Annotated in this window: 42 protein-coding genes and 1 pseudogene; 23 read left to right on the top strand and 20 right to left on the bottom strand. The window is 65.9% G+C overall.

All coding sequences use genetic code 11. The features are described 5' to 3' along the window. The first annotated feature begins 517 nt into the window (after window positions 1–517). The 3 genes from AC1D2L_RS24445 (at window position 518) to AC1D2L_RS24435 (ending at window position 2,287) form a co-directional block, all read left to right on the top strand. A complete protein-coding gene (locus tag AC1D2L_RS24445) occupies window positions 518–697 on the top strand; it encodes a hypothetical protein (protein WP_476848506.1) in 180 nt (59 codons plus the stop codon). Window positions 698–914: 217 nt separating this feature from the next. Beyond that, window positions 915–1,901 carry a sensor histidine kinase gene (locus AC1D2L_RS24440; RefSeq protein ID WP_476848505.1) on the top strand — a complete coding sequence of 329 codons (987 nt, stop codon included), beginning with the start codon at window positions 915–917 and terminating at the stop codon, window positions 1,899–1,901. A gap of 2 nt (window positions 1,902–1,903) precedes the next feature. Continuing rightward, entirely contained in the window at window positions 1,904–2,287 is a 384-nt protein-coding gene (locus AC1D2L_RS24435; protein ID WP_476848504.1) for a response regulator, read from the top strand. Between the two features lie 58 nt (window positions 2,288–2,345). Here the strand turns inward: AC1D2L_RS24435 and AC1D2L_RS24430 are convergent, their stop codons facing one another. Next, complete coding sequence (locus tag AC1D2L_RS24430) at window positions 2,346–2,777, bottom strand: low affinity iron permease family protein (RefSeq protein WP_476848503.1); 432 nt, start codon at window positions 2,775–2,777, stop codon at window positions 2,346–2,348. Window positions 2,778–3,315: 538 nt separating this feature from the next. On the opposite strand from AC1D2L_RS24430, the gene AC1D2L_RS24425 reads away from it, so the two are divergent. Continuing rightward, entirely contained in the window at window positions 3,316–3,582 is a 267-nt protein-coding gene (locus AC1D2L_RS24425) for a hypothetical protein (protein ID WP_476848502.1), read from the top strand. A gap of 725 nt (window positions 3,583–4,307) precedes the next feature. Here AC1D2L_RS24425 and AC1D2L_RS24420 read toward each other — a convergent pair. Next, a complete protein-coding gene (locus AC1D2L_RS24420) occupies window positions 4,308–4,595 on the bottom strand; it encodes a hypothetical protein (RefSeq protein ID WP_476848501.1) in 288 nt (95 codons plus the stop codon). Window positions 4,596–5,173: 578 nt separating this feature from the next. Between AC1D2L_RS24420 and AC1D2L_RS24415 the strand changes: the two genes are divergently transcribed. Further along, window positions 5,174–5,332 (top strand): hypothetical protein, encoded by a 159-nt coding sequence (locus tag AC1D2L_RS24415; RefSeq protein WP_476848500.1) that lies wholly within the window; start codon window positions 5,174–5,176, stop codon window positions 5,330–5,332. A 437-nt stretch (window positions 5,333–5,769) separates the two neighbouring features. Here AC1D2L_RS24415 and AC1D2L_RS24410 read toward each other — a convergent pair whose 3' ends face one another. Both AC1D2L_RS24410 and AC1D2L_RS24405 read right to left on the bottom strand, forming a co-directional pair. After that, the gene (locus tag AC1D2L_RS24410) at window positions 5,770–5,982 is read right to left on the bottom strand and encodes a hypothetical protein (RefSeq protein ID WP_476848499.1); all 213 of its coding nucleotides are present in this window, start codon (window positions 5,980–5,982) and stop codon (window positions 5,770–5,772) included. Window positions 5,983–6,102: 120 nt separating this feature from the next. Further along, complete coding sequence (locus AC1D2L_RS24405) at window positions 6,103–7,077, bottom strand: calcium-binding protein (protein ID WP_476848498.1); 975 nt, start codon at window positions 7,075–7,077, stop codon at window positions 6,103–6,105. Window positions 7,078–7,413: 336 nt separating this feature from the next. Here AC1D2L_RS24405 and AC1D2L_RS24400 point away from each other — a divergent pair, with 336 nt between their 5' ends. Together AC1D2L_RS24400 and AC1D2L_RS24395 are read left to right on the top strand one after the other, a co-directional pair. Continuing rightward, complete coding sequence (locus AC1D2L_RS24400) at window positions 7,414–7,716, top strand: DUF2934 domain-containing protein (RefSeq protein ID WP_476848497.1); 303 nt, start codon at window positions 7,414–7,416, stop codon at window positions 7,714–7,716. A 227-nt stretch (window positions 7,717–7,943) separates the two neighbouring features. Beyond that, entirely contained in the window at window positions 7,944–9,821 is a 1,878-nt protein-coding gene (locus tag AC1D2L_RS24395; protein ID WP_476848496.1) for a glycosyltransferase family 2 protein, read from the top strand. Here the strand turns inward: AC1D2L_RS24395 and AC1D2L_RS24390 are convergent. The 10 genes from AC1D2L_RS24390 to AC1D2L_RS24345 form a co-directional block, all read right to left on the bottom strand. Next, complete coding sequence (locus tag AC1D2L_RS24390) at window positions 9,766–10,353, bottom strand: SCO family protein (protein ID WP_476848495.1); 588 nt, start codon at window positions 10,351–10,353, stop codon at window positions 9,766–9,768. The genes AC1D2L_RS24395 and AC1D2L_RS24390 overlap by 56 nt on opposite strands. A 48-nt stretch (window positions 10,354–10,401) precedes the next feature. Further along, entirely contained in the window at window positions 10,402–10,593 is a 192-nt protein-coding gene (locus AC1D2L_RS24385; protein ID WP_476848494.1) for a hypothetical protein, read from the bottom strand. 106 nt (window positions 10,594–10,699) lie between these two features. Further along, a complete protein-coding gene (locus AC1D2L_RS24380; protein WP_476848493.1) occupies window positions 10,700–12,094 on the bottom strand; it encodes an HlyD family type I secretion periplasmic adaptor subunit in 1,395 nt (464 codons plus the stop codon). Next, on the bottom strand, window positions 12,091–13,836 hold the full coding sequence (locus tag AC1D2L_RS24375) for a type I secretion system permease/ATPase (protein ID WP_476848492.1): 1,746 nt from the start codon (window positions 13,834–13,836) through the stop codon (window positions 12,091–12,093). Before AC1D2L_RS24375 ends, AC1D2L_RS24380 begins: the two co-directional genes overlap by 4 nt. A gap of 175 nt (window positions 13,837–14,011) precedes the next feature. Continuing rightward, window positions 14,012–16,339 carry a right-handed parallel beta-helix repeat-containing protein gene (locus tag AC1D2L_RS24370; RefSeq protein WP_476848491.1) on the bottom strand — a complete coding sequence of 776 codons (2,328 nt, stop codon included), beginning with the start codon at window positions 16,337–16,339 and terminating at the stop codon, window positions 14,012–14,014. 473 nt (window positions 16,340–16,812) lie between these two features. Further along, the gene (locus AC1D2L_RS24365) at window positions 16,813–18,996 is read right to left on the bottom strand and encodes a GumC family protein (RefSeq protein WP_476848490.1); all 2,184 of its coding nucleotides are present in this window, start codon (window positions 18,994–18,996) and stop codon (window positions 16,813–16,815) included. 86 nt (window positions 18,997–19,082) lie between these two features. Further along, entirely contained in the window at window positions 19,083–20,561 is a 1,479-nt protein-coding gene (locus AC1D2L_RS24360) for an exopolysaccharide biosynthesis polyprenyl glycosylphosphotransferase (RefSeq protein ID WP_476848489.1), read from the bottom strand. 46 nt (window positions 20,562–20,607) lie between these two features. Further along, window positions 20,608–21,615, bottom strand: a complete 1,008-nt coding sequence (locus AC1D2L_RS24355) for an NAD-dependent epimerase/dehydratase family protein (protein WP_476848488.1) — start codon at window positions 21,613–21,615, stop codon at window positions 20,608–20,610. A gap of 72 nt (window positions 21,616–21,687) precedes the next feature. Next, on the bottom strand, window positions 21,688–22,503 hold the full coding sequence (locus AC1D2L_RS24350; protein ID WP_476848487.1) for a WecB/TagA/CpsF family glycosyltransferase: 816 nt from the start codon (window positions 22,501–22,503) through the stop codon (window positions 21,688–21,690). Beyond that, window positions 22,500–23,483, bottom strand: a complete 984-nt coding sequence (locus AC1D2L_RS24345) for a UDP-glucuronic acid decarboxylase family protein (protein WP_476848486.1) — start codon at window positions 23,481–23,483, stop codon at window positions 22,500–22,502. The genes AC1D2L_RS24350 and AC1D2L_RS24345 overlap by 4 nt, the downstream gene beginning before the upstream one ends. Before the next feature lie 305 nt (window positions 23,484–23,788). Here AC1D2L_RS24345 and AC1D2L_RS24340 point away from each other — a divergent pair, with 305 nt between their 5' ends. The 8 genes from AC1D2L_RS24340 to AC1D2L_RS24305 all read left to right on the top strand — a co-directional run bounded on the left by AC1D2L_RS24340 (window position 23,789) and on the right by AC1D2L_RS24305 (window position 41,938). After that, complete coding sequence (locus tag AC1D2L_RS24340; RefSeq protein WP_476848485.1) at window positions 23,789–25,135, top strand: polysaccharide biosynthesis/export family protein; 1,347 nt, start codon at window positions 23,789–23,791, stop codon at window positions 25,133–25,135. A 35-nt stretch (window positions 25,136–25,170) separates the two neighbouring features. Then, window positions 25,171–26,580 (top strand): mannose-1-phosphate guanylyltransferase/mannose-6-phosphate isomerase, encoded by a 1,410-nt coding sequence (locus AC1D2L_RS24335; RefSeq protein WP_476848484.1) that lies wholly within the window; start codon window positions 25,171–25,173, stop codon window positions 26,578–26,580. 138 nt (window positions 26,581–26,718) lie between these two features. Beyond that, on the top strand, window positions 26,719–27,060 hold the full coding sequence (locus tag AC1D2L_RS24330; protein ID WP_476848483.1) for a hypothetical protein: 342 nt from the start codon (window positions 26,719–26,721) through the stop codon (window positions 27,058–27,060). A 45-nt stretch (window positions 27,061–27,105) separates the two neighbouring features. Beyond that, window positions 27,106–28,554, top strand: coding sequence for a UDP-glucose dehydrogenase family protein (locus AC1D2L_RS24325; protein WP_476848482.1), 1,449 nt, complete (start codon window positions 27,106–27,108; stop codon window positions 28,552–28,554). A 5-nt stretch (window positions 28,555–28,559) separates the two neighbouring features. Then, window positions 28,560–29,474, top strand: a complete 915-nt coding sequence (locus AC1D2L_RS24320) for a methyltransferase, TIGR04325 family (RefSeq protein WP_476848481.1) — start codon at window positions 28,560–28,562, stop codon at window positions 29,472–29,474. Window positions 29,475–29,678: 204 nt separating this feature from the next. Further along, window positions 29,679–31,724 (top strand): amino acid adenylation domain-containing protein, encoded by a 2,046-nt coding sequence (locus tag AC1D2L_RS24315; protein ID WP_476848480.1) that lies wholly within the window; start codon window positions 29,679–29,681, stop codon window positions 31,722–31,724. Beyond that, entirely contained in the window at window positions 31,717–39,669 is a 7,953-nt protein-coding gene (locus AC1D2L_RS24310; protein WP_476848479.1) for a hybrid non-ribosomal peptide synthetase/type I polyketide synthase, read from the top strand. The genes AC1D2L_RS24315 and AC1D2L_RS24310 overlap by 8 nt, the downstream gene beginning before the upstream one ends. A gap of 49 nt (window positions 39,670–39,718) precedes the next feature. Further along, complete coding sequence (locus tag AC1D2L_RS24305) at window positions 39,719–41,938, top strand: condensation domain-containing protein (protein WP_476848478.1); 2,220 nt, start codon at window positions 39,719–39,721, stop codon at window positions 41,936–41,938. Here AC1D2L_RS24305 and AC1D2L_RS24300 read toward each other — a convergent pair. Then, window positions 41,907–42,665 (bottom strand): 4'-phosphopantetheinyl transferase family protein, encoded by a 759-nt coding sequence (locus AC1D2L_RS24300; RefSeq protein ID WP_476848477.1) that lies wholly within the window; start codon window positions 42,663–42,665, stop codon window positions 41,907–41,909. The two genes, AC1D2L_RS24305 and AC1D2L_RS24300, sit on opposite strands and share 32 nt — an antisense overlap. Further along, window positions 42,662–43,954, bottom strand: coding sequence for a lipopolysaccharide biosynthesis protein (locus tag AC1D2L_RS24295; RefSeq protein ID WP_476848476.1), 1,293 nt, complete (start codon window positions 43,952–43,954; stop codon window positions 42,662–42,664). The genes AC1D2L_RS24300 and AC1D2L_RS24295 overlap by 4 nt, the downstream gene beginning before the upstream one ends. A 366-nt stretch (window positions 43,955–44,320) precedes the next feature. Between AC1D2L_RS24295 and AC1D2L_RS24290 the strand changes: the two genes are divergently transcribed. From AC1D2L_RS24290 to AC1D2L_RS24270, 5 genes are all read left to right on the top strand, one after another. Beyond that, window positions 44,321–47,197, top strand: a complete 2,877-nt coding sequence (locus tag AC1D2L_RS24290; RefSeq protein ID WP_476848475.1) for a right-handed parallel beta-helix repeat-containing protein — start codon at window positions 44,321–44,323, stop codon at window positions 47,195–47,197. Between the two features lie 702 nt (window positions 47,198–47,899). Beyond that, the gene (locus AC1D2L_RS24285) at window positions 47,900–48,406 is read left to right on the top strand and encodes a methanogen output domain 1-containing protein (protein ID WP_476848474.1); all 507 of its coding nucleotides are present in this window, start codon (window positions 47,900–47,902) and stop codon (window positions 48,404–48,406) included. Then, window positions 48,390–49,571 (top strand): sensor histidine kinase, encoded by a 1,182-nt coding sequence (locus AC1D2L_RS24280; protein WP_476848509.1) that lies wholly within the window; start codon window positions 48,390–48,392, stop codon window positions 49,569–49,571. The genes AC1D2L_RS24285 and AC1D2L_RS24280 overlap by 17 nt, the downstream gene beginning before the upstream one ends. After that, window positions 49,568–50,227 (top strand): response regulator, encoded by a 660-nt coding sequence (locus AC1D2L_RS24275; protein ID WP_476848473.1) that lies wholly within the window; start codon window positions 49,568–49,570, stop codon window positions 50,225–50,227. The genes AC1D2L_RS24280 and AC1D2L_RS24275 overlap by 4 nt, the downstream gene beginning before the upstream one ends. A 279-nt stretch (window positions 50,228–50,506) precedes the next feature. Continuing rightward, window positions 50,507–51,217 (top strand): LuxR C-terminal-related transcriptional regulator, encoded by a 711-nt coding sequence (locus AC1D2L_RS24270; RefSeq protein WP_476848472.1) that lies wholly within the window; start codon window positions 50,507–50,509, stop codon window positions 51,215–51,217. Between the two features lie 460 nt (window positions 51,218–51,677). On the opposite strand, the gene AC1D2L_RS24265 is transcribed toward AC1D2L_RS24270, so the two are convergent. Beyond that, window positions 51,678–51,866, bottom strand: coding sequence for a hypothetical protein (locus AC1D2L_RS24265; RefSeq protein WP_476848471.1), 189 nt, complete (start codon window positions 51,864–51,866; stop codon window positions 51,678–51,680). Window positions 51,867–51,881: 15 nt separating this feature from the next. Here AC1D2L_RS24265 and AC1D2L_RS24260 point away from each other — a divergent pair, with 15 nt between their 5' ends. Both AC1D2L_RS24260 and AC1D2L_RS24255 read left to right on the top strand, forming a co-directional pair. Next, window positions 51,882–52,373, top strand: coding sequence for a LuxR C-terminal-related transcriptional regulator (locus AC1D2L_RS24260; protein WP_476848470.1), 492 nt, complete (start codon window positions 51,882–51,884; stop codon window positions 52,371–52,373). A gap of 42 nt (window positions 52,374–52,415) precedes the next feature. Next, window positions 52,416–53,228: a glycosyltransferase family 2 protein gene (locus AC1D2L_RS24255; protein WP_476848469.1), complete on the top strand. Its 813-nt coding sequence runs from the start codon at window positions 52,416–52,418 to the stop codon at window positions 53,226–53,228. Window positions 53,229–53,446: 218 nt separating this feature from the next. On the opposite strand, the gene AC1D2L_RS24250 is transcribed toward AC1D2L_RS24255, so the two are convergent. Next, entirely contained in the window at window positions 53,447–54,745 is a 1,299-nt protein-coding gene (locus AC1D2L_RS24250; protein ID WP_476848468.1) for a glycosyltransferase family 4 protein, read from the bottom strand. Next, on the bottom strand, window positions 54,742–55,707 hold the full coding sequence (locus AC1D2L_RS24245) for an NAD-dependent epimerase/dehydratase family protein (protein ID WP_476848467.1): 966 nt from the start codon (window positions 55,705–55,707) through the stop codon (window positions 54,742–54,744). The genes AC1D2L_RS24250 and AC1D2L_RS24245 overlap by 4 nt, the downstream gene beginning before the upstream one ends. Before the next feature lie 419 nt (window positions 55,708–56,126). Between AC1D2L_RS24245 and AC1D2L_RS24240 the strand changes: the two genes are divergently transcribed. Beyond that, window positions 56,127–57,332, top strand: a complete 1,206-nt coding sequence (locus tag AC1D2L_RS24240) for a BaiN/RdsA family NAD(P)/FAD-dependent oxidoreductase (protein ID WP_476848466.1) — start codon at window positions 56,127–56,129, stop codon at window positions 57,330–57,332. 84 nt (window positions 57,333–57,416) lie between these two features. Here the strand turns inward: AC1D2L_RS24240 and AC1D2L_RS24235 are convergent. Beyond that, window positions 57,417–57,671: pseudogene (locus tag AC1D2L_RS24235) on the bottom strand (ferredoxin--NADP reductase); the annotation flags it as partial.

The raw sequence follows: 57,671 nt of genomic DNA, 5'->3' as shown, positions 1-57,671 counted from the left end.
GACGGTGGTCGACGGGCCCACCAGTCGCCCTCTGCCGCATCTTCAAAGCTTGGTCACGCTCTGCCCCTCGGCAACCCTAACCGCGGGGGCCATGTTTGCTTTCCACCCATCCCGGACATTGGCGATGGTCAGTCTTTGCCGACCTGACGCCGACGCTTATTTGGCGCAGGCTCGGCTGGCAGCATGTCGTCCTTACCACACTCGATCAAGGTCAACCCCGCCATGCTCGGCGGCAGGTCGGGCGGCCGGGTCGTGTAGAGATCGGGCAGGTAGGCACCGCAGCGTTGGCCGTATTTCTGCGGCTTCCGCAGCTCGGTGAACGGGGTTAAGGGCATGGCCCCATGAAGGCGCGCAGCACCACCTGAACCGCCAGACGGGGGGCCCTAGCGCGCACGACCGAAGGCGTGGTCGTTATTCATGTGCTTACGGACGACGAAACTGACGAGCTGAGCGCCCTCAACCTTCTCGCGCGCCATGCCGTCATCCCCGAGCAGTTCGAGGAAGAGATCCGGGCCCTTTGAGCTACACGACGACAATGACGAAGCAGCACAACCCTATCGAATATGCTGGCGCCGAAATCGCAGTTACTTTGCGCCAGACCATCAAGCGCGGAGGTGTGATGGCGGTCTACCGGATGGACTACCCGTTCCTCCACGCCGCTCTCAAATCGGCGATGACCTCCTGGCGTGTCGCGTAGTAGGTCTGCGCGGACGGTCGCGGCCTCACCGTTCGCCGCCCGTTCCTCAGCAGCCGCGGCGTGCTATAATTCAGATCAGGGACGGGAGCGGATGTCATTCCACCGCGCCGATCGCGGCAGGATTCTTCAGGAGCGGACACACTCAAGATCACGGCGCTGCTAAGCTCGGTGAACCCGGAGCAGGGTTCGGCGTTTTACTTCGATTGAGGGGGACAGCATGACGCTGGATGAACTTTACCGCGTGCTTCGCAGCAATCACGTGCAAGCTCAGGGCATCGTCGATACGCTACAGGAGCCACTTGTTGTGCTGGACAAGGACCTCCTTGTCGTCAACGCGAACCCGGCCTTTCTCAGACTGTTCCGGGTCGCGCGCGAAGATACCTTCGGCAGAAGCCTGTTCGACCTGGGGGACGGCCAGTGGGACATCCCCAATTTGCGCGCGCTCCTTGCCGAAGTCGTGCCGAAGGCCGCCGCCGTGGTCGGCTTCGAAGTGAAGCATGCGTTCCCGACGATTGGCACCCGCACCATGCTCGTGAGCGCTCGCCAACTCGCTCATCCCGACCACAACAGCACGCAGATGCTGGTCGTGTTTGAAGATGTCACCGAACGTCAGAAGCAAGATAACGCCAAGGACATTCTGGTTGCGGAAACGCGCCACCGGATGAAAAACCTGCTCGCGATGATCCGGGCCGTCGCCACTCAGACGAAGACGACGAACCGGACGGCTGAAGAATACCGGGACGCCTTTATGGGGCGTTTCGAAGCCGTCATTGGGGCTCAAGAGTTGATCAATACCAACGGCTCTGTGGCCGATCTTGCAGCGCTGCTCGACACGACACTGCGGCCGATTGCCGGGCAGCGTGCGGTCTTGGCTCCGAGCCCACCTGTCAGCCTTTCGCAACATCAGATTGTGCCGGTCTCCATGATCGTCCACGAACTGGCGACCAACGCCCTGAAATATGGCGCTCTGTCGAGCGCGAATGGCAGTGTTCGCGTCTACTGGAAGACGGAACAACGTGAGGCCCAAACCTATTTGCTCTTGCAATGGCGCGAAGAGGGAGGCCCGCCCGTGACCCCACCAGATCGAACCGGCTTCGGAACGAAGCTGATCAACTATAATTGCAGGGCCGAGGGTGGTGATGCCGTGTTCGACTATACGCCGACCGGTCTCCAGGCGCAGATCATGCTGGCGATTGCGCAGTAGCGGTGGGTCACGATCCAGCCCTCGTTCAATCTTCCGTACTTGTCGTCGAAGACGAATTTCTGATTGCTATGGAACTCTGCGAGCTTCTGGAGGACGCTGGGTACCGCGTAATCGGGCCTGTCGCGACCGTAGCGGAGGCCCTGAAAATGTTGGGCAAGGGTTGGCCTCATGTGTGCTTGCTGGACGTAAATCTGAGAGGGGAGATCAGCGCTCCGGTGGCTCATGCCTTGCGGGAACATAAAGTCCCGTTCTTACTGTCGAGCGCCTACGAACAGGAAACGCTGGATCGACATCCCGCATTCGTCGGGGCGGTCAACATCGGCAAGCCGGCCCCGCCCGCGACGCTATTGTCGATGTTGCAGGGGCTCTTGAAGCCGGCGCGCTAACTTTAGGCCCACAGTGTTCTGTGTGGATCTCCAGCCGAGCGCGGGGCACGAAGAGCTCTCAGCTAGCGGCTGGAGGAGGACCCGGATCTCGGCCCTTCCGAGCAATGGCTGCTCGCTCCTCGAATTGTTTACGGATCTTTTCAATTTGCTCCTCGTCCAGTTGCTCCAGATCCATTAGTTCTTCACGCGCGCCCTCAAGCCGAACAATGAGCTCGTCGAGCTTGATCTGCATTGCGGCGGTGTCCCGATTTTGGCTGTTCTGGATGATGAACACCATCAGGAAGGTGACGATGGTGGTCGAGGTGTTGATCACCAGCTGCCACGTATCGTTATATCCAAAGAATGGCCCTGATATGCCCCAGGCAACTATGACGCCGACAGCCACGAAGAAGCTTGCCGGTTTACCGGTCCAACGAGCCGTCGACTGGGCTAAACGAGTAAACAATGAGGGTGGGTTGCTGAGTTCGCTCAACCCGTCATTAATCGACATCTCATTCCTCGCTGGTAACCTGATGGGAATAGGCGGCGATGAGCGTCACAGGCCGTTTCAATAGCCTACTAGTTTGAAGCGGACGGAGGACCGATTGGCGCGTTTATGCCGATACTGAGAGTGATGACTGTCTCAGACTCATTGCGCCTGGAAGTGCCGACTTGCTCTTTCGAGCCCCATGCGCACCAACTCGTCCACCGATCCCGAAAGCGCGTCCCTCGGCGCTCCCCGTTGAGCGATAGCTTCCCCCGGTCCTTCCGCAGACGCAATGTGGATCATTGAAGCAACGTCGATATGGAAATTCCGACTCATCGGCTCAACACATGGTATGCGGCGAGGCGCCGGTTCACCTGGCGCGTCGAGCTCAGGCATTGTTGTCGAGGATCCGCGCGCGATGCCTTCTCACTCCGGATAGCTTCGCTCCAAGGCCCAGGTCGCAGCATTCTTTTGGCGCACATAATTCAACTCCGAACTCAACTGGAGTGGCGAACGGGCGGCGGGGGGACTGGTTCCGCCGTGCTACTCTTGGATAAAATTGTTGGAGGAATTTGCCATGGAGCACCGGTATAAGGTCGGAGACGAAGTTCATCTCAATTTTAAATTTTTGGATCTGTCCGGATCGGGGCGATATCAGGTGATCCGGCTTATCCCGGCTGGAATCGATGGCGAGCCGCAATATCGCGTTAAAGGCGAAGACGGTGTGGAGCGTGCGATTGGGGAACGCCAGATGGCCGCCGCCTCGAAGGACGAAGAGGCCTCAAGGTCGGAATACCGAGGCACGGCTGGGAAGGCCGACCATCCTTAAGCGAACAGTGCGAGGCAAGGGCGCTCGCTCTGCGAACATTCGCGAAGGAAATCGCGCGCTTGCATTCCCACCTTGGCGGGGATCAGATCAAGCCGCCTGCAGCAAACCGTACCCCCCAGGTCGGCCTGCGGGTCGGCCGCCAGCACAAGGGGCCGGAGCCCTTGCTGGCGGCTAGCCTATCAGGGTTAAGGGGAATCCGCTGCCTAAGGCCGGTGGAATCCACGATATAGCGGACTGGAGGGGATCGACGTTGCCATTGGTCTCGATCACAAACACAAAAGAGTTTGAAGCCGCAGTCAACGCCATCATGACACTCGCGAAGACCAAGCGGGACGAGGGGCAAAAGGCGCAATACGCATCATTGGTCACAGCTGCCGATTTATGGATATGTCAAGGGCAACTAAGTCCCACAGGCTCATCTCGTGAACGTTTCACGAGCAGCAAGGCTATTAGGTAGCGGCGTAAGGAGCCTGGAGGCAGTAAGGCCTACGTGGCATACGCTGCGTCCGCACAGTTGCGGATCGAAGGGAGAGGCCGTCGATGCGCTCACTGGCGTAACCGCTCAGCCGTTAGCAATGTCCGCCCACGACCTCATCCGAGATAGCGGCCGAGCTTCCAGCCTATCCAGACGGCAATGAGCATTCCCACCGTGACGCCGAGCGCTACCAGCATCGGCTTTGCTCCGTTGGCCCCGCGTGTGAACGTCGGACACAGTACGTCGTTCCTTAAACTCTGGTGTCCACTCGAAGCCCCGAGACTGGGCCGGGATAATGGAGTAAGCCGCGCCGGCCCATGCTGAGGAAGCCATGGTCCTCAAGCCACGAGCGCACGATGTCCTGTCCGACCGGCCCAAGACCGCTAACAGTGGTGAGCCGCACACGGGCAACGTCGCTGGGTCGCGGATGCCAGTCCTTCGGGCGGGGCTCGTGGTCGAGGCTGATGACGTCCCAAAGGGCGTTGAGGACCCTGCTCGCCTGGTGCTGATTGCCGCAAAAGGAATAGAGATGGTTCATGACCGCCTCCTTTTCCCTAGGCTAGCGCGTGGCTTCCAGCCAAAAAATCCTCCTAACAAGGTAGAAGCATGACCCAAACGAAGTGGTAGCTCATTTTTCTCGCCTCAAGTTTTTGCAATCGCTGGCGCGGCGTCGAAGACAGGCTCCTAGAAAAAAACTTGCCCGCAAGGCGCGTAGCGCGGACATGACCCTACTGGCGGCGAGTAGGTGGATCAGGCGTCCTTGACGGCGGGCGGGGAGGAGGAGCCTCCGGAGCGTTGTCCTTTTTACCCGCGACGCCGGGATTTGCCTTCTCTGGCGGCGCCGTTGTGCTCGGGCTGGGGGAACTGCGATCGGATGAGCCCGGGGAAGGAGATAACTGCGGCTTCGGCGAGATGGTCTGCGCCTGCGCTGAAGCTACCAAACCTGCCGCCATTGCCAATATCAAAGCGTTTCTCATTCTATCCTCCTTGCTTCTGTGCGTGCAACAGCAACACACCGGGGAGGTTCCGCTCGCTTGCCGAGACACGGCGGACATTTGCGTCCCTATCCGGAGCCACTGTGTGGGCTGCGGATTCCTCGCCCAGGAGGACCGGGTCATGCAGATCACGACCGATGATGATTATGACGCCGCGCTCGATAGGGCTCAGGAGCTCATGGGCTGCACCGAGGGCAGCGAGGAAGACGAGGAGCTGGAGCAGATTGCCAACGCCATCGACGAATGGGCGCATAAGGCGAAGGTCCGGTGGGCTCACTGACCAAGACCTTTTCGCTGATAGACTCGCGTGGAGCCGTCTCGCTTGCCCGGTTTGTAACATTGTTACGCTGCGCGACGGGAAGCGCCGCTGCTATGGGGAAAAGGGCGGCTGCGACAATCTGCCACCGAAGTGCGCGGATGAGCGCCGGATTACGCCAGCCAGCGGCGGAAATTGTTGGCCCTTTTGTTGGCCCTTATGTCGATGTTATCCGTCAAATCACAATAATTACAGATAGATAAAGCGTCCACGCGATTCCGCCTGGCTCCACCAAATCTCCTCCAGCTGGATAGCTGGCCTTTCTGAAAATCCGAGAAGCACTGCAATGGATCGTCTGCCGCAGCCGGCGACGAGCCGCATTGTGGCTTGCCGTAGCGCATGAAAAAGCCCGCAGGGCGAACCATGCGGGCTTCGACTGATTCGGTCGTGCTGCCGGTCGCTTATTGCAGCGGCGGCTCTTCCAGACCGAAATCGGCGACGACGACATAGCCCGAGGCTGCGTCCGTCTCCTTGCCGCCGATCGTGACGCGGCGGCTTGGCTGCCAGACGATGCTGACGACGACGCCGCTGTCGTCCGAGATCTTGTCGAGGGCCGCCTGGAGCAGCGCGACGTCATCGTCGACCGCGATGACCTTGTATCCGTCTTCGTTCATGGGAGTGCTCCGATTCTGAGCGCCGACCATAGGCCGTGCACCGAGGTGAAGATAGGCGCAGCGCCATGACCACCCCGGCAAAGAGGCCGCTCCCCGCAGGTTCTCGGTCTTTCGACAGTGTCAGCTGCCGAAGACCGCGCCATAGGCGGAGTTATCGCCCAGGGCGAGCCCCACCAGGATGCTTGCGGCCGCGGCGCCATAGCCCAGCTCGGGCTCCTGCGCCGCGTGGCCGACCATCTGTCCGTAGACCGCGCCCCGCGCCTCGAGTTCTGCCTGGCTCTCCGACAGCCCCGCCGAGCGGTAGAGTGATTCGAAATAGCTGACCTGCGCCAGCAACGCGTCCTGCTGCGCGGCGGTGGCCGAGCGGTTGAACAGGGGCGCGTAGGCGATCTCGACGAAATCCGGATCGGTGCCTCCGGAAAAGGCCGCCTGGAACTCGGCGGTGGCAGCGAAGCCGCGACCCAGTGCCTCATAGGGGCCGAGCTCGGCGAAAGCGCTCTGCAGCGTGTTCTTGTAGTAGTCGAATTGCGTGCGGGCGAAGAGCGCCAGCGGATCCAGTTTCTCGGAAGTCGGGACCGTGCCGAAGATCGCCGCCTGCATCAGCAGCGCTGGAACGGTCGATGTGCCCGCGCTGGCGACCAGCGCCTCGACATAGCCCGCAAAGGTCAGTTCGCCCGCGCGGATCGAGAGCGCGGTCCTCTCGGCCAGGAGGTCCGGCGCCTTGACGCGCAGGACGGCCCTCAGCGCGTCGTTGATCGGGGCAATCTCGGTGAAGGGCAGCGCGACCGCACCCTCCAGCCCGTGCTGGGGATCGACCAGCACCACCGTGTCCCGGAAGATGATGCGCTCGACGCCGACCGAGCGGTCGCCTTCTGCGCCACCGATCAGGTACTGCGAATTGACGAAATCGAGATTGGCGCCCCCGCCATAGCCGATGTCGACGACGAAGGTGTCGAAGCCGCTGCCGCCATCGACATAGCTGCGCCCAGGACCGTTGAAGATGATGTCGTCGCCGGCTCCGGCAAAGATCACGTTGTAGGGATCTGTGCCGGCGTAGAGTGCCTCCGAGGCGCCCGTGCCGTGGATGGTCGCCATGTCGTGTCCCCAAACTCTCCGCGCCCGCGATAGATCTTGCCGGCGATAGACCTTGCTCGCGATAGACCTTGCCCGCGACGAGCGCCCACCGCTTTTTATCTGCGGGGCGCGGCTCCAGCAACAGGCGGTGCCGTTGCGGCATGATGGCAGAGAGCGGTGTGGGCACAAAAAAGATGCAGTCGCGCGGCCGAACCTCGGCTGGGCCGCCGCGTTGGTCCGGCACGGCGCAGAGCGCCTTGATGGCGGCGGGCGCGCGTCCCGCCGCGTGGCTCGTGTAGAGCCGATGTCGCCCGATGTGCCGTTCCAGCATGAACCCGAGGCGAGAGGACCGTACCGATGGCATTATCTGACAAGGCTGAACGCGAGATCCGCAAGATCGCCTATTCACTCTGGGTTCGGGATGGCCAGCCCGACGGGCGCGATCGCGAGCATTGGGAAGCGGCGAAAGAACTCTGGGCCTACCAGTCCGCCCGCCACGAGGAGATCTCTGTTGGGCCTGAGCAGGCGCAACCGGGACACCAGGCCGGGAACGAGTCCGGCGCAGCGGCACTCGACGATCGGGCCGAGCGCGGCCCCGCTCCGCGACGCGGCCGGAGCGCGCGCACCCCCGCGTCGGAGCAGCCCCGCCAGCGTCACTGACTCCCGCGCAAACCCCACGCCGAGGGGCGTACAGCGAACTCCCCTTACGTCGAGAGTCGTATCGACTCGCGCGACGAGATGGCGAAGCATGCCTCGTCGCTGGCGCCCTGCCGTAGGGCCCGCCGGCCGGCCAGACATGTGCGAGGCCGGCGATGCGGGTCAGCGGGCGGGAGGCGGACTCAGCGGCCCCGGCCGACGCGGACGCGCGCGAATTCGCGGCGGGAAGCGTGGCCGGAAGTCTGCCCGTCGACATCGCGTTCCTGACGAATATCGGCATCGCGCCCTCGGTCCTGGCCGCTGTCGCGTCGCGGGCAGCGCGGCTGGGCGTCGCGCCGTCGCGCGAAATCATCGCCTCGGGGGTCGTCGGCGCCGAGGCGTTCTATCGTGCCCTGGCCCGCGAACTCGGCTGCGCCTTTCAGGCCGGACGCCTGCCCTTTCGCCCGGGAGGCGGTTATGGCGCGATCCTGCGCGAAGGCATGGCCGTCGTCGCGTCGTCGTCGGGAACCCGATTCCGCTTTGCCCTGGCGCCGGAAGGACCGGCCCTGCGACGCCTGCTGGAATTCGGCCCGCGCCATCGCGATGACGTCGTGATCATGGTGCCTGCCGACTTCGCGGCGAGCCTGCGGCTGTCGAACGGGATCGCGCTCGCCCGCCATATAGCAGGGCTCGACCGTGCCGGGCTCGCCCGCGACAGCGCCCGGACGGGGTCGAGCCGCGGCCAGCAGCTTGCGGCGGCCATAGGGGTCGCATCGGCAGCCGTTGCGGGGACGTTGGCGCCGTTCGAAACCTTCTTCACCGTTGCGCTGCTGCTCTGCCCGGTGTTTCTGGGGCTGATCTATCTCCGGCTTGCCGCCGTGGTCGAGCCGCTCGCTGGTGATCTCTGGCGCAGCCATCGCTGGCGCGTCGATGACGCCCGCCTGCCGGTCTACACCGTGGCCGTCCCGATCTACCGGGAGGAGGCCGTGCTGCCGCAATTGATCGCGGCCCTGACGGCGCTCGACTATCCCGCCGCCAAGCTCGAGATCCTGCTCCTGACCGAGGCCAATGACGCCGGCGTCGCGGCGGCGCTGTCACAGCTAGAGCTGCCACCCTGCTTCACCGTGCTGGTCGTGCCGCCTGGCCAGCCCCAGACCAAGCCGCGCGCGCTGAACCTCGCCCTGCTGGAGGCGCGCGGCGAGTACTTCACGATCTTCGATGCCGAGGATATCCCGGAACCCCAGCAATTGCGGCTCGCCGCTGCGCGCTTCCTGCGGGCGCCGCCGGAGCTCGCCTGCCTGCAGGCCCGCCTGGTGATCAACTATGCGGGCGAGGGCCTGCTGCCGGCGCTGTTCGCGCTCGAATATGCCGGGCTGTTCGAGGTCCTCAATCCCGGCCTGCTGCGCTATCGCCTGCCGATCATGCTGGGTGGCACCTCGAACCATTTCCGTACCGATGCGCTGCGCGCGGTCGGCGGCTGGGACGCGTGGAACGTCACCGAGGATGCAGATCTCGGCCTGAGGCTGGTGAGGGCCGGCTGCTGGATCGGGGACCTGCCATCGCGCACGTTCGAGGAGGCGCCGCTGACGGTCCGCGCCTGGCTCAAGCAGCGCGCCCGCTGGATCAAGGGCTACATGCAGACGCTGATCACGCACCTGCACAGCCCGCGCCTGCTGCTGCGCGAGGCTGGCCTGGGCGCCGGCGCGAGCTTTGTGGCGCTGGGGCTGGGGACCGTGGCGACGGCGCTGGGCTACCCCGTCTTCACGCTGGCGGTGGCCTACGCATATGGCGGCGGAGCGTTCTGGCTGCCCGATGGCCATTTAGGCAGCCTGGCGATGACGCTTGCTCTGGTCGTCTGGATCTTCGGGACGCTCGCCATCTTCATCCCGCCCGCGCTCGGTGCGGTGCGGCGCAAGGCCCCGGAACTGCTCTGCCTGCTGCCGCTGCTGCCGCTCTATTACGCGCTGGTCTCGGTGGCGGCCTGGCTCGCGGTCTACGAATACCTGATGAAGCGCTTCACCTGGAACAAGACGATGCATGGCACGGCGCGGCTTTCGCCACCGCGCCCGGGAATCACAGATGCTTCAGCCATTCCGCCGCCGCCTGAGCCGGAGGCTGCTCGATATTGAAGGCGCCGACGAACTCGCCGCGCTTGTCCATCAGATACACCAGCGCCGTGTGGTCCATGGTGTAGTCGCCTTCCTTGAGCGGCACCTTCTTGGCATAGGCGCGATAGGCCTTCACCGTGGCGTCGATCGCGGCGCGGTCGCCGGTCAGGCCGACGATGCGCGGATCGAAGGAACCGAGATAGCTCTTCATCACCGCGGCGGTGTCGCGCTCGGGGTCGACGCTGATGAAGATGGCACGCAGCTTGTCGCCCTTGGGGCCGGCGGCCCGCAAGGTCTCCGAGATCTCGAAAAGCTTCGTCGGGCAGACATCGGGGCAATGGGTGAAGCCGAAGAAGATCAGGAACGGCGCGCCGCGCAGATCCTTGTCGGTCATCGTCTTGCCGTCCTGCGTCGTCAGCGAGAACGGCCCGCCCACGCTGCTTGTGGCGGTCTGCCCCGGCCGCGACGGAGAGAAGGTGACGAAGGCCGCAGCCGCGAGCGCGAGCGCGCCAAGCAGGAAGACGACCAGCGGCAGAACGAGGCGGCGATTCACGGGCGGGGATCCAGTCTGGCTTCGGGCGTCATGCGGGCCGCGGCCCGCTTAGAAACAGGCGACGATGGCGGCGATGAGGCCGTCGGTGAACAGACGATCGCCCTCGCGCCACCACAACAGCAGCCCGGTCAGCAGCAGCGCGAACGCCCCACCGGCCAGCAGGGCGATGCCGGCGCGCGAAGGCGGGGTGTCGTCGGAATCGCCGGTCTCGACCTTGGCGCCGTCTTGGGCTTGCGTCATCGGGCGATCATAGACCCCGCGCGCGGGCTCCGGAAGCGGCCTCCCTGACGCAGGGCGGCGCGCGGCCGGAGCCCGGCGTCACAAGCGCGTGTGCCGGCAGTCCGCCTTACTCTTCGCGGAAGCCGGACCGGACGGAGTCCATCAGCGGCTGGGTCAGGTAGGCCATCACCGTGCGCTCGCCGGTCGCCACGAGCACTTCGGCAGGCATGCCGGGCTTGAGCCGGGCGCGGATCTTCTCGGGGAAGCCCGAGGATCGCACGCTGACCCGCAGTGCGTAGAACAACTGCTGCGAGATGTCGTCGCGCAGGGCGTCGGCAGCTATCGACTTGACCTCGCCGATCGTCACCGGAGTCTTGCGTCCCTTGAACGAGGGCAGCCTGACTTCGGCGCTCATGCCCGGGCGCAGGCTGTTGACGTCCATCGGCGAGACCTTGGCGGTGACGACGAGATCGTCATCCTCCGGCACGATCTCCATCATCGTCTCGCCCGGCTTGACCACGGCGCCGACCGTGTGGACCTTGGAGCCGACGACGCGGCCGGCACGCGGAGCACGGACCTCGGTGCGGGCCAGCACGTCATCGGCCATGCGGAGCTTCTCGCGGGCTTCGGCGAGCCTGACCCGCGCCTCCGTGAGCTTGTTGGACGAATCCTCAGCCGCGCGACGCATGATCTGGTCGGTCTGGAGCCGGATTTCCTCGTTGCCCACGGTCAGTCGCGCCAGGTCGGCATCGAGCGAGCCGACGCGTCCCTGAAGCTCGGAAAGCGTGCGCTGCAGCGGGTTGATGCGCGTCGCCGCGACATAGCCCTGGTCGGCCAGCGGGCGCAGTTTGGCGAGTTCGTCATTGATGCTGGTGACCTGCGAGACCGCCGCGTTGCGCTGCGATTCCGTGGAGTCGTACTGCCTCCGGGCCTGCGTCAGGCGCTCGCCGAGGATCGAGACCTCGAGCCGCAGGCCGGAGTCGCGATCGCGGAACTGGCGTTCCTGGTCGGCGATGATGCGGCGCGCCTCCTTGAGCTCGACGACCTCGGTCAGCTCGGCGGGAAAGGAGATCTTCTCCCGGCGCTCGGCCTCGGCCGTGAAGCGGGCCTCCTCGCCGAGTGCCTGAAGCACGCCGAGCTGGGCAACGCCGCGCTGCGCCATGGCGTGGGTCGCGTCGAGCTGCAGCAGCACGTCACCTTCCTGGACCTCCTTGCCGTCCCTGACGGCGATGGCCTTGATCAGCCCGCCTTCGAGATGCTGGACCGACTTGCGGTCGCTTTCGACGACGATGCTGCCATGGGCGACCACGGCGCTGTCGAGCCGCGCCGTGCCGGCCCAGACCCCGCCCACGCCGAGGGTGAGCGCGATGACGAGATAGCCCTTCCGGATCGGGGCACGCCAGTCGCTGCTGTCGGAGGCCGGCGTACGGGCGAGGACGAGCTGCCGCTGCGCGAAGCTGCGCACCTGGCCCGCACGGTGAACCAACTGCGTCGGGAGTTGCGAAAGGTTCATCGGTTTCATGGCCTCGCCATCCGGACGACAGGAAGGGCTTCGCCCGGCTTCCATTGAGCGGGCGGCCGCTGCTGCGGGCTCGCTCCGGTGCGCGCCTGTAGCAGCAGCGGAAGGATCTCGTCGCGATGGCCGGCCCGCACGGCCTGGCCGTTCTGCATCAGGACGATCTTGTCGACCTGGGACAGGAGCTGCGGACGATGGGTGATCACCACCACGATCGCACCGGCCTCGCGCAGGCGCGTCAGGGCCCGCGCCAGAGCGGCGTCGCCGTCGCCGTCGAGATTGGCATTGGGCTCGTCGAGCACGACGAGTGCCGGTTCGCCGTACATGGCGCGGGCAAGGCCGATGCGCTGGCGCTGGCCGCCGGACAGGGACGCTCCGTCATCGCCGATCTGGGTCGCGTAGCCATCGGGCAGGGCCTGGATCAGCGCGTGGGCGGACGCTGCGGTCGCAGCCGCGATCACCGCCTCGTCGGTCGCCTCGGGGTCGAAGCGGGCGATGTTGTCGCGGACCGAGCCGGAGAACAGCGAGACGTCCTGCGGGAGGTAGCCGAGGATGCCCGAGCGCTGCTCGTCGGAGAAGTGGCGGATGTCGTTGCCGTCGAGGCGCACCAGGCCGGCGGCCGGAGGCCAGACGCCGACCAGCGCGCGCGCCAGCGACGACTTGCCGGAGCCCGTCGAACCGACGATGGCACCGATCTCGCCGGGCTGGAGCTCGAACGAGACGTTCCGCACGAGCAGCGCCTCGCTGCGCGGCGCATTCACCGACAGCCCCTCGATGCGCAGCGAGCCGGTGGGACGGGGCAGGGTCGTGATCTTGGAGATCGGGTCGCGCGTCAGTGTCTTGTCGAGGCGCTGGAAGGCGGATCGGGCCGCGACAAAGCCCTTCCACTGGCTGACCGCGCCTTCGATGGGCGCCAGCGCCCGGCCCATGATCAGGGAGGCCGCGAAGATCACACCCATTGCGATCTGCTGGTTGATCGCCAGATAGGCGCCGACGCCCAGCACGGCGCATTGCAGCGCGAGCCGCAGGAATTTCGTGGCGGCCAGGAGCGAGCCGCCCCAGTCGGCGGCGCGGGTGTGATAGCCGAGCGCGAGCGCGTGGCGCTCATGCCACTGGCCCTTGATCGCCTCGCCCATGCCCAGGGCCCGGATCAGCTCGGCGTTGCGCAGGGAGGAGGACAGGCTGTCGCTCGCGCCCATGCCGATCTCGGAGGCGCGGATCAGGGCGTGCCGGGTCAGGCGCTCGTTCAGATAGGCGATGGCGAGGATTAGCACGGCACCCGCCGTTGCGACAAATCCCAGCGCCGGGTGCAGGAAGAAGCACAGGCCGAGATACACCGGGATCCAGGGCGCATCCATCAGCGAGGGCAGGAGCCCGCTCGCCAGCGTGCCGCGCAGCGTCTCGACATCGCGCAGCGGCTGCACATGCTGGGAGCCCTTGACCTGGGCCGCGGCGAGGAAGGCGGCCTCGAAAGCGGGCTGCGACAGTTCCGCGTCGAGCTGGAGGCCAAGCTGGACCAGGGCGCGGCTGCGGAAATGCTCGAGCGCCGCATAGGCCAGGAACATAACCAGCACGATCAGCGAGAGCATCACCAGCGTCGTCGCATTGCGGCTGGAGAGCACGCGATCATAGATCTGCATCGTGTAGAGCGGCGAGACGAAGACGAAGAGATTCAGGACGAAGGAGAGCCCGAACAGCGAAGCAAAGGCGGGCGATAGCTTGCGGACAGTCTGCGAGAGCAATGTCATAGATCTTCCCTCAAGCGCTCACACGGCATCGAAGCGCTTCGATGCCGTGTGAGCGTGGGTTGCTTCGCGCCGCCGGAGGTGACGCGTGCTTTATCGATACGGGACCAGGGCAGAACCCTGCGGGTGCGGCCGGCTCAGCAGAAGCTGAGCCGGCTCGCTTTTTTTAGGACCGGGCTTACCAGTGCCAGGACGAGTGATGGTCGTTGAAGTGGGCCTTGAACGCGTTCTGGAACTGGTGATAGCCGCCATGGCCGTGGCCGTGGCCGCCATGGTTGCCCCAGCCGCCATGGCCACCCCAGCCACCGCCATCGGTGGGCGCCTCGACGACCGGTATCTCCGGCTGCGCAGGCACTTCAGGTGTCACAGGCGTGGTCGGCTCGACCGGCGTCGCCGGCTCTGCGATGACCGGAGGCGTCACGGGCTCCGTGGGAACCGCCGGCACTTCGGGCTCGACCGGTGTCGCGGGCTCGGCGACGATCGGAGGCGTCACAGGCTCGCTGGGAGCCGCCGGCTCTTCCGGCTGGGCCGGTGTCGACGGCTCGGCGACCACCGGAGGCGTGGTGGGCTCGGCCGGGATCGCAGGCTCGGTCGGGATCGGAGCGGTTCCGAGATCGCTGTCCTGATCGGGCGTCGGCAAGGTCGGCCGCGGCGGCAGGGCCGGCTCGGCTCCTGCTCCACTGGCGCCGATCGACGCGAACGGAACGGACTCGATCCCCTTCGTACCGGCGATCGAGCCGGCGGCGAAGCTGTAGTCCCCGCCGCCGGAATCGACGAAGCCGGCATTCGAGGTCGAGACGCTGCCGGCGTCGCCACCGCGCGCCTGGTAGCTCGCCAGCGACACGTCGGCGATCGTCAGCCCGTCACCACCCGACATGTAGTAGACGTTGTCGTGGATCATCTTGACGTCGGTCTGATCGGTATCGATCGTGTTGCTGCCGTCGGCGGAAACCTGGATGAAGTTCTTGTAGACCTCGTTTCCGCCCAGTGCGTAGCCTTCGACCTCGACAGTCGAGACGCCATACTTGCCGTTATCCAGCAGCGTGTTGTTGTAGATGTCGTTGTTCGACCCGCCATGGATGTAGATGCCGGCGAAGCTGGTGCCCTGGACGAAGTTCCCGTAGATCTGCGCATTGCTGGCGAGATTGTCGAGATAGATGCCTGAGGACCACAGTTCCGGCGCGAAGCCGCCGTCCTGGGTGTTCAGACCGCCGGCATCGACGACCTTGTTGTAGCGGATCGTGTCGCCGGCTGCGCCGGGATCGGACTGCGAGAACAGGTAGATCGCGCCGACATCGGGGGTCTGCTGGCCGGAATTCGTGACCTCGTTGTACTCGATCGTGTTACCGCCGGAGGCGATGCTCGGATCGTAGTTGTTCTCCGAGATGCCGAACCGCGGGACATTGCTGATCGTGTTGTGGTCGATCACGTTGTTGGCGGACTCGTTCATGTCGATCGAGCCGAACTGAACGAAGACCTCGTTCGAGCGGTCGATGACGTTGTTCGAGATCTTGTTGCCGCTGGTCTCGGCCGTCAGGGCGACAGCGCTCGACCAGATGTGGTTGAACGTGTTGTCGGCGATGACGTTGCCGCTGCTCTGGTCATGCAACGCCACACCCGAGCCGACATTGACGAAATGGTTCCCGCTCACCGTGAGGCCGACGGCGTCATGGGCCTCGATGGCTGCAGTTTCGTTGTCGCCGTTGCTTGCCGCTGTGTTGGTCAGCGTCAGGCCGCTGATCGTGACGTCATGCGCGCCATCGAGGACGAAGAGGCTCTGGTCGGCCGAAGCAACCGCTCCGGTGCCGGTGAAGCCCTCGGGCGCCCGGTAGGAGATCGTCTGCGTCTGTGCGTTAAACGACCATTCGCCTACGCCGTCAGGCGTAGCCTCTGAGACGTAGTACCGGCTGGCGGCGCCGAGGTCGTAGTTCGCCTCGCTCGTGAAATGCATCACGTTGCCGTCGACCGAGCCGATCGTCAGGCGATCGGTGGCGTAGCCGTTCTCGGCGAACACCGTCACCTGCTGCCCGACCTGCGGCGCATGGCCGGCCGGAAAGTCGGCGGGATTGAAGGTCAGCGTCGAGGTGGCGTCGCCCTTGGCGTTCTGGCCCCAGAGCCAGCCACCGCGGATCGGGTCGGAGGGGTCGACGTCGGGGAAGCGGCTCTGGGTCTGCTGGACGCCGTCGACCGTGAGCTGCTGGACGAGCTTGGCATCGACATGAGCGGTCCAGATGCCGTTGCTGCCCTGGGTCCATTGGGAGACGGCGGTGCCGCCGCTGATGATCGGCGTCTCACCGGAGACTGCCACGAAGGATGAGCCGGAATCGGCGGAGGTGAGTGTGAGGGGGGTGTTCAGAACATAGGTCCCGCCGGCGATGAAAGTCGTGTCCGCGGATGAGCTCTGGCGCATTGCCTCCTGAGCCCGGGACAGCGTCGCAAAGGCCGTCGAGGAATCGAGGCCAGAGAGACTGTCGTCCCCTGTCGAGGATACGTAAAAGGTGGCCATTAAAGGGGTCTCCTAAGTAAATGGAATCGACTTGGAATCGATTCCCACTCTGGATAACCCTAAATCATCAGTCGATTATACCCCGAAAGGGGTAATGTCGAAATATAGAACTAGTGCGATCGTATTACCGATCTCGATTTCTGTATTGTTTGCAGCGGATTGATGACTGCTTCGCGGGCGTCCCGAATTGTGGACGATTACCCGCTATCGGACGAGCTGTAGGTCAGCTGCCTGCTCGCAGCGTTGCGTGCCGGCTAGCAGGCGGCCTACAGATTCGCGAAATTCGGCCAGCGTGGCCAGGGGTCGTCGGCACCCGTCGCAGAGAACCAGCGCCTGTCCGTCCAGATCATGCGGGAGCAGAATCGACGGCGAACCGCAGCTCTCGCAGCTGAAGCCGGCTCCCGTCAATGGGGGATGTGACGCCGATCCCATGTGATGGCTCGCAATCGCGTCGTCGCCCAGGCCGCGGCCACTCATGCCGAGACCTGATAGAAGGATTTGTAGTCCCGGTAGACCTGTCCACGATCGGATGCGTTGTAGCGGGCCTGCTCCTCGAGATCGACGCCGTTGAGCACGACGCCGCTGACATCGAGCCCCAGCCGGGTCAGGTGATCCAGCGTCGTCGAGACCGTCGACTTCAGCGTATCGTTCCATTTCACGACGTGCAGCACGGTGTCGGCATGCTCGCGCAGCAGCGCGCTGTCGGCCGAAAGCAGCACCGGCGCGACCTCGAACAGGATGACGTCGTAGCGGGAGCGGGCCTCGCGCAGGATCGCCTCGAAAGCCGGGTTCGAGTAGACGTTCTGCCCGTCGCGCAGGCCCGAGGCCCGCCTGACCCTGGCGACACGGGTCGCGCAGGGGTCGGCCAGGTTGCCGAGCTGCGACAGGCACTGGTCGAGCAGTGCCTCATGCGGGAAATGCTCGCCGAGCAGCAGGCGACGGGGCGAGCCGTCGATCACCAGCACGCGCTGGCCCATCATCGAGAGCACCCGGGCCATGGCCGAGGCCACGAAGGACTTGCCCTCGCCAGGCGCCGAGGAGGTTATGAGCACGACCTTGGGCGGATTGGTCGGCGGGAACAGCTCCGCGACGGTCGAGCGCACGGCCTCGGCGAAGACGACGCTTTCGAGCCGGTTGGGATAGCGCTCCAGGTTCGGCAGCAGGCCGAGGCAGGTCGTCCGCGTCTCGCTGGCGAACTCGTCCTCGCTGCGGAAGCCGCGATCGCGCTTCTCCAGGAGATAGGCCAGCGAGGCGCCCGCGGTCAGGCCGCCGGCGGCGGCGAGGCCCAGGATCATCAGGGGCTTAGCCGAGGCCGGCAGCGTCGGGACTTCGGCAGGCGCGACGATATGGGCCATCACGGGCTTCAGCTCGCTTGCGGCGCCGGCCTGCTGGTAGGCGTCGGAAAAGCCCTTCAGCCGGTCGCGGGCGCCGGTTGCCTCGGCCTGGAGGGATTTGAGCTGTCCCTCGAGACCCTTGGCCTCGATCGATTTCTGCTGGAGTGCCGCGACGCGCGCCGTCAGCGTCTTCTCGGCGGCAAGCGCGGCCTGCAGGTCCGTTTCCATGTTGCTGACGGCCTGGCCGAGTTGCTTCTTCAGCCGGTCCTGCACTGCGGTGAGCGTCAGGCGCAGCCGCGCGACCGTCGGATGGCGCTCGCCAGCGACGCTGATGACCTCCTCGAGCGCCCGGCGGGCCTTGCTTTCCTCATCCAGCAGCAGTTGCACGACGGGAGATCCGCCGAGATCGGTCGCTTGCGGCACATTGCCGGCGGCAAGCGATTCCTGGGCGCGGCGCAGCTTGGTCTCTTCGGCCAGACGTGCGGCGGAGGCGACGTTCAGTTGCGAGAGCATGTCGCGCAGCAACTGCTGCTGCATGTCCGTACCGTCCTGGCCGATCTCAACATAGCCGGTGCGGATCCGGAAATCGTCGATCGCCTTTTCGATCCGGCCGAGCTCGGCGCGGGCTTCCTGGGCCTGTTGGCCATACCACTGGCTCGAGCGCTGCGAGGCGGCGGTGTTGGCCTCGAGCTTGCGCCGCATGTACTGGGTGCCGAAGGCGTTCACCATGGTGGCGGCGCGGTCGGGGTCCGTGTCGCGATAGGTCAGCGAGATCAGATAGGCCTTGGCGTCGTTGCTCACCGTCAGGGAGCCGATCAGCCTCTGCGCGATCAGGTCCCGGCGCGCGGGCGGGTTCGCCGCGCGCTCGATGCCGAAGATGTCGCGTATCGAGTCGCGCACGGTCTGCGGAAACAGCGCCTGTGCCGCCCGCGACATGAGATCCGACGAGAAGGAGGCTGGTTTCTCGGCGACCTTGTCGAGCCCCAGCGCCGTCACGACGGCGCGCGCGGTCGACAGCGACCGGATGATCCGCGCCTCGCTTTCGATCAGCGACGACGGGTCGAGGTTGACGCTGCCGGCCGACTTGCCGGTGCCAGTGGCATCGTCGCGCGCGAAGTCGAACTGCAGCACCAGGTCGGCCGCATATCGGTTGGGCAAGATCGCCAGGACCAGCGCCGCGATCAGGGCGAAGCCGGCCGCGACCGAGACGATCAGTGCACGGCGCCGCCAGAACATGGCGAGGACATTGAAGGTGATCGCATCATACTGGCTCGACAAGGTGGTCGCAGGACGGTGGTCGCGAGTCTCGCTGAAGAAATCCATGGTGGCGTATCCCATCTGGTCCGTCCGACTGACGTCTGGTCGCTATCGGGTCTGCGTGGCGTGTCGTGCGGGGCGCGCCTGTCCTGTCATCGCGCACCGCGGGCTGTGACCACGACGAGGACGGTCTGGAGAAGCACGTAGAGATCGAGCCAGAACGACCAGTTGTGGATGTAGAAGCTGTCCTGCCGCTTCTGGACCGCCAGATCGCCGTCGCTCCGGTCGGTCACCTGCCACAGGCCCGTGAGACCCGGCGGGACGCTGGTTCGCAGCGCCTGGAACGCCGCATCGAAGCATTCAGCGTGATAGGCGGGGAAGGGGCGCGGGCCGACAAGGCTCATCTCGCCGCGCAGCACGTTCCAGAGCTGCGGCAGTTCGTCGAGGCTCGAGCGGCGGATGAGCTGGCCGATCACGGGCAGGATGCGCGGATCATTGGCGAGCTTGAAGAAGCGTTCCCATTCGCGCCGCGCCGCGGGGTCGGCGGCGAGATGGGCGTTGAGCCTCGCCTCGGCGTCGACATGCATGCTGCGCAGCTTGTAGACCTTGAAGATGCGCCCGTTCCGGCCGATGCGCGGCTGGGCGTAGAACGCAGGCCCGCGCGCCGTCACCTTCACGGCGACAGCCAGCAGCGCGATCAGCGGCAAGGCCAGCAGCGCCAGGGGAATAGCGACCGCGAGGTCGATGATGCGCTTGATGCGCAGGTTGTGGCGCATGTGGATCGCGCTGCGCAGCTCCAGCCCGAGCAGTCCGCCGATCGGGCGGGTGCGCAGATGCAGCGTCTGGAGCAAGGATGTGTCGTGAACCACGAAGATCTGGCGCAGCGGCAGATGCGCCAGCCAGGCGGCCTTCTCGGGCCGCGGATCGTTGGAGGTGCACAGCACCACCTCGATCAGATGCGCGACGCTGTCGGCCTGGTCCGGCGTGATCACCGGCAGGCCGACGAGATGGCTTATATCCGCCGGCGATCTGTCCTTGGGGTCGATCAGGATGGCGATCGGTCTCAGGCCGAGCTGTGGCTGCAACGCCAGGCTGCGCGCGAGGTCCGCGCAGGCGGACATCGGGCCGCACAGCACCGTGGGCGCGGTCCACAACGCGTGGCGCAGCAGCCAGCCACGGACCAGCGCCTCAATGTAGTAGCCGAGCGGGATTGCCAGTCCGGCCCCGAGGATGATCCCGATGGCACCGAAGCGGGAGATCAGCAGGCCGCTATGCACCAGCGCCATCATCAGGGCGGCGGTCGCGGCAACGGCGAGGCAGCGCCGCCTCAGGCGATCGACCGGCTCGGCATGCTCCGAGCCGTAGAGGCCAAACCCGATCTGGGCTGCGGCCAGGACCAGCGCCCAGGCGATCCAGAATCCGAAGGGGCTGGCTTCCGCCACCCCCTCGGCCTCGGGCAAGGCGAGGTGCAGTATCGCGACGATGATGGTGACCGCCGCGAGATCGCCTCCCGCCAGGGCAGAGGCGACGAGCCGGCGCCGCATCGAGGGGGCTACGCCGAACCCGACCCGGTCCTCCGGCCGGGCCACAGTGAGCGCCGTGGAGACGATGCTCGTGCCGACGTCCTGCATGGAAGACCTCCCTCGCGCCCTGATCGACCGACGACTGCTGCTAGCGCTATTGCGCCGCGACCATGGTCTCGGGCGCCGGGGCAGGCTGGGCCGCAGCCTTCCTGATCTCGCCCTCGATCCAGTGGTAGGTCGGCACCAGCCCCTGACGCAGATGCATCGGCGGCTCCCAGCCCAGGACCTTGCGCAGGCGGGTGTTGTCGCTGTTGCGGCCGCGCACGCCTTGCGGGCGATTGGTGTTGAAGCGCTTGACGATCGACTTTCCGGCGATCTCGGCGACGATGTCGACGAGCTCGCTGACAGTGACGAGTTCGTCTGTGCCGAGGTTCAGCGGGCCTGAGTAATCCGCCTGCATGATGCGGTAGATGCCCTCGACGCAATCGTCGACATACATGAATGAGCGCGTCTGCTGGCCGTCGCCCCAGACCTCGATCGTATCGCCGGACTGTGCGGAAGCGACCTTGCGGCAGATCGCGGCGGGAGCCTTCTCCTTGCCGCCATCATAGGTGCCGAGCGGCCCGTAGACATTGTGGAAACGCACCGACCGGGTCGGGAAGCCGTAGTCCTCGGTGAAATACTGGCACAGCTTCTCGGTATAGAGCTTCTCGAGGCCGTAGCCGGCCTCGGGATCGGCCGGGAAGGCGTCTTCTTCCTTCAGCGGAACGACGGAGGGCACGTCCTGGAGGTGCTGCGGGTAGACGCAAGCCGAGKACGAGAACAGGAAGCGGCCGACCTTGGCGTCATGCGCCGCCTTCAGCATCTGCGCCGAGATCATGGTGTTGTTGTAGGTGATCGAGGCATGCGCGCCGGAGATGTAGCCGATGCCGCCCATGTCGGCGGCGAGGTTGTAGACATGGTCCATGCCGTTGACGGCTTCGCGACAATTCTCGATTTCACGAAGGTCGAGGACCCGGAATTCGTGGGCATTGCTGGCGCCGTAGTCGGGCGATTTGATATCGACGCCGCGGACGTGATAGCCGAGATCTCTAAGGTAATTTACGAGATGAAAACCAATAAATCCACCGGCGCCTGTGACAAGTACGGATTCTTTAGCCATTTTATCACCTCAATGCGATTGGAGTGTACAGGGAAAGCGAGTTCTTGCGTGCGTTACAGTTGTCAAAGCGTATTATAATACTCTTGGGACATCCTGGTTCTTGGGAGTAGCGGCGGGCGCGGCGAGATGCCTGGCCAGTTGCAGCGAGGCCCCGACGATGAAGCGCGGCACGATTTGGCCATAGCGGCGCCAGAGCCGCCTCGGCTCCGAAAGCAGCCTGAAGAACCATTCAAGTCCGTTGCGCTGCATCCAAGGCGGCGCCTGTCGCTTCGTGCCGGCCAGGAAATCGAAGGCCGCGCCGACGCCGATCATCACCGGGGCCTCGATGCGACCGAGATGCCCGTCCATCCAGTATTCCTGCTTGGGCGTGCTGAGGCCGACCCAGACGATGTCGGGCTTGGCCGCGTTGATCATCGCGACCATCGCCGCGTCATCGGCTGCGCTGACGGGCTTGAACGGCGGCGAGAACGTGCCCGCCACCTCGAGCCCGGGGAAACGCTGGACCAGACGCTCGCGCAACTGGTCCGCCAGGCCGGGCGCGCCGCCGAAATAGAACTGCCGATAGCCCTTCCGGGCCGACAGCTCCGTGAGCTTCAGCATGAGATCTGGCCCGTAGACGCGCTCCGTGTGGCGGTAGCCGAGCTTGCGGGCCATCCAGACGAGCGGCATGCCGTCCGGCGTCACCAGCCCGGCATGATCGTGGATCGCCAGGAGTTTCGGGTCGGACTGGCTCTCGATGACACCGTGCACGCCGGTGATGCAGACGAAATTGCGGGCCTTGCGTCCAATCCAGTCCTCAACCGTGGCCAGCGCCTGGCTCATCGTGATGGCGCTGACGTTGACGCCCATGATGCGGACGCGCGGCGGTAGATCCTGTGCGGTCATCATCCGGCCCTCGCGCTCTCGAGATGCCGCACGGGGTTGGGCTCCTGCGAGAGCAGATCCTCGAAATAGGCGATGGTGCGCTGCAGCCCCTCTTCGAGTTCGACCTTCGGGCTCCAGTGCAGGAGTGCGCGCGCCTTGGTGATGTCGGGGCAGCGCTGGCGCGGGTCGTCCTGCGGAAGCGGCCGGTAGACGATGCTCGACCGCGAGCCGGTGATGGCGATGATCATGTTGGCGATATCGGCCACGGTGACCTCGACGGGGTTGCCGAGATTGACTGCGCCATCGAGCGCGGTGCCGATGTTCATCAGCCGCATCAGGCCCTCGACGAGATCGTCGACGAAGCAGAACGCCCGCGTCTGCCGGCCGTCGCCATAGAGCGTGATGGGCTCGTTGCGCAGCGCCTGGACGATGAAGTTCGAGACGACGCGGCCGTCCTCGAGGTTCATGCGCGGGCCGTAGGTATTGAAGATCCGGGCGATCCGGATCGGCACGTCATGGCGCCGGTTGTAGTCGTAGAACAGCGTCTCGGCGCACCGCTTGCCCTCGTCGTAGCAGGCCCGGGGGCCGCTGATGCTGACCAACCCGCGGTAGTTCTCGACCTGGGGATGGACGTCGGGATCGCCGTAGATCTCGCTTGTCGAGGCCTGCAGGATCGGGATGCCGAGCCGCTTGGCCAGGCCCAGCATGTTGATCGCGCCCAGCACGCTCGTCTTGGTGGTCTGGACGGGGTCGCGCTGGTAGTGAACTGGCGAGGCCGGGCAGGCGAGGTTGTAGATCTCGTCGACTTCGACATAGAGCGGGAACGTGATGTCGTGCCGCAATGCTTCGAAATTCGGCTTGCCAAGAAGAGAGACAAGATTTTCACGACGGCCGGTATAGTAATTGTCGAGTGACAGTACGTGGTGGCCTTCTGCCACGAGGCGCTCGCAGAGATGGCAGCCCAGGAAGCCGGCGCCGCCCGTCACGAGAATACGTTTCTGCATGGTTGCGCTCCGGTCAGTCGCTGTCGTGAACCCGCAAACAGGTTCGCTGCCCGGCGCGCATTCTCAAAGTGCGCTTCGGGAGGCCCGCCCCGTCGGGCCCGGCCATGAAGGGTTACTTCGGCGGCGGAGCGGCGCGACGCTTCGCATGGGCGCGCCCGGGCCCGCGAACATTGGAGTTAATCCGGCAGCGACCCGCGCTGGCCTGAATGGCGACGCGGAATCCCGGCGCAACCCTGACATCCTGACCAGGCCCATCCTCCAATCCCGTGGCCGGTCTGGGCAGGCTGATCGGAGCTGCCTTGCATATGACGATTGATCATGCGGGACTTCTCGGACGTCCCATGCCGGCCGGGGCCGCAATCTGGGCTCGGCCGCTCCGCCATGTCCGCTGCTGGCTTCTGCTGGCCGCCTGTCTCCTGGTGCTGTCGGGGCAGGGCGCCTTCGCCGCCGGTCCCGCCGAACCGCGGGAGGGCGAGGAGACGCTGTCGGTTGGCGACAAGGTCACAGTCTCGGTTTTCGGCCAGACCGATCTCTCCGGGGATTTCGTGCTCGACGGCACCGGTTCCGTGCAGATGCCCCTGATCGGCCGCGTCCGGATCGCCGGCATGACGCCGCAGGAAGCCGAGGCCCGCATTCGCGAGGGGCTGACGGACGGATATCTGCGCGAGGCCGTCGTCAGCCTCAGGATCGCCGAGCTCAAGCCCGTCTACATCATGGGCGAGGTCCGCTCGCCCGGCAGCTATCCCTTCCGCCACGGGCTCAGCGTGCTCGGCGCGGTCGCGCTCGCGGGCGGCTATCGCGTCGGCGACCAGTCACTTTCGATCCTGAAGTCCGAGTTCCTGCTCGCCGAGGAGCGCCTGCGCTCGCTCGAGACCTCGCTCCAGATGCTCACGGCCAGGCGGGTCCGGCTGGAGGCCGAGCGCGACGCGCTGAAGCAGTTTCCCCAGGACGTGCTCGACCGCACGCCCGGCGCCGCCCAGCTGATGACGGGCGAGAAGGAAATCTTCGAATTCCAGCGCCGCGCCCGCGACGGAGAGCGCGACCTGCTCAGCCAGCAGGTGGCCCGCCTCGAATCAGAGAAGACCGCTCTGACGGAGCAGGGTCGTCTGGCCGACCAGCAGGTCGAACTGACACGCGAGCAGAGTAGCGAATACGGCAAGCTCGCCGCCACCGGGCACGGCCTGCGCACCGTCCAGGTCGAGCGCGAGCGCGAATATGCCCGCACGCGCAGCGACGCAGCCAGGATCAGGGCCGATATCGCCAAGAACCAGACGGCACTGGGCGAACTGACGCTGCGGCTCAAGGAGGCTGACACGGCCTTCACGCGCCGGGTCGTGATCGAGCTGCAGGAGACGCGCCAGAAGCTCGTCGAGACCGAGCGCAGCATCCCGGTCGCGCGCGAGATCTATGAGAGCCGCCGGCGCGGACTGGTCGCGAGCGAAGGCTCCGGCGGCGCGACGGACTGGGACATTCGCATCCTGCGTCAATCCGGCTTGCAGCCCGCAACGATCGCGGCCGGCTTCGAAACCACGCTGCGGCCCGGAGACATCGTCCAGATCACGCCCAAGCAGGCGGCTCCGGCGAGCGGTGTGCCGCTCGGCTCGGCGCGGACGAGCCTCGAAGCCCTCGCGACCGTCCCGCCCCAGCGCTGAGCACTTGCCCATCACCCCGCCGAGAGGACCTCATCATGTCAGCGAAGATCCGGCCGATCATCATGTGCGGCGGTGCGGGAACCAGGTTATGGCCGGCGTCGCGAAACTCGCTGCCCAAGCAGTTCGCCATGCTGCTCGGCGAGAGGTCGACCTTCCAGGACACCGTCCTGCGGCTGCAGGACAAGCTGTTCGCGCGCCCGATCATCCTGACCAATCGCGACCACCGCGTGCTGGCCGAAAAGCAGCTCGCCGAGATCGGCGTCAGCGCCGATATCGTGCTCGAGCCGGAACGCCGCGATTCGGGCCCCGCCATTCTTGCCGGCTGCATGGTCGCGGGGCGTGACGGGACCGACATGCCGGTCCTGGTCGTGGCGTCGGATCACGTCGTGGAGGATCCCGAGGCGTTTCGGCGCTGTGTCGCCAGCGGGCTCTCGGCGGCGCGGGCCGGCCGGCTCGTGACCTTCGGCATCACGCCGCGCCATGCCTGCACCGAATATGGCTGGATCGCGCCGGGCCAGGCGCTCGAGGGCGGCACCAGAAGCGTCGAGCGCTTCGCCGAAAAGCCCGACGGGCACCGCGCGGCCGAGTACCTGCTCAATGGCTGGCTATGGAATTCCGGCAACTTCCTGTTCAAGCCCAAGACCCTGATCGAGGAGTACAGGCTGTTCGAGCCCGGCTCTGTCGAGGCCGTCGAGGCCGCCGTCGCGCTCGGGCATGTCGAGAACGGCGCCTTCGCGCTGTCGCTTGCCGAATTCTCTCAGTCCGGCAAGCGCTCGATCGACTTCGCCGTCATGGAACGCACCGACCGGGCCGCGGTCGTCACCACCTCGTGCGGCTGGTCGGATGTCGGGACCTGGGACGCGCTCTGGGCGCTGAGCGCGCATGATGGCAGCGGCAATGCTCGCCGCGGCGACGTCGAGCTTTTCGACGCCCATAACTGCTTCGTCTCGACCGATGGCCCGATGACCTCCGTGCTAGGGGTCGAGGACCTGATCGTGATCGCCAGTCGCGACGCCGTCCTGGTAGCCGATCGCAGCCGGTCCGCCGAGGTCAAGCAGGTCGTCGAGCTGCTCCGCAGCAAGGGGCGCAGCCAGGCGGAATCGCACTCGAACGTGCATCGTCCCTGGGGCTCCTACCAGGTCGTCGATGCCGGCGACGGTTTTCAGGTGAAGCGGATCGTGGTTGCCCCGCAGGGTCGCCTGTCGTTGCAGAAGCACCGCTTCCGCTCGGAGCACTGGGTCGTGGTCCGCGGCGTCGCGACCGTCACCGTCGACGATTCCGTGGGTTTCTTCGGCAAGAACGAGCACATCTTCATCCCTCTGGGAGCCGTCCATCGGCTCGAGAACGGCGGATCGGAGCCGGTGGAGCTCATCGAGGTCCAGAATGGCGCCTATCTCGGCGAGGACGACATCATCCGCCTCGAAGACATCTACAACCGGGTCTGAGCGGCGATGCATCCGCTCGGTGCAGGAGATCTTCAGGCCAACCGGGTCGAGCCCGGCGGGGCAAACCTGACGCGATCCTGGTTACCGCAGCCTGGAAGCGAAACGGGGGCCAACTGGATCAACCAAGCGGAGGAACCCTTGCCGAGCTCGGACAAGCATTTCCAGGACGATAGGGCCTTGCCACCCGGGCCGACGGTCTTGCCGACGGTCTGGCACCCCAACCTGGAAAAGCACTGGCATGCGGTCGACGACGGGGGCGCGGAGCTGATGCGCGCGGCCTTCGGTGCGCCGGCCCGGCCAGCGCCTCTTCGCATCGCGCCACCGCCCAGCATGGCCGGAGAGCCCCCTCCGGAATTGCAGCAGCCGGCACCGAAGGCGATCAACCAGGATCCGCAGCTGCGTTTCCGGGCCAGCATGATGCTGACCATGATCGCCTTCGTCGTGCTGATCGCGGCAGCCTTCACCCCTTCGCTTCGCTGAGCCGATGGCCGCAGCGGATAATCCCCTTGCAGAAAGAGCATCGCCATGAGGATTGCGGTTATCGGCTCCGGCTATGTCGGCCTGACATCGGGTGTCTGTTTTGCGGATTTCGGCCATCACGTCTGCTGCGTCGACACCGATGGCGAGAAGATCGAGCGCCTCAAGCAGGGTGTCGTCCCGATTTTCGAGCCCGGGCTGACGGCGCTGCTGGTCGCCAACCAGAAGGCCGGCCGGCTGAGCTTCTCGACCGGCGTCGACAAGGCGGTGGCCGAGGCCGAGATCGTCCTGATCGCGGTCGGAACGCCGTCACGACTGGGTGACGGACATGCCGACCTGTCCTTCCTTCATGCCGCAGCGCGCGCGGTCGGGCAGGCGATGACGGGCTTCACCGTCGTGGTGATCAAGTCGACCGTGCCTGTCGGCACTGGTGACGAGGTCGAGCGCATCCTGCGGATCGAGGCGCCGGACGGGGATTTCACCGTCGTCTCCAATCCCGAATTCCTGCGCGAGGGCGCCGCCATCGGCGACTTCAAGAAGCCCGATCGCATCATCGTCGGCGCTGAGGACGAGCGCGCCCGGCGCGCCATGGCCGAGCTCTATCGGCCGCTGTTCCTGAACCAGGCCCCGCTGTTCATGACCTCGCGGCGCAGCGCCGAGCTGACGAAATACGCCGCCAACGCCTTTCTGGCCACCAAGATCAGCTTCATCAACGAGATGGCGGACCTCTGCGAGAAGGTGGGCGCCAATGTCCAGGACGTTGCGCGCGGCATCGGGCTCGACAACCGCATCGGTCCGAAATTCCTGCATGCCGGCCCCGGATATGGCGGCTCATGCTTCCCCAAGGACACCCTCGCCTTGATCAGGACGGCGCAGGATCACGGTTCGCCTATGCGGATCGTCGAGACGGTGGCCGCCGTGAACGAACAGCGCAAGCGCGGCATGGCCCGAAAGGTCATCCGCGCCTGCGATGGCAGCGTGCGCGACAAGGTCATCGCCGTGCTTGGGCTGACCTTCAAGCCGAATACCGACGACATGCGCGATGCACCCTCGATTGCGATCGTGACCGCGCTCCAGGATGGCGGCGCCATCATCCGGGCCTACGATCCCCAGGGAATGAATGCATCCCGCCGGGTGATCGAGGGGATTACCTACACCGAGTCGGCCTATGACTGCGCCACCGGCGCCGATGCTCTGGTCATCGTGACCGAATGGGACGCCTTCCGCGCACTCGACCATTATCGGATCCAGGCGCTGATGCGGGCGCCGACCATGATCGATCTTCGCAACGTCTACCGGCCCGACGACATGCGCGCGAAAGGCTACCGCTATGTTGGGGTCGGCGAGGGCCGGCCGTCATGGAAACCCGAGCTTGCCAGCGACCGTCCGGCCGCCGCGGTCGGCGCCCGCGCCGGCAATGGGCTCGACCGCACGCGCCTGGCGACGAAACCCCAGGCCCAGCCGGTCGCCGCGGGCATCAAGGCAGCAGGAGGGTGATTGCCATGGTCAGGAAGCTTCGCGCCGCGCTGAAGGCGATCGATCTGGGAAAGAAGACAATCATCGGCTCCGAGCAGGGGATGCGGGTGGCCGGACGGCGGATCGCCGCGGTTGCCGCAGAGTTGCCGGGCATCCGGCAGGCGCGGCAATGGCGCTATCAGTCGCGCTTTCACGCCGGTTGCTATCACTGCGGCTATAGCGGGGTCTACGACACGCTCGAGGCCGCCGCGCACGCGCTTCCGAGCGGCCTCGCCGGGTTCGACCATCCCGAAATGGCCGATATCGACCACTATACGACGACCGAGGGCGGCTTCGAGCCGATGCCCGCGACCGAGTATCCCGTGCTGTTCTGGCTGGACCGCGCGCTGCGCGAGGGCGCGCGCTCGTTGCTGGATATCGGGGGCTATGTCGGCCACGTCTTCCATCAATACGATGACTATCTCGACTTTCCCGACGATTTCCGCTGGACGGTCTTCGATCTCCCGCAGATCACCGAGGCGGGGCGAAGCCTGACTGCGCATGACGGCCCCCCGCGCCTGCGCTTCACGAATGTGATCGACCCCAATGAAGAGGTCGACGTCATGTTCGCCGCCGGCTCGCTGCAGCTGCTCGGCGATACCTATCTGCACGACTGTCTCAAGGCGCGGTCCAGGCTGCCGCGTCACCTGATCGTGCAGCGCACGCCGCTTCATGAAAAACGCGCCTTCGCGACAATCCAGTCGGTCATCACGCGCGGCCGGGTCGTCGCGTTCTGTCCCTATATGGTCGCTCATCGCCGCAGCTTCATCACCGGGCTGACCGGTCTGGGGTATCGACTGGTCGATTCCTGGGAGAAGGAGCGCAGCCTCGACGTGCCCTTCCATCCGGAATGCCATGTCGAGACCTATTCGGGCCTGTATTTCCGACTCGGCGAGGGCTGACCAGGCCGCCGAATGGGCCTCGCCGACCCCCCAGCCCTGCATCTGGCCGGGGGGCGGGGAAAGCCGCGCCGGCCGCAGCCGCCAGTGCAGTCGCCAGGCGCGCCACCGCTCCGTTCGGTCAGCAGCGCGCACGAGCCCGGGAAGATGGCGTTACCCCCTCTGCTACTATTTTGTCTGCGCGCGTCCGCGCTTAGCCTCATCTCCATGAACAAGATCTGCGATGATAATCTCCAAGGTCTTCCTCTAGGTGAGGGCAGCAGTTCTCGCCTCGGTGATGCGGATATAGTCGAACCCGACAGTTCTTCGGTTTCAGCCGCGACCCTGGCGATCCCGGCGTCTCCGGAGCCGCTACGCTCAGGCCGTTTCGATCCCCAGGTCGCCACTCTGGCGACTCTGTTTGCCATCCAGGTCGCGGCGCGTCCCGATGCGGTCGCGCTGTCCTGCGGCACATCCCGCCTGACCTATGCCGAGCTCGATGCGCGTGCCGAACGGCTGGCCGACCGGCTGGTGGCCTGCGATGTCGGGCCCGGATCGATCGTGGGGCTGTGCCTGCTGCGCTCCATCGATCTGGTCGTCGCCCTGCTGGCCGTGCTCAAGAGCGGGGCCGCCTATCTCCCGCTCGATCCCGCCTATCCCGCCGAGAGGCTGGCCTACATGGTCGAGGACGCCGATGCCGCGCTCGTCATCGCGGCGCCTGAAAGCGTCGACTGGCTCGGCCCGGACCGGCGCCGTCTCGATCCCTCGCTTGATCAAGCGACCGCTGGCGAGCCGACAGCCCCGTCACGGCGCGCCGCTCTCCCGGGCGACCTCGCCTACATCATCTACACCTCGGGCTCGACGGGCAGGCCCAAGGGCGTCGCCATCGAGCATGCGGCGGTGGTGCGCCTGTTCGGCGCGACGCAGGCCTGGTTCACTTTCCAGCCGAGCGATGTCTGGAGCCTGTTCCATTCGGTCTCATTCGACTTCTCGGTCTGGGAGATCTGGGGCGCGCTGCTCTATGGCGGCCGCCTGGTGATCGTGACGGAGAGCGCGACGCGGGACCCCGGCGCCTTCCTGCGCCTGCTGGCCGAGGAGAAGGTCACGGTCCTCAACCAGACGCCGTCGGCCTTCGCCGCGCTCGACCGCGCCGATGGCGACCGCGCCGGCCGCGACCCTCTCGCGCTGAGGCTCGTGATCTTCGGGGGCGAGGCCCTCGACCCGCGCCGGCTGACGGGATGGTACCGGCGCCGTGGCGAGCAGGCTCTGCTCGTGAATATGTACGGGATCACCGAGACCACGGTGCATGTCAGCTACCGCCCGCTCTCGCCGGCCGACACCAGCCTGGCGGGCAGCCCGATCGGCTGCGCGATCCCCGACCTCGAAATCCGCCTGCTCGACGGCGAGACCATGCAGCCGGTCGCGCCCGGCGATGTCGGCGAGATCTTCGTCGGCGGCGCCGGCCTCGCCCGGGGCTATCTCAACCGGCCCGACCTGACGCAGGCCCGCTTCGTGCCCGATCCCCTGAACAGCGGGGCGCGGCTCTATCGCTCGGGCGACCTCGCGCGCCAGACGGCGCCAGGCGCATATGAGCATCTCGGGCGCGCCGACCAGCAGATCAAGATCCGAGGCTTCCGGGTCGAACTCGCCGAGATCGAGGCCGCCCTGCTCTCGCATGCGGGCCTCCGGGAGGCCGCAGTCCTCCTGCGCGCTGATCCTGCCGGGCATGATCGCCTGGTGGGCTATGTCGTCTGCGATCCCGCCGAGCCTCCGGGCCAGGCTGATCTGAAGGCTCACCTAGCCCGCAGCCTGCCAGATCACATGGTCCCGGCCGCCTTCGTGTATCTCGCCAGCCTGCCCTTGACGGTCAACGGCAAGCTGGACCGCGCGGCGCTGCCTCTGCCCGGCCGCGCCCGTCCCGAAAGCGTTGCGGTCTACTGCATGCCGCGCGACGGGCTCGAGCGTCGCATCGCCGAGGTCGTCGCCGAGGTCCTGCGGATCGATGCCGTCGGCATAGACGACAACTTTTTCGATCTCGGTGGCGACTCGCTGCTGATGGTCGAGATGCACCGGCGCCTTCGCGACGAGGACGCGCCGGATCTCAAGCTCATAGATCTCTACCGGCATCCCAATATCCGCGCGCTCGCCGGCCTGCTGACGACTGACAGGCCGCGCCAGCTCTCCGGTCTGGCGAAGGCCCAGGCCCGGGGCGCCCGGTTCCGCGCAAGACCCGATCCGCGACCCCGCATCCAGCCAGGTGTCCATCATGAGTGAGCCGCTTCCCGAAAGCGCCGTCGCCATCGTCGGAATGGCGGGTCGCTTCCCTGGTGCGTCGGGCATCCGGCCTTTCTGGAAGAACCTGCTCGACGGCGTGGAATCGATCAGCCGGTTCGAGGTGTCCGAACTCGAGGACGACTTCGACGCCGCGACCCGGGCGCTGCCGAATTTCGTCCCCGTCCGCTCGGTCCTCGACGATGTCGCGCTGTTCGACGCTCCCTTCTTCGGCATGCTGCCGCGCGAGGCCGCACTCACCGACCCGCAGCAGCGCGTGCTGCTCGAATGCGCCTGGGAAGCACTTGAGGATGCCGGCTGCGATCCCGCCAGTCCCGACGCCTGCATCGGCGTCTTCGCAGGCGCGACGTCGAGCACCTACCTCCTGCAGAACCTGCTGGCCGATCGCGCCGCGATCACGGCCTACACATCGGGTTTCCAGGTCGGCAACCTGCCGCTGCTGCTGGGTTCGGCGGCTGATTTCACAGCTACCCGCATCGGCTACAAGCTCGGCCTGACCGGCCCTTGCGTCGCGGTTCAGTCGGCCTGCTCGACCTCGCTGCTCGCCATCGCCCAGGCCGTCCAGAGCCTGCTCTGCCATGGTTGCGACATGGCGCTCGCCGGCGGCGTCTCGATCACCTTTCCGCAGCGGCGCGGCTATCTCGCCCAAGAAGGCGGGATGGTTTCGACCGATGGCCATTGCCGCGCCTTCGACAGCGGCGCCAACGGCACGGTTTTCGGCAGCGGCGCGGGTCTGGTTGTGCTGAAGCGGCTGGAGGACGCGGTCGCCGAGCACGATCACATCTATGCGGTGATCCGCGGTGTCGGCATCAACAATGACGGCGCCGCCAAAGTCGGCTTCGCGGCGCCCAGCGTCGATGGCCAGGCCGCCGTGATCGCCATGGCCCATGCCGCCGCAGGCATCGAGGCGCGGTCGATCGGCTATGTCGAATGCCACGGCACGGGGACGCCGATGGGCGACCCGATCGAGGTCGCAGGGCTGACGGCGGCCTTTCGCGCCACGACCGAGGAGCGCGGCTTCTGCGCGCTGGGCTCGGTGAAATCCAATATCGGACATCTCGACGCCGCAGCCGGTGTCGCCGGCCTGATCAAGGCGGCGCTCGCGGTCGAGAGCGGGACGGTGCCCGCGAGCCTGCATGTGCGCGAGCCCAACCCGGCGCTGGCACTGGCCGAGAGCCCGTTCTTCATCGCCGATCGCGCACAGGACTGGCCGGAGGGTGAGGGACCGCGCCGCGCCGGCGTCAGCGCCTTCGGCGTCGGCGGCACCAATGTCCATCTCGTGCTGGAGCAGGCCCCTGCGGTCGAGGAGGAAGCCAGTCCGCGCCGCTCGCAGATCCTGACCCTGTCGGCCCGGACACCGGCCGCGCTGGAGGCCGCGCGCATCCGGCTCGCCGACCATCTCGAACACGCGCCCGAGCAGGATCTGGCCGACGTCGCGTTTACGTTGCAGACCGGTCGCCGTGCCTTTCCGCATCGGTTCGCGCTTGCCGGCCATGATCGCGGCGAGATCGTCGCGGGCTTGCGCAAGCCGGCCCCGGCGCGCGCAGCCGCCGCGCAGGCGAATGGCGACCTCGTCTTCATGTTTCCGGGCCAGGGCTCGCAGCATCCGCAGATGGGGCGCGAGCTCTATGCCGGCGAGCCGGTGTTTCGCGGGGCGGTCGATCGCTGCTTCGAAATCCTGCGCCCCAAACTCGATATCGACCTGCGCAGCCTCGTATATCCGAGCAATGGCGGCGCCGAACCGGAGCGTCTTTCGGATACGCTGTTTGCGCAGCCGGCGATCTTCACCGTCGAATATGCGCTCGCCCAGCTCCTGATCAGCTGGGGCCTGCGGCCTGCCGCCATGATCGGCCACAGCGTCGGCGAGTTCGCGGCGGCCTGCCTGGCGGGCGTTCTGTCGCTCGAGGACGCGCTCGGCCTGGTGGCGAAGCGCGGGCGCCTGATGCAGGACCTGCCGCGCGGCGCGATGCTGGCGGTGCGGCTGCCCGATGCGGAAGTCGCGGCGCTGGTCGGCGATGGCGTGGCGGTGGCGGCCAATAATGCGCCTGGCCAGAGCGTGCTGGCGGGCCCGTTCGCGGCGATCGAGGCGCTCGAAGCCGAACTCGCCCGCCGCGATGTCACGCATCGCCGCCTGCAGACCTCGCACGCCTTCCATTCCGAAATGATCGATCCGCTGGTGGCGCCGTTTACCGAGGCAGTCGCCGCGGTCTCGCTCCATGCACCCGAGATCCCCTACATCTCCGGTGTCAGCGGTGACTGGGTGACAGCCGAGCAGACGATGCAGGCAGGATACTGGGCGCGGCATGCGCGCGAGCCCGTGCGCTTTGCCGATGGCATCGCGACGCTGATGCGCGACCGCTCCCCCATCCTGCTCGAGGTCGGCCCCGGCGCCGCTTTGTCGAGCTTTGCCCTGCAAGGCGCTGCCTCCGGGCGCGTCGCCGTCTCCTGCCTGCCCAATGCGAGCGGTGACGCCGAGGCGATGACAGCCTCCGCCGTCGCGCGCCTGTGGACAGCAGGCGTGACGCCGGATTGGGCCGCTTACCACGCCGGGGCCGCGCGCAATCGGGTTCCGCTGCCAACCTACCCCTTCGAGCGTAGCCACCACTGGATCGAGCTTCCCGTCGCGCAGGTCGAGGCCGCGCCCGCGATCCCTGCGCCGGCTATGGATTTCCATAACCCTGTCCAACCAGACCAGGACCAAGTCATGACCCGCCCTGCCGATATCGACATCGCAGCGAGCCGCGCGCTGGAGCCCGGCGTCGCTGCCATTTTCGAGACGCTCTCGGGTCGTCCGTTCGGGAGCGACGAGCGGACGGCATCGTTCCTCGAGCTCGGTTTCGACTCGCTGCTGCTGACGCAAGCTGCGCAGAGCCTCCAGACCACCTTCGGGGTGCCGATCCGCTTCCGCCAGCTTTTCGACGAACTGCCATCGGTCGACGCCGTGGCGAGCCACATCGCAGCGATCCGTCCGCCCCAGCCCCAGGCGCCGGTAGCCCCACCGTCTGCGCCCGCCCCGGTCCCGGTTGCGCCGCAGCCCGCCGCAATGGCGGTGCAGCCATCCTCCGGCAGCATCTCGGTCGACGCTCTGATGCGCGAGCAACTCGATGTGATGTCGCGGCTGATGGAGCGGCAATTGCAGGCGCTTAACGGGCATGCCGTGCTGCCGACGGTCCAATCGGTCCCAGCCGTGACCGCGGCGCCTGCGCCAGTCCAGGTCATGCTCACAGCAAGCCCGGCGGCACCCGCCGCGCCTGCAACGGGGTCTCGGATTCGCTCGCTGATCCGGCCCGCCGGCGAGGTCGCGCTCACCAAGACGCAGCGCGACCACATCGTCAGGCTGACGACGCATTACGTCGCGCGCACGGCCACGTCCAAGCGGCTCGCCGCTCAGCACCGCGCCGTGCTGGCCGATCCGCGCACGGTCGCCGGTTTCACGGCCGACTGGAAGGAGATGGTCTACCCGATCGTCGCGGCACGGGCGAAGGGCGCCTATATCTGGGACGTCGACGGCAATGAATACATCGATCTCGTCAACGGCTACGGCCAGACCGCTTTCGGGCATTCCCCGGGCTTCGTCGCTGAGGCTGTCCAGGCGCAGCTCGAGCAGGGCTTTGCGATCGGCCCGCAATCGCCGCTGGCGCATGAGGCCGCGACCCTGTTCTGCGAACTCACGGGCCATGCCCGCGTGGCGTTCTGCAACACGGGATCGGAGGCCGTGATGGCCGCGATGCGGGTCGCCAGGACGGTCACGGGGCGCGACCGCGTGGTGACGTTCTCGGGCGCCTATCACGGCCAGTTCGACGAGGTCCTCGCCCGCGGGGTCGGCACGGGCGACCAGCGTCGGACGCTTCCCGCCGCGCCGGGCATCCCGATGGATGCGGTCGGTCGCCTGACTGTGCTCGACTATGGCAGCGATGAGAGCCTCGCCTGGATCCGCGCGCATGCGCACGAACTGGCCGCCGTGCTGGTCGAGCCGATCCAGAGCCGTCGTCCGGCCTACCTGCCGGTCGATTTCCTCAAGCAGTTGCGCAAGGTGACGGCTGAATCGGGTGCAGCGCTGGTCTTCGACGAGGTCGTGACCGGTTTCCGGGTTCATCCGGCCGGGGTGCAGGGGCTGATCGGCATCGAGCCCGATCTCGCCACCTACGGCAAGGTCGTCGGCGGCGGGCTTCCGGTCGGGTTGCTGGCTGGGACGCCACGCTTCATGGATGCGCTCGATGGCGGCGCCTGGCAGTTCGGCGACGAGAGCGTCCCGGAGGTCGGCGTCACCTTCTTTGCCGGGACCTTTGTGCGCCATCCGCTGGCGCTGGCGGCGACGACAGCCGTCCTGAAGCATGTGAAGCGGGAGGGGCTGGCGCTGAGCCAGGGCCTGACCGCCAGGATGGAGCGCTTCGCGGCAGCCCTGAGAGCGGCCTTCGCCGAATTCGGCTGGGATGTGCCGATCGAATCATATGGCAGCGTGCTCTATTTCGAGCCCGGCCGCGATCATCGCCTCGGCAGCCTGCTGCACTATCATCTGCGGGCGCGCGGCATCTTCGTCCAGGAGCATTATCCCTGCTTCCTGACGACGGAGCATGGCGAGGCCGAGATCGCTGCGATCATCCAGGCGGTGCGCGAGAGCCTGCAAGTCATGCGGCAGGACGGCATGCTGCCGGGCGAGGTCCTTGCCTTCAGCCCGGCTCCGCATCCGGCGGTACCGCATGCCGAGGACGCTCCTCTGGGCCAGGAATTTCCCTTGACCGAGGCCCAGACGGAAATCTGGCTGTCGGACCAGACCAGCGCCGAGGCCAGCGCCGCCTTCAACGAATCCGTGAGCCTGACGCTCCAGGGCGAGATCGACACAGCGCGGCTGGCGCAGGCCGTCTCGCTGGTCGCAGCCCGACATGCCATCCTGCAGGCCCGCTTCTCGGCCGATGGCGAGACCATGTGGATCGCGCCCTCGGCGACCCTCCCCATCGAGATCGTCGATCTCGGCGGCAGCGGCGACCCGACAGCTTCGCTGGTTGCCCGGATCGAAGCGCGTGCGACCCGGCCCTTCGACCTGGTCAACGGGCCGTTGGCAGAAGTGGAGATCGTGCGCCTGGCCGATGGCGAGCACGTCCTCGTCCTCACCGCCCACCACATCATCTGCGACGGCTGGTCGATCAACATCCTGCTCGAGGAGATCGCGACCGCCTATCGCGCCGGCGACACCAGTCTCCTGGCCCCGGCGATGCCGTTCGCGAGCTATGCCGCGCAGGCCGGCAAGGGCGAGCGGGCGGACGCGTCCCGGGCCTATTGGGTCAGGATGTTCGGTGACATCCCCGCGCCGATCGAGCTGCCGACCGACCATCCCCGGCCGGCGATCCGCAGCTTCCGTGGCGGCAATCGCACGAGCTTCATCGATGCCGGGCTCTATAATGCGGTCAAATCCGCCGGCGCGCGCCGCCGCCGGACGCTGTTCAGCACGCTCTTTGCTGCGTTCCAGGTCCTGGTCGCCCGGCTATCGGGCCAGCAGGACATCGTCATCGGCGTTCCCGCCGCCGGCCAGTCTCAGATCGAGGAGGCCGCGCTCGTCGGGCATTGCGTCAATTTCCAGCCGATCCGCGGCGTCGTCGAGCCCTCGGAGGCCTTCTCGGCGCATCTCGACAAGGTCGGTCGTGCGGTTCTCGATGCCTACGACCATCAGAGCTGCACGCTGGGCACCTTGCTGAAGACGCTGCGCCTGCCGCCGAACCCTGGCCGGCTGCCGCTCGTCGAGATCCAGTTCAACCTGGAGCGTCTGGCTGACGGCCTCGACTTCGGCAAGGGCGTGCGGGTTGCAGCCGAGCCCAACCCCAAGGCGTTCTCGACATTCGACCTCTATTTCAACCTGGTCGAATCCCGGGACGGCCTGCGCATCGACTGCTGCTACGGCGCGGATCTGTTCGATGCCGCGACGATCGATCGCTGGCTCGACCACTACCGCACGCTGTTGGCCGCCTTCGTCGAAAACCCCGACTGCGTCATCGCGGCGATGCCGCTCATGGACGAGGCTGCGCGCCATCATCTCGTATCGGCGCTAAACCAGACCGAGATCGCGTTTCCCCTGGAGCAGGGCGCCATCCACGCCTTCGAATTGCAGGCCGGGCAGCAGCCCGACGCCATCGCCGTCGAACTCGGCGACGACGCACTGACCTATGGCGAGTTGAACCTCTGGGCCGACCGTATCGCGGCGCAGCTCGAGGCCCGCATCGCCACGCCGGAAAGTCGGGTCGGCCTGCTCGTCGAGCGCTCGCCCGCTCTTGTCGCGGCCATGCTGGGCGCGCTGAAAGCCGGCTTCCCCTATGTCCCGCTCGATCCCGCCACGCCCAAGGCCCGGATCCAGACGATCCTGCAGGATTCAGGCTGCGTCGCCATCCTCACGGCTGGCCCGGGAGCTGAAGCCCTGCTGGAGCCAGACGGCGCGATCCCGGTGATCGACGTCCACGAGGCCCCTGATGCGCCAGGATATAGCGGCCCCGGTATCGCGCCCGATCATCTCGCCTATGTCATCTACACCTCGGGCTCGACCGGAAAGCCGAAGGGTGTCGAGGTCAGCCACGGCGCCCTTTCGAACCTGCTCTTCGCCATGGCGCGCGAACCGGGCTTTGCCAGCACCGACACGATGCTGGCGGTCACTACGGTCAGCTTCGACATCGCGGCGCTCGAATTGCTGCTGCCGCTGGTTGCTGGCGGTCGCGTCAGCCTGGCGACATCCGACGAGGCAAAGGATGGTGTCGACCTGCTTGCGCGGCTCAATCGCAGCGGCGCCACGGTGATGCAGGCGACGCCCATGACCTGGCGTTTCCTGCTCGACGCCGGCTTCCGGTCCCGGGCTGGCCTGCGCATGCTCTGCGGCGGCGAGTCGTTGCCGCTCGACCTGGCGCGTCGCCTCCTGGAGGGTGGCGGCGAGCTCTGGAACATGTACGGGCCGACCGAAACCACGATCTGGTCGGCGGCCGCCCGCATCGATGCGCGCGACGAGGTCATCACGATCGGCCGACCGATCTCCAACACGCAGCTCTACGTGGTCGATGCCCAGGACCAGCTGGTCCCGCCCGGAGTTCCCGGGGAGTTGCTGATCGGCGGCACGGGCCTGGCCCGTGGCTATGCGGGCAATCCCGAGCTCACCGGCCGTTCCTTCGTCCCGAACCCCGTCGATCCCGACGCCAGCGAGCGGGTCTATCGCACGGGCGACCGCGCTCGTTACCTCGCCGATGGCCGCATCCAGCATCTCGGGCGCCGCGATCACCAGGTGAAGCTGCGCGGCTTCAGGATCGAACCCGCCGAGATCGAGGCCGCGCTCCTGCGCAAGACCGGCATCGTCTCGGCCGTGATCCTGCGCGAGGACGTTCCGGGCGAGCCGCGCCTGGTCTGCTACTGCGTCACGCCCGCGGGGCAGGCTCAGGCATCCTCGCGCGAATTGCGGTCGCTGCTGGCGCAGGAGCTGCCGGAATACATGGTGCCGACGGGATGGGTCTGCCTGTCCGCACTGCCGCTGAACGCCAGCGGCAAGCTCGACCGTGCCGCCCTGCCGGCGCCGGTGGCCGCAGTCGCGACGGAGACCGTCGTGGCCAGGCCGCGCAGCGCGCTGGAGACGAAGCTCGCCGGCATCTGGGCCGAAGTGCTGCGGCGCGACGATATCGGCGTCGACGATGATCTGTTCGACCTCGGGGCGGATTCACTCGCGATCTTCCAGATCACCGGACGGGCGCGGCGCGAGGGCCTCAAGCTCGCGGCGCGCGACATCTTCCGCAATCGCACCATTGCCGGCATCGCCGCCGCGCTGGCGGAGGTCGAGCCGACGGAAGTGGCCACGCCTGCCGCACCGACCTTCTGGAAGATGCCGTGGCGGCGGGCCGCCAAGCCGGCCGAACAGGCTGCGCCGGGCGAGGCCAAGGCCGTCTCCTATCGGGAACAGGGGTGAGTAAATCATGGCCAATTCTCTGCCTCCCGATCCTAGCCCTGCTTTCACCATGTCCGATCCGACCGTAACGCGGGCACGCTGCTCGACCGGGCAGCAGTATTTCTGGCGTCTCGATAGTGCCGATCCCGGCACCCCGAGCCTGAACATCGCCGTCAAATGGCGTATCCGCGGGCATCTCGACGCCGCGATCGCGCAGGCGGCCTTCCAGGCGATCATCGAGCGCCACGAAGCCTTGCGCACGGCGATCGTCGCCGTGGCCGGCCGCCCGATCCAGCTTCTGTCCGAACACCTGCCCTTCAAGCTGTCGGAGATCGACCTGTCCGGCCTGCCCGAGGCCGACCGTTTCGGCGAGGCCGAGCGCATCGGCGGGCTGGAGGCACAGGCACGCTTCGACCTCGCGACGGCGCCGCTGCTGCGTGCGACGCTGGTCAGGCTGAGCCGCACCGATGCGGTGCTCCTGGTCACGGCCCATCACATCGTCAGCGACGGCTGGTCGATGGGGATCCTGTCCAAGGATTTCGTCGCGGCCTACCAGGCGCTGAGCCGAGGAGCCCGGCCGTCCTTGCCCGAGCTGGCGCTGCAATATTCCGACTACGCCGAATGGAGCCTCGAAGGCCTCGCCACCAATGCGCTCGCGCGCGAGGGCACCTATTGGAAGGCACGGCTGGCCAATCTCCCCTATGTCGAAGTTCCGCCGGACCATCCCGCCCCCGTCGCGCGCAGCGCCAATGGCGCGACGATCGCGCGATTGCTGCCCAAGCCGCTCACCACAAGGCTGACCGAGCTTGCGCGTGGCGAGGATACGACGTTCTTCACGGCCGCCTATGCGGTTCTGCTCATCCTGATGCACCAGCGCACGGGCGCCTCCGATATAGGCCTCAGCACGCAGATCGCGGCGCGCGACGAGGTCGAGCTCGAGGGGGTCGTGGGGCCCTTCGTGAACACGCTGGTGCTGCGCACGCGGATCGCGCGCGAGCAATCCTTTCTGGAGCTGTGCCGCAGCGCCCGCGATACCTTCGAGGAAGCCGTAGAGAACCACCTCTGGCCGATCGACCGCGTCGTGCAGGCGCAGCAACACGGCCTGGAGCGCGGGCGCCCGCCTGTCTCGGTCAACTTCATCGTCCAGCGCGCCTTTATCGGCGAACTCGCCAATGACAGTTTCAAGCTCTCGGGCATTCCCTCGAACCTGCCCGGCGCCCTCTACGATCTCAATTTCATCCTGGTCGAGCGCGAGGAAGGCTGGCGCCTGACCTGCGAATATCATCGCGACCTCTATGACGAGGCGACGGCTGCAGCGCTCGTGGCGCAATATGAGCGGATCGCGGAGGCCGTGGTCGACGCCCCAGCCGACAAATTGCCGCGCGCCCCGGTGCAACCCGCTGCGCCGCCACCCCGCCCCGCTGCTTCCAGCGTCGCCCAGCCCGTCGCCCGTTCTCCGGGCGTCAATCCGGCGATGCGCCGGAACTGGCTGCAGCAGGCGGGAACGCAGTCGACGCTTTTCGCGATCAGCCATACCGCCCAGAAATTCAGCCTGTACCGGCCGCTGTCCCAGGAGCTCGGCCCCGACCAGCCTTTCGCCACGCTGCAACTGATGCCGTCCGCGCCCGGCGAAGAGGCGCCCGGCACGCTGGCGGAACTCGCCGCCGTCTATTGCGAGGCCATCATGGCGGCGAGCCCGACCGGTGCGCTGCGCCTGGTCGCGTTCTGCCGCTCCGGGATCATCGCCTATGAGGCAGCCAGGCAGCTCGAGGCGGCGGGCCGCAAGGTCGAGCTGGTCGTGCTGATCGACTGCTGGGCACCGGGCTATTTCCTGCGGCAGCCCTATGCGCGGCGGCTTCTGTTCAAACTTCGCCGGATGCAGCGCTTTGCCAAGCGCCAGTGGCGCGCCGGGCCCCGCAGTTTCGCGACCCGGATGTCGTTCTGGCTGCAGTCGACCGCGCCGGTGCGCCGAGCGAAGCGGCTATTGTTCTGGCGGCCCGCGGAGGAAGCGCTCGACGAGGCCGAGTTCTGGCGCGCCACCGATGAACTCGAGGCGCTGGTCCAGCGCTACACACCCGAGGGCTATGGCGGGCAGGTGCTGATGTTTCGCAGCGAGGCCATTCCCGCCGGCTGGCCGCCTGACCCGGCGCTGGGCTGGACGCAGCATCTCCCGGACGGCACGCCCTGCCAGCCTGTCGTGGGCGAGGAGCATGAGGGCGCGTTCTCCGCAGCCGGCTCTCGCTCGATGGCGCAAGGGATCAGGAATATGCTGGGTTTGGCGCCGCGTTGAGCTTCGGGTCGAGCAGCAGCGGGGTGGCGCCCGGCCGCGCCATCCAGACGCATGTCCAGCCCTGGCCACGCGCGGCAACCGCGCCGCAATAACCAGGCGCGGGCTCGAGATGCGCGATTTGCCAGCAGGCGGCCTCGGCGGGATCTGATCGGACGCGAAGCAGCCGCGCGGGCTCGTCGAGAGACACTTCGAATGCGTCCAGCGGTGTATTGAGCCCGGTGCCGGTTGCCTTGAGATAGGCTTCCTTGCGTGTCCAGAGGCGCATGAAGGCGCTGTCGCGCTCGGCAGGCGCGACATTCGCAAGCGCTGCCGCCTCACCAGGCGCGAAACTGTCTTCGGCGATCTGTCGCGGCATTGGCCTGACATGCTCGATGTCGACACCCACCGCCATCTGCTCCGCAACCGCGACGATGGCGAGGTCACCGGAGTGGCTGAGATTGAAGCTGACCCGCGGAGTGCCGCCGCTGGCGAGTGCGAGCTGCGGCTTGCCATGGGCGCCCTCGCCGAAACGCAGCGCCTCGGGCGGCACATTCACATAAGCCCCCAGTACGCGACGAAGCCAACCATGCGCCGCCGTGAAGGCGACCATCGCCGTGCGATCGTGGAATCGCGCGGCCCGTGCCCGCTCCTGCTCGGACAGCAGTGCGTGCCGAGTCGCGAACTCGCCCACGCCGATCTCGGTGCTGCAGCACCAGAGATGCACCTGCGCGGGCCCGACGGGGATCATGGCGCGCGGGTGATGGCGGCATCTGCGCCGCCGGTTTCGGTTTGAGGCGCTGGAGATACCCCGGCGCTGGACCATAATTCGCGGCCCAATATCGTGAGCACGACCAGCGTGATGAGTTCCGCGGTCACCGAGACTGCGATCACGCCCGCTACGCCGAACATCACGCCGGCCGGATAGATCGCCAGGATATTGAAGCCTGCCGAGGCCAATGTGGCGACAAAGATCGAGCGCGTCCGCTCCATGGCACGGTAGGCGCAGTACAGCGCCACGTTCAGCAGCGCGATCGGGAAGATCAGCGAATACCAGACAATCAGCCAGTCGAACTCCAGCATCTCGCTGCCATAGAGCAAGTGCAGGAGCCAGGGGCCGAAGAGGGCCAGAACGAGCAGGCCCGCGCCCCCGATTGCCGCCGAGCCCAGCAGCACCAGGACGAGCATCCGCTTGAGCCCGGCCAGTCCGGATTCCGCCATCGCCTTGCCGACGAGCGGCGGCACGATGTTCTCCAGAGCCTCGCGCACCATGTTGCCCATGGCGAGCAGGCTCTGAGTGGCCCGCAGGGCGCCCACGATCCGGGGCCCGAACAGGCTCGCCGTGACCAGAACCCCGCTATACCCCACGGCCCATTGCCCGGTGGCAGTCAGGACGAGCCAGCGTGCAGACCGCCATTGCCGTGCCGTCGTTTCGCGAAAATCGCTCCAATCCCAGCACAGCGGTCCCAGACGGAACAGGCCGCAGAAGGTCGACAGGGTGGCCGCGCCGGCAACGGCCCAGAGGGCATTGTGAATGCTCATCAGTCCCGTGTGCCAGAGCAGCGCGAGCGCGCCGACCTTGAGGGCCTGGTTGACGATGTCGATGACGAAGACGGATCCGGGGCGGCGCCGGGCGAAGAGGTAGCGCCGCATGAAGTCCTGGCACAGATAGCTCCCGGCCGCCGCCGCCATGGGCAAGCCGATGCCGTCGAGTTGCGGGGTCGTTTCCGTCATAACGACGAGGATGCCCGAGATCGCCGCCGTCACCGCGACCACATAGACGAACTGGTGGACCAGCATCACGGTGAAATAGCTGTCGGCAGTCCGCCCGCTTTCCTTCGTGCCGATGCTCATCATCGGACTGACGATCAGACCCAGTTGCAGGCTCATAGCCAGATAGACTGGCAGCCAGAGCATGGCGTAGAGGCCAAACGCCTCCAGCCCCAGCGAGCGTCCCAGCAGGACCGTCGTCAGGAAGTTGCAGATGCTCGCGAAAGCCTGGTCGCCGAAGGAGAGGGCGGGCGCCCTGACCCTGCTCATCAGCGCTTTCGTCCGTCCGGGCCCGCCGCCCCGGCGACGGAGTTCGATCGAGTCAACACTCACCCGAGCCATCCTGTGATGTCGGGCCGAGAGCCCGCCGCGCGCGCCTGTCCGCAAATCCGTCTCATCTCGTCTCCGCAGGCCAGGGCGCATTCGGGGCGGGTATGTCAGTCTCGCACTGGGGCTGATCATAGCGCCGGGATGCCCTGGGCCGCGCTGGTCATCGAGACTACCCAAAACGGTGCTGGCGACGGTCCCCGACCCGTGCCTGCTGGGCTGGCTACCCCGAAAGCCCATCCTGACCGGCTGCCCGCGGGCTGTACGATGCCGCGAACGCAATCCCCGGGGGGACGCCGAGGAGCAGCCGTGGCGCAAGCACTGTCAGCGCAGATGGAGATGTCGGACGGCCGGCGGATGACGGACCGCTATCTGCCGGTTCTGGCGCTCGGCTTTGCCGGTTATGTGGTCCTGGGCAAGAGCTTCGCCTATCTCGGCGCGCCGCCCCTCTTCATGGGCGAGATACTCTTCGGTTTGGGGCTGCTGGCGCTCATTGCGAGCGGTTGCCTGACGGCGCTGCTCAGCACGGGCCCCGCACTCATTGCTCTGGCATTGCTCGGCTGGGTGCTGTTTCGCACGCTGCAGGGTGTCGGCACCTACGGCATCGACGCGCTGCGCGACGGCGTGGTCGCGATCTATGCCGGCTTCGCCTTCATCGTCGCCGCGCTATTGCTGGAGCGGCCCGCGCGCCTGGCACAGATCATGGGCTATTTCAGAGTGCTCGTCAGGGTGATGGTGCCACTCTCGATCGTGGCCTTCATCGTGGCGCGTTTCGCCGGCTCGTCGATGCCGCGGATTCCGGGCCAGGATGTCGGGATCCTCTCGGTCCGGACCGGCGAACTCGCCGTCCATCTCTGCGGCGCGGTGGTGCTGGTTCTGGTCGGGCTCTGCAAGGTCGGGCGCATCTGGTGCGTCACAGTGCTCGTGGGCTCCATCCTGATCGCCAGCCAGAACCGGGGCGGCATGCTGGCGCTGTTGATTCCGGTCGTGTTCGCGATGCTGCTCACCGGCCAGTTCCGCCGCCTCGCGGTGATCGGCGGGGGGATCGCCATCCTGCTCGGCCTCGCCTACGCCGTCGACCTCTCGATCGACATCCCCGGCAATGAGCGGGCGCTGAGCGCCAGGGCGCTGGCCGACAATATGGCCAGCATTGTCATGTCCAACGATGCCAATAATCTCGACGGCACGAAGCAGTGGCGTCTGAACTGGTGGGAGGCGATCCGCAACTACACCATTCATGGCCCCTATTTCTGGACCGGCAAGGGTTTCGGCGTGAACCTGGCGGAGGCCGATGGCTTCGTCGTCGGACTCGAGCATGGCGGGCCTGTCCTGCGCAGCCCCCACAGCATCCACATGACCTATCTGGCCCGTGGCGGCGTGCCCGGCCTCGTGCTGTGGCTGCTCACCTGGGCGAACTGGATCGGGGTGCTACTCGCCGCCTCGCGCCAGGCACGGCTGCGGGGCGACCACGACTGGTCGCGGTTCTTCATCTTCCTGGTCTGTTACCTCGCCTCCGTCGTCATCGACGCCTCCTTCGACGTCGCGCTTGAAGGGCCGATGCTCGGGATCCCGTTCTGGATCCTGTTCGGTGTCGGGCTGGGGTCGTTGATGATCTATCGCGCCCTCAACGTCAGGGCGAGGCCGGTGCAGCGTCGGACGACCATGGCGGCGAGCAGGCAGATCGCCGGCGCGCTCCTGGTGCTGGCCGCACTCGGTCTTCACGGCGAGCGCGCCGAGGCCAGCGAGCCCCGGACCTGCCCCGAGCGTTCCGTCCGCATCGCCGTCGGCGCCTCGTTCCAGGCTGCAGTCGACGCGGCCGCGCCGCGCACCACCTTCTGCATCGAGCCCGGGCTGCATCTGGGGCAGCGGGTCGCGCCCAAGGACGGGCAGGTCTTCATCGGCCTGCCGGGCGCGGTCATGAGCGGTGCCGAACGCCTCACCGATATCCGCAAGGAGGGGCCGTACTGGACCGCCGCGATCGCGGGGCCTGCGATGCGCCCGTTCGGGACCTGCCTGGCGTCGCGACCGCTCTGCAACCGGCCGATCCGTTTTTTCCTGGACGACAGGCCTCTCGAGCCGGTCGAGCGCCTCGACGCGTTGCGCCCGGGCAGCGTCTTTCACGATGCTGCGCTCGGAAAGGCCTATTTCGCCGACGATCCCGGAGCGCGCATCCTCGAGAGGACGCGCCGCGCCCACGCCTTCTGGAGCAACGGCGCCCGGAATGTCGTGGTCAGGGGGCTTGTGATCGAGAAATATGCCACCCCGGCGCAGCAGGGCGCCATCTTCGGCGACGAGGATGCCCGGGCTTCGGGTTGGCTGATCGAGGACAACGAAGTCCGTCTCAACAGCGGAGCGGGCATCGCCACCGGTGACAGGACGATCGTGCGCGGCAACCGCATCCACGACAACGGCCAGCTCGGCATCTCGCCCAACGGCTACGATGTCGTGATCGAGGACAACGAGATCTACGCCAACAACATCCACGGCTACGACGCCACCTGGGAGGGCGGCGGCGTCAAGGCCGGTGCAATCGAGAGGCTGACGCTGCGGCGCAACCGCGTGTACGGAAATTTCGGCTCGGGCCTGTGGTGCGATGTCGACTGCCGCGACGTCCTGATCGAGGACAACATCGTCGAAGGCAATGCCGACGCCGGCATCTTCTACGAGATCAGTTTCGACGCCGTCATCCGCAACAACATCGTGAAGCTCAACGGCACCGGCGCAGGCGGCCAGCAGGGAAGCGTCTGGTTCTGGGGCGCCGGCATCCAGATCGCGGCCTCGCGGGGCGTTCAGGTCTACGGCAACATCGTCTCGGTCGCAGAGGGCGCAGCCGGGATCATGCTGATCGACCAGGCGCGCGACAATGGCGCCAGCCCGGCGCAACTCTACAGGACGGCCGACAATCTGGTCCGGGACAACATCGTGATCTACCAGGGGCGGGCCGGCATGTCGGGCGGCGCCAGCGATGTCGCGCCCGCCAGCCCCAATTTCGGGGTCATCGAAACCGGTGGCAACCGCTTTGACGGCAATACCTACATTGTCCAGCCTTCGGCCGAGGCTGCGACATTCATCTGGGGCCATCAGCCGGTCTCATACGAGACCTTCCGGAGCCTTGGCCAGGAGAGCCGGGGAAACCTCGTCCAGAGGAAGACGGGAACCGCGTCGGGCAGGGCTAGTCTCGAATAGCCGCAGAAGGTGAATTTGGGGCGCGCCGATCGTGGCGGGAGCCAGCGTATCCGTGGCCGGAAACGCGTGCAGGTCGAGCCGAGTGGATGCAGAAAGCCGAGCAGCGGGCTCGTTACACGATAGTAATCGCGCAATTGTGTTCACCGCTGCCTTTGGGTGATCAAGCTCCGATACGCTCTGTCCGCGGGCTGGTACGTGGCTGTGCGAGCTCACGATCACCGAAAATCGGTCGCCAGTGAGCACAACGATCGCGGGTTGTGTAACAATTGACGCAGACAGTATGTTCATGTCGTGACACTATCGCAGCCCGCCTATTTTTTCGCATGCTGCGATGAATGGGGTGAGTGAAGATGTGCCTACGCCAAACAACTTAGATATGACCAGCGTTTGAGTAATCGCAGGGGTAGTGGAGCAGCTCGCATGGCTGAGCTTTTCAACCGGATCGGACTACATCTCGCTAATCGAACTCCCCTTCGACGCGTTGGTTTGAGCAAAAGAGTGAGACGGGCAAATAGTCGAAACCGTAAAGGAAGCTTGCGCTGTTTCCAGGATTCGCGTGGCGGTCAACTTCATTCATTTTTTATGATCTCATGCGAATGCTTGGTCTAAGGCATTTTTTCCCTGATGGAATCGTGTTGAGGAGGACCGATCGTGGGCTCGTCACGACCTGTTGGAGATAAATCCCGCCAAGACGTTGGCTCTTTGGACATCCATTTCAATCATCGGATTCTGGTCGATGAGATGCTTATCGGAATCGTGAAGATGATCGAGGATGTTGCTGGCATAGAAGATGCATCGGTATTCATAGGAAGCGTGGCCGGACAGATCGGCTCGAATCTCGAAAAGAAATATAGTGTCGCGTTGGGCGTGCAACGTTTCACACGTGAACAACTTAGCGCCGTTCTCGTCGACTTGGAGAATCGAGCTGGTGGTCACTTCTTTGTTATCGAGGATCATCCTGATCGCATCGTTTTGGGAAATTCGAGGTGCCCTTTGGGCAAGGCGGCTCGAGGACACCCCTCCATATGCATGATGACGTCGAACCTGTTGGGACGCATGACTGCCAACGCGCTTGGATATGCCGCCATCGATATCGAGAAGACCATTGCGAGGGGCGACCATGGCTGCCGCATTGTGATCGACCTCGTGCCGGCGGAGCTGGGGCCGGACACAAGGGAATACTTCCGTGACGATGCGTTTCCCATGTGAAAGCGTAGTCGGTATCGAGCACCTGGACGAACTCGCCCTGGTCGTCGGCAGCGATGGTGCCATCCAGGCCATGAACCGGGCCGCGCGCGCGGCCTTTCCCGATGCCGAGACCCTGCCGTCGCTCTTCTCCTCCTGCCGGGACGATCCCGAGGCGCTGGCTCGTTATCTCGCCTGCTGTTCGGGGTCCCGCCAGCCCGTGCTCAAGCGCATGACCTTTGTCGGGGCAACGGGACCCGTCGACCTTCGATGCTTCGGCAGCGTCCTGGTGCCCAAGATGGGCGACATGCCAGCCACCATCCTGTTGCGCCTGTTTGCCGGGCTGGATCCGCGCTTTTCGGCGGGCGCCGAGCGGGCGCGCCGGGAGGCTGTCGACCGGCGATGCCAGCTTGCCATCGAGAGCGCCGACGAATTGCGAGCCGACCGGCTGCGTATCATCGAGCAGTATCTGTTCATCGCTGAGGCCCTCAGGCAGGTCGAACGACAGAAGCGCGATCTCGAAGGAGAAATCGCACGCGTTCGTGCCGAGGAGCGCGAGCACATCGCTCAGGACCTCCACGACCAGGCAGGCCAGGAACTCGCCTCCGTGATCGCCGAGATCCGGCGCATGCGCGACGGTGACGTCGGCGGCAACAAGGAGAGGCTCGATCATCTGGCCGACCACCTCGCCGAGGTCGGGCGCAGGTTGTACCGGGCTGCTATCGGCTGCAGGCCCAGGATCGTCGAGGAGCTCGGTCTGGTCAGCGCGATCGAGGCGACCGTCAATGCCTATTCCGGCGATAGCGGCCTCGAAGCCGCTTTCGCCTGTACGGGTGCGCAGCCCGATTCGATCCCGACCGTCGTCGAGAGTGCAATCTATCGTGTCGCCCAGGAGGCCCTGACCAATATCGTCAAGCATGCCCCGGCCGCGCGGAACCTCGACGTCAGGATCGCGTTTGACAGCAAGTCCATCATCTTGACGGTCACTGATGATGGTCCGGGGTTTGCTATGCCGTTCGAGCGGCCGCCAGGCGAGGCGCATGATTCGGGGCAGGGGTTGCGGGGCATGCGTCAGCGCATGTGCAGCATCGGCGGCAGCTTGGATATCATCTCGACCGTCGGCGAGGGCACGACCGTGAGGGCGACGGCGCTGCTTGCCGCGGAACCGATGCGGATCCTGACAAGATGACAGCCCGGATCATCCTGGTCGACGACCATCCGATAGTACTGGCGGGACTGCAGACGCTTCTGCTGAGCCTGCCCGATCTCGAGCTGGTTGGTCAGGCGATGTCTGCGGGGCAGGCGCTTGCCCTGGTCCGCGAACACGAGCCCCATATCGCGATCCTCGACATGGGGCTGCCGGGAATGAACGGCGTCGCTCTCGCGGAGCGTATCTTGGAGATCGCGCCCGAGACACGCATCGTCATGCTCACGCATTTCGAGGAGCCGAGCTATGTTCAGCGCGCGCTGAAGGCTGGAATTCGCGGCTACGTCCTCAAGGGCTCGGCCAACGACAAGGTCGCGCAGGCGATCAGGACCGTGCAGAGCGGCGGCGTCTTCATCGACTCCGCGCTCGAGGAGTTTCGCTCAGAATGGGTGCGCAAGCTCGCGCAGACGGCCCGGCCCGAGGCCGATCTCGCTGCCGGAAAACTGACCCAGCGCGAGGCCCAGGTCCTTCGTCTGGTCGCTGTCGGGCACTCCAACAAGGAGATCGCTCGCCGCACGGGCCTCGGTGTGAAATCGGTCGAAACCTACCGTTATCGCGCCTGCAAGAAGCTCCTGCTCAATTCGCGCCTGGATATCATCCGTTACGGCGCCAGTCATGGCTGGATTCTCGATCTCTGATTGATCCCGCCCGGTTGCCGCAAATCGGCATGCCCTGCCACCGGCGTCGAGCCTATGGGGGGTAATCAGCTTGGCTGGGCCCCTGGAAATAATGCTCACGCCGGACGCGGCTTTTCGTCCTGATGGGCACGCCGCCTCCCGCGCCATCCTCGCTATCATGAGCCACTTATCTGGCCTCGATGACTTCGGTCTCGGCCCGGCAGGCCGCCGGACCGGCGCGACGCCGAAGCGATCGAAGCTGTTGGGCCGCAACGGGCGACTGGATCGGCGACACGAACCATGGTCAGGATTCTCGTTGCCGACGAACAAGCGCTTTACCGGACCGGCCTGCGTGTCGTCATCAGTTCAGCGCTACCCGATGCCGACGTCGTCGAGGCGGCCGATCTCGACAGCATGATGCAGTTGTTGATGGGGCCCGATCCCATCGATCTCGCGCTCGTCAGCCTGAGTATCACCAAGACGGCTGATCCCCTGGTCATCCGGGACTTCAAGCGTGCGTCGGCGGCGACGCGCTACGTCATCATCTCGTCCGAATGTTCCTTCGATCAGATCCTGCGATATCTCGCCGAGGGCTTTCACGGCTTCATCTCCAAATTGCAGCGCGAGGACGAGATCGTCGAATCCGTGCGCGAAGTGTTGTCGGGGCGTCTCTCGGTGCCTCAGGCGCTGATGCCTTCGGCAGGGGAGGCCGAGCGGCCTCCGCCCCGCGAGAGCGGGTCCAGGCGCCGCTGGATGAGGCGGCAGAACAAGTTCGGCCTGACGCCGCGCCAGAAGGATGTTCTAGCCCTTTTGGCGGAAGGACTATCCAACCGCGAGATCTCGCAGGCACTCCACATCGCCGAACCCACCACCAAGATCCATGTTTCGGCGCTCATGCGGGTGCTGAATGTCCGAAATCGGACCGAGGCCGCCATCCTTGCGAGGAACCTGATCCGCACAATCGAAATGGATCCTGACCGGACCAGGCCGCTGCGGCGCAAGAAAATCTAGTCCTTGGGATAACTGCCGTAGCGGTTCGCTGGCCACTTGCCAGCGCGCTTGCCAGAGCTGTAGGCTCGAAGTTGAGCCTGTAGTCGCGCTGTCGGCTGAGCTTGTCTCCCGAAGAATTCACAGATCTGTGACCGCTTGGATACGAGCAGATGTAAGGTTTATCCTTACGTCTATCGTACTTTCATGACAGGACGGATGGCAATTATTTAACTACCCATTAACGCTGAGTTACGGGGGGCGATGTCGAAATATACATTACCCAAAATCGTGACAAGAGTATCCCTGTGGGCAGTTAGCTCCACGGCGATTGTTGATGCTGAAGGCGATGACTTTCCGGGAGGATTCGCTGACTTAGGGCTTAATTTCTGTCTGGTTCTGTGTTGCGAAATGGGAGAGTTCGATGCCTGAATTCATCGAGACCGCCGTCCTTAGCGATAATGTATTATTTCGCGAAGGTATCTCACAGCTTCTCAGTGGTGCACGCTTCAGGGTTAGTCACAGGACATCCAGTCTGGACTTCCAGAGGTGCCGCGATAGTCAAGTCGCCCCTGAACTTTTCATCGTCGTCATCGACGATTCCAGCTGCAGCATCGTCGGCGACATCCGGCGCCAGTTCAAACAAGCAAAGATCGTTGCGCTTGCCCTGCATGACAGCCGCGACCTCATGCGCCGTGCCATCCAGCTGGGCGCGGTCGGCTACCTGGTCGAGTCGGTCTCGGCACAGGATCTCATCATGTCGCTCGAGGTCGTCGTCGCCAATGGCGCCGTCTTCCCGCCCGATCTCCTGTCACTGCTGTCCGAGGTCGCGGTCGAGCCAGAGCGGCTTCTCCAGGATGTCGTACGCCGTGCCGACGGAACCTCCTTCTCGGGTCTGTCAGGCCGTGAAGTGAGCATCCTCGAGGGTCTGATGCTCGGTGAATCCAACAAGGTCATCGCCCGCAAGCTGATGATCGCCGAGGCGACCGTGAAGGTCCACGTCAAGGCCATCCTGAGGAAGGTGCGCGTCAAGAACCGGACCCAGGCCGCGATGTGGGCGATGCAGAACGCCGCCTCTCAGATCCCGGTCGTCCAGGACAACTACCTGACATCCGACGACGCCCTGCCAGTGTTCGTGCCGCCATCTGCGGACGCGATCATGGCTCAGCGCGTTCGCTGAAGTTCCGCACAGTCGCACAAAAGCAAAGAGCGGAGCTTCAAGATGATCGTGACTGTCGTCACCCCTACGCTGAATGGCATCGTGCATCTGCGTGAATGCATCGAATCGGCCCGCCGCAATGAGGCGCCGGGCATCGAGGTGGAGCATGTCATCGTCGATGGCGGCAGCACCGACGGAACTGTCGAGCTTGCGCAGAGCTATGGCCTGCGCGTTCTCCAGGGCAAGGACAGCGGCATCTTCGACGCCATCAACAAGGGCTCCTTCGCCTCGTCCGGTGAACTGCTAGGGTTTCTCGGCGCCGACGATGTGATGTGCGATGGCGGCCTGAAGGCCGTCGTCGAGGCCTACCGCGGGAGCGGCAGGCGCTGGGTCGTGGGCGGGATCCGCTGGACCAACTCGAAAGGCCATGATCTCGGCGGGCTCGCGGCGCCGCCGAACTGGATGACGCCGCGCATGCTCGTCTGCCTCGGCTGGAATCCGATCATGCATATGGGAACCTATTTCTCGCGGTCCTTCTTCGAGGAGCTCAACGGCTTCGACATCGCCTACAAGGATGCGGGCGACTACGAGATGTTCTGCCGTGCCCTGAGCCTGGCGCCCTATGGCAGGATCGGGCGCCCCATCGCCTGCTTCCGCCGCACCGGCGTCAACAACAGTGCTGTCCACGGTGCCAGGACCGCAGCCGAATGCGCAAAGGTCCGCGCCTATTACGGGCCGTCCTCAGAACGCCAGAGACTGTTCTGGCGCAGTGCGCTCAAGGCCTATTTCAACCTCGCCAACCCCGACTGGCTCGCGGCCAAGATCGCTGACTCCACGCGGACCACGTTGAAGCTTCAGCCGAAATCCCACTTCTGAGAGGCGGCCCGACACCGGGCAAGCCACGACAGGTTTCGACCGCGCGACAACACCGTCGCGCGGTCCTTTTCATTTGGCGGCGACATCGCCGGGCGCTGGAACCTGCGGTCGAAACGCCCCCCGCAGCGTTGCTCCGGAGAGAGAAGCGCCCGCTCCACCGTCCGGGGTGGCGCGGGCGGCGAAGCTGTCAGCCAGGGCCTTCTGGTGCGTGGGAGGCTTCAGGACGCCGCCTGATGCGGCTGCGACGGGATCTCGGCGCGGACCGCCTCGCCACCCGCGCCCTGGCCCGAAGCGGACCGCGGCGCGGGCTGCGCGATGCGGGACCTCTCGGCCAGCACCCGCTGATACTCCAGATGGGCCAGCGACGCGGCCCGTTCCCAGGTGAAATCGGCGGCAACGCGAGCCCGGGCATGGCGCCCCATCGCGACGAGCATCGCCGGCGTCCGTGCAAATTCGGTGACGGTCGCGACGAGTTCGTCGACCGACCCGGGGGTCACGAGCCTGCCGCAGCGCTCGTCGAGCTGATGCGGGATCCCGCCGACATTCGACGCCAGGACCGGCAGGCCATGCGACATGGCCTCGAGGATGGACAATGGGAAGGTGTCGGCCAGCGTCGGGAACACGAACAGGTCCGAGCGCCGGAACAAGGCGTTCACCTCGCTGTCGCTCAGCCGCCCGGTTACCACGATGCGCTGGTCGGGCCGGCCTGGCCGCAACGCTGCGCTGTAGTCGATCTCGGCCCGCTTCTCGCCGCCAACGATCAGGAGATAGGGGCACTGCAACTGCGAGAACGCAGCCAGCAGTACGGGCAATCCCTTGTTAGGGGTATGGTTTGCCAGGAACATGCAGGTCAGCTGCCCGGCGCGCCGCTCGGGGATGCCGAGATGGCTGTAGGCGGCCTCATCGCGCGCGGCATCGGCTGGCGCCGGGGCAGGCACGCCATTGGGGACGCTCGCGAGCGCGGCGCCCGAGAAGCCCATCTGCCGGACGATCGCGTTGTCCGCCGGCGACAGGGTGAACACGGCGGCCGCCCGTCTCACAGCTGCGGACACCGGGTTCGACACCAGCGTCTTCCAGACCAGCCGTTTCAGCAAGCCGAACGCATAGACGCGCGCCCCGTTGGCGATCTCGTTGAAGCCATGGGTGGAGACGACATAGGGAATTCCGGCTCGCCGGCAGGCCCGCGCGATCCGCGCCATTTCGAGCGCCGGCATCGGATTATGCAGGTGCACGATGTCGTATGCGCCCGCCCGTATGAGCTGCGGGATGTCCGAGCGGTAGAACAATGTCCGGTAACGGTTTGGAATGTGCCGCGAGCTCAGCAAAGGCGGCAGGGTCACTGTGACCGGGACCCTGCGCAACTGTCCCTCGTCGACCGCCGATTGTGGCCCCATCATGCTGGCAACCGTGACCTGGCAATGTTCGGCAAGCGCGATGCTGAGCTGCTCCCCGGCGCGGCCCGCGCCGCTGACCGACAGATGGGGCGGCGCGATGATGACGGAGAGGACGCGGATCATCGATATTTCGCGGTCAGCGATGCCGACAGGTCGGGCTCGCGCCAGAGATCCCGCAGGGCATCGTCGATGGTGAGCGAGGGCTCCCAGCCGAATTGTTCGCGGATCTGCGTGTTGTCCGCGATGAGGAACGGTCTGTCGACGGCGCGCAGGCGCGAGCTGTCCTCCTCGAGCGCGAACTCGATCTGCGCGATGCTGCGCAGCCTGTGCAGGATCTCATCCACCGAATAGGGGTGCGACGTCCCCAGGTTGACAGTCGCCGTAACGCCGGCAGCCGGCGCCTCGGCCGTAGCGACCGCCGCAAAGCCGCGCGCGGCATCCTCGACATGGATATAGTCGCGCTTGGGCCAGCGATTGCCGAGCTTGATCGTCGTGCGGCCGGATTTCAGCTGGGCGATGATCTCGGGCACGAGATGCGGATTGGTCTCTCCTGGCCCCACGACATTGAAGAGCCGCACCACCACGGCCGACAAGGAGCGCCGGCTGGCGAGATAGCGCACATAATGCTCGCCATGCAGCTTGCTGAGCCCGTAGACATCGTTGGGTTCCAGCAGCGCCGTACCTTCGCGATGAGGCTGCGCGTCGGGCTTGTAGACCGCCCCGCTGCTTGCATAGACGAAGCGCGTGCCTTCGGGGGCGGCAAGAAGCATGTTCATCACGCCGAGCACATTGGTGCGCAGCGTCTCCATCGGCTCCTGCTCGCATTCCGGGATATAGTGGATCGCCGCGAGATGGATGATGGCGTCGGGCCTGAAATCCGCAACGATCGCCTCGATGGCCGCCTTGTCCGCGATATCGGCGTGCTCGAAGCGGAAGCGCTCGCGTTCGTCGGCGGAGAAACGCATCGGGCCGACGCGCAGATTGTCGACGACGCAGACCTCATGTGACCCGTAGAGCCGGCGGACGACCTGACGGCCGACATAGCCGTTGCCGCCCGTAACCAGAATGCGACGATTGCCAGTCAAGACCGCTCTTCCTTTTCAGACCGCGTCAGGAAGAATAAATCGGCTCGCGCTTGAACTGGGAATTGGGGCGTCGGGACTAGTTCCACTGCGCCCTCGGTTCCGCAAGAAAAACGCCCGGAATTTAAGCCGTTTCGACGCGCAGGATTGCCGGATGCCGCAGTATTCGCGCCGCTGCCGCGGGAGCGTCGGCCGCGCTCTGCCGCCTTGCAGGCGATGACCCCGGGGGAAGATTCGTAGTGACATTCACGACGGCGCATGGCTGCCGCAGCGAGCCCGCCCCAGGCGTGGGTGAAGCCTTGCGGACGGGCGCTCGGTTGATGGATGGCTGGAGATCATCTACCCGAGGCGAAGCGCAGCGAACCTTCGTCCGCAGCGCTGCACGAGGCCCGTCCGGGCCGTTCTGGGACTAGCAGCATCCGATGTCGGTTCAGCATTTCGACACTATCATCCTGGGCGCCGGTGCTGCGGGCATGATGTGCGCGATCCATGCGGCATCGCGCGGCGGCCATGTGCTCGTCATCGATCACGCGCGAGCTCCCGGCGAGAAGATCCGCATTTCCGGCGGCGGGCGCTGCAACTTCACCAATATCGGCACGAGCGCCAAGAGCTTCCTGTCGAACAACCGGCATTTCGCCAAGTCGGCGCTCGGGCGCTACACGCAACATGACTTCGTCGCCTTGGTCGAGAAGCATGGCATCGCCTATCACGAGAAGACGCTGGGCCAGCTTTTCTGCGATCACTCCGCCAAGGATATCATCGCGATGCTGCTCGACGAGATGGATCGCGCGGGCTGCGAACTGCGTCTGGGAACGACGCTGGAAAGCCTGGCGCTGATCGAGGGCGGCTTTGCGGTCAGGCTGGGCGGAGAGGGCGCGGCCGATCTCCGCTGCCGCAACGTCGTCGTCGCGACGGGCGGAAAATCGATCCCGAAAATGGGGGCATCGGGGCTCGGCTACCAGATTGCGAGCCAGTTCGACCTGGCGCTGACGGAGACACGCCCGGCGCTTGTGCCACTGACATTCGGCGAGGACGTGCTGGCCGGCTTTCGCGAGATTGCAGGCGTCGCAGCCGATGTGCGGGTCTCTTGCGGCAAGACCGGCTTCAGCGAGGCGCTGCTGTTCACCCATCGTGGGTTGTCTGGCCCGGCGATCCTGCAGATCTCGTCCTATTGGCGTGAAAAGGAGCCGATCAGCGTCGCCTTCCTGCCCTCGCAGGACCTGTTCGCGGATCTGCGTGGATTCCGTCAGGACAATGGCCGCCGAAGCATCGCGAACTGGCTTGCCGAGATCCTGCCGAAGCGACTCGCTGCGTACCTCTCCGAAAGCCATGGTTGGGAGGGCCCGATCGGCGCGGCCAGCGACAAGCGTCTCGCCGCGATCGCGGCGACCCTGCATGGCTGGGAGGTCACGCCCATCGGCTCGGAAGGATACCGGACCGCCGAGGTGACCCTGGGCGGCGTCGACACGGCCGGCCTGAACTCGCGCACGATGCAGGCAACGACCGTCGACGGTCTCTACTTCATCGGCGAGGTCGTCGACGTCACAGGCTGGCTCGGCGGCTACAACTTCCAATGGGCGTGGTCATCGGGCTGGGCAGCAGGAACCGCAATCGCCGAGCGCGGCTGAGGTTGGATCTTGTCTCGAGGGTGATTCGTGTTGCCCCGGTCCATGTCCGGCCCCGATACGGTCTTGCCCGGCAAGCCGCCGCTCCTACCGTTCGGCGAAGGCTCTTTCCAGCACGAATTCGCCGGCCTCGCCGTGGTTGCCTTCGCTGAAGCCGGCCTCGGTGAAGATCGCCTTGAGATCGGTCATCATCTGCGGGCTGCCGCACATCATGAAGCGGTCGGTCTCGGGGTCCATCGGCGGCAGGCCGATATCCTGCGCCAGCTTGCCCGAGGTCAGCAGTTCCGTGACGCGGCCGCGGTTGCGGAAGGGCTCGCGCGTCACCGTCGGGTACCGTCGGGT

This window comes from Allobosea sp. P1_B10 (assembly GCF_056406735.1).
This window is presented reverse-complemented; position numbering and strand designations above follow the sequence as displayed.

Excerpts from the sequence above, each read along its gene's own strand:
- AC1D2L_RS24400 (WP_476848497.1), top strand. The coding sequence starts at position 7,414 with ATGGCATTATCTGACAAGGCTGAACGCGAGATCCGCAAGATCGCCTAT.
- AC1D2L_RS24250 (WP_476848468.1), bottom strand. The coding sequence starts at position 54,745 with ATGATCCGCGTCCTCTCCGTCATCATCGCGCCGCCCCATCTGTCGGTC.
- AC1D2L_RS24275 (WP_476848473.1), top strand. The coding sequence starts at position 49,568 with ATGACAGCCCGGATCATCCTGGTCGACGACCATCCGATAGTACTGGCG.
- AC1D2L_RS24265 (WP_476848471.1), bottom strand. The coding sequence starts at position 51,866 with ATGCAGGGCAAGCGCAACGATCTTTGCTTGTTTGAACTGGCGCCGGAT.
- AC1D2L_RS24365 (WP_476848490.1), bottom strand. The coding sequence starts at position 18,996 with ATGGATTTCTTCAGCGAGACTCGCGACCACCGTCCTGCGACCACCTTG.
- AC1D2L_RS24345 (WP_476848486.1), bottom strand. The coding sequence starts at position 23,483 with ATGCAGAAACGTATTCTCGTGACGGGCGGCGCCGGCTTCCTGGGCTGC.
- AC1D2L_RS24325 (WP_476848482.1), top strand. The coding sequence starts at position 27,106 with ATGAGGATTGCGGTTATCGGCTCCGGCTATGTCGGCCTGACATCGGGT.
- AC1D2L_RS24340 (WP_476848485.1), top strand. The coding sequence starts at position 23,789 with ATGACGATTGATCATGCGGGACTTCTCGGACGTCCCATGCCGGCCGGG.
- AC1D2L_RS24350 (WP_476848487.1), bottom strand. The coding sequence starts at position 22,503 with ATGATGACCGCACAGGATCTACCGCCGCGCGTCCGCATCATGGGCGTC.
- AC1D2L_RS24360 (WP_476848489.1), bottom strand. The coding sequence starts at position 20,561 with ATGCAGGACGTCGGCACGAGCATCGTCTCCACGGCGCTCACTGTGGCC.
- AC1D2L_RS24260 (WP_476848470.1), top strand. The coding sequence starts at position 51,882 with ATGCGCCGTGCCATCCAGCTGGGCGCGGTCGGCTACCTGGTCGAGTCG.
- AC1D2L_RS24370 (WP_476848491.1), bottom strand. The coding sequence starts at position 16,339 with ATGGCCACCTTTTACGTATCCTCGACAGGGGACGACAGTCTCTCTGGC.
- AC1D2L_RS24270 (WP_476848472.1), top strand. The coding sequence starts at position 50,507 with ATGGTCAGGATTCTCGTTGCCGACGAACAAGCGCTTTACCGGACCGGC.
- AC1D2L_RS24310 (WP_476848479.1), top strand. The coding sequence starts at position 31,717 with ATGAGTGAGCCGCTTCCCGAAAGCGCCGTCGCCATCGTCGGAATGGCG.
- AC1D2L_RS24405 (WP_476848498.1), bottom strand. The coding sequence starts at position 7,077 with ATGGCGACCATCCACGGCACGGGCGCCTCGGAGGCACTCTACGCCGGC.
- AC1D2L_RS24240 (WP_476848466.1), top strand. The coding sequence starts at position 56,127 with ATGTCGGTTCAGCATTTCGACACTATCATCCTGGGCGCCGGTGCTGCG.
- AC1D2L_RS24305 (WP_476848478.1), top strand. The coding sequence starts at position 39,719 with ATGTCCGATCCGACCGTAACGCGGGCACGCTGCTCGACCGGGCAGCAG.
- AC1D2L_RS24415 (WP_476848500.1), top strand. The coding sequence starts at position 5,174 with ATGCAGATCACGACCGATGATGATTATGACGCCGCGCTCGATAGGGCT.
- AC1D2L_RS24385 (WP_476848494.1), bottom strand. The coding sequence starts at position 10,593 with ATGACGCAAGCCCAAGACGGCGCCAAGGTCGAGACCGGCGATTCCGAC.
- AC1D2L_RS24420 (WP_476848501.1), bottom strand. The coding sequence starts at position 4,595 with ATGAACCATCTCTATTCCTTTTGCGGCAATCAGCACCAGGCGAGCAGG.
- AC1D2L_RS24375 (WP_476848492.1), bottom strand. The coding sequence starts at position 13,836 with ATGACATTGCTCTCGCAGACTGTCCGCAAGCTATCGCCCGCCTTTGCT.
- AC1D2L_RS24335 (WP_476848484.1), top strand. The coding sequence starts at position 25,171 with ATGTCAGCGAAGATCCGGCCGATCATCATGTGCGGCGGTGCGGGAACC.
- AC1D2L_RS24430 (WP_476848503.1), bottom strand. The coding sequence starts at position 2,777 with ATGTCGATTAATGACGGGTTGAGCGAACTCAGCAACCCACCCTCATTG.
- AC1D2L_RS24380 (WP_476848493.1), bottom strand. The coding sequence starts at position 12,094 with ATGAAACCGATGAACCTTTCGCAACTCCCGACGCAGTTGGTTCACCGT.
- AC1D2L_RS24440 (WP_476848505.1), top strand. The coding sequence starts at position 915 with ATGACGCTGGATGAACTTTACCGCGTGCTTCGCAGCAATCACGTGCAA.
- AC1D2L_RS24300 (WP_476848477.1), bottom strand. The coding sequence starts at position 42,665 with ATGATCCCCGTCGGGCCCGCGCAGGTGCATCTCTGGTGCTGCAGCACC.
- AC1D2L_RS24255 (WP_476848469.1), top strand. The coding sequence starts at position 52,416 with ATGATCGTGACTGTCGTCACCCCTACGCTGAATGGCATCGTGCATCTG.
- AC1D2L_RS24315 (WP_476848480.1), top strand. The coding sequence starts at position 29,679 with ATGAACAAGATCTGCGATGATAATCTCCAAGGTCTTCCTCTAGGTGAG.
- AC1D2L_RS24280 (WP_476848509.1), top strand. The coding sequence starts at position 48,390 with ATGCGTTTCCCATGTGAAAGCGTAGTCGGTATCGAGCACCTGGACGAA.
- AC1D2L_RS24410 (WP_476848499.1), bottom strand. The coding sequence starts at position 5,982 with ATGAACGAAGACGGATACAAGGTCATCGCGGTCGACGATGACGTCGCG.
- AC1D2L_RS24295 (WP_476848476.1), bottom strand. The coding sequence starts at position 43,954 with ATGAGCAGGGTCAGGGCGCCCGCCCTCTCCTTCGGCGACCAGGCTTTC.
- AC1D2L_RS24320 (WP_476848481.1), top strand. The coding sequence starts at position 28,560 with ATGGTCAGGAAGCTTCGCGCCGCGCTGAAGGCGATCGATCTGGGAAAG.